The following is a 45068-nucleotide window of genomic DNA, read 5'->3' as shown; positions in this document are numbered from 1 at the left end:
GCCGCTGAGGATCAATGTGCTTGGCCATATTGACGCTCTGAGCACCCCGGCGATCACCATCGACAACATCCCCCTGAACCTGCACGCCACCGGCCACGCAGGACCCGTCGGCTTCCCGGGCGCCAACATTCCGGCGGTGCCGGGGTTCGGGAACGCGACCACCGCGCCATCGTCCGGTTTCTTCAATACCGGCGCCGGTGGGTCGTCGGGATTCGGGAACGTCGGCGCGCAACTGTCGGGCTGGTTCAACCAGATGCCCCAAGCCACAAGGGCCTTGCTGGAAATGGGTCCGGGTTCCTTCCCCCAGATCCTCCCGCTGGGCGGCATTTCCGAAATACCCGTCGATCTCCAGGTGGGCGGCGGGATAGGTCCCATTCACGTCCAGCCCATCCGCATTCCCGAATTCAACCTACAGATCACCGGCGGATTCATCGGGCTCGGCGAATTCACCCTCCCGCAGATCGATATTCCCGCAATCCCGATCCACGTCACGGGATTCGTCGAACTCGACGGTTTCCAGGTGTCTGCAACGCCTATTCTTGGCGACCTAGGCGTCACCGCGCGGATGGTCATGGACCCCGTTGCCTTGCCGAACCCGTTCATCACGATCGAAAACTACGGCCCACAGTTGGGAACCGACCCGGTATTCCCTCGTGCACCGTTCTACTTGAGCATCAGGGACGTGGTTGTCAATGTATCCCTCATTGGCGGTGGGACCGGAGGGGGTTTCATCCCCCTAGTGATTCCTTTCGAGCTGTCCGTTTCGCCCCTGACATTGTTCCCGAACGGTGCCAGTATTCCCGCCCAAACCGTCGTGAACGTCGACTTGACCGGCGGTCTGGACAGCATCACATTGTTTCCGGGCGGTCTGCACTTCCCGCGAATGCCGTTGGTCAGCCTGACCAATTTTGTCGCCGGCACGAATGAATTCACCCTCTTCCCGCAGGGCTTTACAGTCGACACCATTCCGGTGAACCTACACACCACCCTCGGCTTCGGGCCCATCCCGTTCGGGTGGGGTTCCATTGCCCCGACACCGGCCAACGGCCCCATTCCGGCGGCCCCCGGGGGCATTGGCATCACCAGCGGGCTGTTCCCGTTGCACTTCAATCTCGACGGCGGCATCGGTCCGATCAGCATCCCCACCACAACCGTGTTCGATGCCATAAACCCCCTGCTGACCGTGACCGGAAACGTTGCAGTCGGCCCCTTCGTCGTCCCGGACATTCCCCTTCCCGCCATCAACCTGGGCCTCGACGGTGCGGTCGACGTGAATTTCACCGCCCCAAATACCACACTGCTGTCGGGCCTGGAGATCACGGGAGGCCTCGATATCCCGCCAATTCAAGTTTCTGTGGCTACCGAGCCCCTTGAAATCTACATAGCTCTTGGGGAGTTGCCCATTCCCACCCTCTTACTGTTCGAACTAAGAAGCGGCGTCGGGGTGATCGTTGGTACCCCGCACATCTCTGTACCCATCGACGTGGCAGGATTCAGCCTTCCGGTACCGGATTTCAACGAATCCATTCCCCTCAATCTGTCTTTCGGCTCACCGGCTTCCACCATTAAGTCGATGGTGCTCGGCCTTACGCAACCCATCGACCTGTCCGTCGACCTCGACGCCGTCTCCATTCCGGCGACCGTCGTGCCGGCAATTCCGCTGAACATCAGCTTCGCCACCCCTGTGGGTCCGATCAACATCCCCATCTTCACCACGCCGGGTTCGGAGAATTCAACCGGTGGTGCTCCTGCGCCGGACCCGTTCAGCGGTTTGGGGGCCCTGGGCTTGGGCCTGGGTGTCCCGGGCCTGGGGTTGGGTGTGTTGAGCCTGTTGGACGGGAGCATGGGGAACTCGTTCATGTCGGGCTTCAATTCAGCGATCGGGATCGTCGGCCCCAATGTGGGGTTAGGCGACTTAGGTGTGGGCAATATCGGGTTGGGCAACATCGGGGACTTCAACCTCGGTGGCGCCAATATCGGCGAATTCAACTTCGGCGGCGGCAACGTCGGCAGCAACAACTTCGGGCTGGGCAACATCGGGGTTGGCAACATCGGGTTCGCGAACTCCGGCGGCGCGCCGAATGTGCCGGGGATGGCCAATGTTGGGTTCGGCAACGTCGGAAGTAACAACTCCGGCTTGGCGAACATGGGTGTGGGCAACGTCGGCTTCGCCAACTCCGGGTCCGGGAATTTCGGCATCGGGTTGACTGGCGACAACCTGACTGGCTTCGGCTCGCTGAACACCGGTTATGGGAATATCGGGTTGTTCAATTCGGGTACCGGCAATATCGGCTTCTTCAACTCCGGCACCGGGAACTTCGGATTGTTCAATAGCGGTGACTACAACACCGGTATCGGGAATTCGGGGATCGCCAGCACGGGCTTGTTCAACGCCGGTGGTTTCAACACGGGTCTGGTCAATGCGGGTAGCTACAACACCGGCAGCTTCAACACCGGCGATGCCAACACCGGCGGCTTCAACGCAGGCAGCATCAACACGGGCTGGTTGAACAGCGGTGACACCAACACCGGGGTCGCTAACTCTGGCGATGTCAACACCGGCATCTTGATTTCGGGTAACTACAGCAACGGCGCCTTGTGGACCGGCGACTACCAGGGCCTTTCCGGCTTCTACATGCCCACTGGCCCGCTGATTCCCGAGACCTACCTCGTGTATATCCGCGAGACTTTGAACTTGGGTCCGATCCAGATCGACCCCATCCACGTGCACATAGCGCCGCTGGACATCGACGAGACCTTCTTCATCGGCCCATTTACCGTGGATCCCATTTCCATTGCGGGCATCCCGTTGGATATCCACGAAACATTTGAGTTGGGCCCCCTGGTCATCATCCCGCCCATGAAGATCCCGGCGACGCTCATCGAAGAGTTGGCCACATCCGCCGGCGCCCCCGCACCGCCGGTCTTCACAATTGCACCGATTTCAGATGTGTGGATCTCCACCGTCACTTTCCGGACCGGAGCCACTGTTCTCGGTCCGTTCGAGGGCAGCCTGAACGAGATCCCCATTCAACTGGGCGGTTCTGGCCCAGGATTCTCGTCGCTGCGATTGAGTATCCCTCCCATCTCGATTCCGGGTCTGACCATTCCATCCCTGCCGTTGAAGCTCGACGTGACCGGCGGCATCCCAGGGTTCACTCTTTTCCCGGATGGCCTTTCTTTCCCGCAGATCCCGGTGCATGTCGATGCATTCTTCGGTATTCCGGACTTCACCCTCTTCCCGGACGGCTACACGATCGACCCGATACCGCTCGAACTCAACATCGACCTCATCCTTGGGCCGATGGGCATGGGGCCGATCCATATTCCGCCGGTTCCGGGGTTTGGGAATACCAGTGCTACGCCGTCGTCGGGCTTTTTCAACTCCGGTGCCGGTGGGGTGTCGGGATTCGGGAATGTCGGCGCGAACGTGTCGGGCTGGTGGAACCAGGTGCCGCATGCCACTCCGGCGCTGCCGGGGATGGCGTCGGGTTATTTCAACGCCGGGGCACTCGGGTCGGGTGTGCTCAACCTCGGTTCGGGCGTCTCGGGCCTGTTCAACACCAGCGCGTTGGATGTGGCCGCCTCGGCGGCGATGTCGGGCTTGGGCAATGTCGGCGCTCGGTTGGCAGGGATGTCTGCGGCCGGCGGCGCGCTGGACCCGATAAGCCTGGTCAATGCGGGGTTGGCCAACGCGGGCTCGGCCAACATCGGCCTGGGCAATGTCGGCGATTTCAACCTGGGTGGCGGCAATATCGGCGACTTCAACTTCGGCGGCGGCAACGTCGGCAGCAACAACTTCGGGCTGGGCAACATCGGGTTCGGTAACATCGGGTTGGCGAACTCCGGCGGCGCGCCGAATGTGCCGGGGATGGCCAATGTTGGGTTCGGCAACGTCGGAAGTAACAACTCCGGCTTGGCGAATATGGGTGTAAACAACATCGGGATCGCCAACACCGGGTCCGGGAATTTCGGTATCGGGTTGACCGGTGACAACCTGGTCGGGTTCGGTGCTCTTAATTCGGGTAACGGCAACATTGGTTTGTTCAATTCGGGTACCGGAAATGTCGGTTTCTTCAACTCCGGCACCGGGAACTTCGGGTTGTTCAATAGCGGTGAGTACAACACGGGTATCGGGAATTCGGGGATCGCCAGCACGGGCTTGTTCAACGCCGGTGGTTTCAACACGGGTCTGCTCAATGCGGGCAGCTACAACACGGGCAGCTTCAACACCGGCGATGCCAACACCGGCGACTTCAACCCGGGCAACATCAACACAGGGTGGCTCAACACCGGTCACACCAACACCGGAGTGGCCAACTCCGGCGATGTCAACACCGGCGTCCTACTCTCCGGCAACTTCAACAACGGCATGTTCTGGAGGGGTGACTTCCAAGGTCTGTATAGCCTGTCCTACCTGCCCGCGGCGCTGCCGCAAACCGATTTCCTGCACTTCACCTTTACCGGCGGGCTGGGCTCCGTCGTTCTCCCCCCGATCGACATTCCCGCAATTCGCCCGCAATTCAGCGCCAACATCGCTATCGACAGCTTCACCTTGCCGACCATCTCCATTCCCCAAATCGACCTGGACGCGATCACGATAAGCGCCGGCCTCGGCCCCATTACCCTCCCGTCCATCGCTATCCCAAGGGTTCCGGTCACACTGGATTACGCATTCGGCTCTCAACCCGGCGGGCCGCTGACCATCGGTCCAATTACGGGAAGATTTACCGTCACAAGTTTTCACCCCGAATTTCTAATGGGGCCGATCGTCATAGGTTCGAGCTCGTCACAAGGGGCCATTTCGGCTTTCCTCGCCAACCTGCCTTTCAGCACGCCGGTGGTCAGCGTCGATGAAATTCCACTATTGGTCAGCATTACCGGCCACAGCAAGCCCATCACCATCTTCCCGGGAGGGGTCACGGTCCCCGCGATGAACCCGTTGAACATCAACCTGTCCGGTGGAACCGGCGCCTTCACCATCCCGGCCATCACCATCAACGGAATCCCGTGGGCCCTCGATGCGCACAGCACCATCGGGCCCGTTCGTGTCGCGTTGATCGACATCCCGGCGGTGCCGGGGTTCGGGAACTCGACCGCCACGCCGTCGTCAGGCTTCTTCAACTCCGGCGCCGGCGGGGTGTCGGGATTCGGGAATGTCGGTGCGAACATGTCGGGCTGGTGGAACCACGTTCCGCATGCCACTCCCGCGCTGCTGGGAATGGCGTCGGGTTACTTCAACGGCGGCGCCCTTGCATCCGGTGTGTACAACATCGGTTCGGGCGTGTCGGGCTTCATCAACATCGGAGCGCTAGATGTGGCTGCTTCATCGGCGGTGTCGGGATTCGCCAATTCCGGTGCTCAGTTGTCGGGATTGCTGGCCGGTGCCAGCCTGGGGTTGGCCGACGTGGGGGCGGGCAATCTCGGGTTCGGCAATGTCGGCGATTTCAACCTGGGCGGCGGCAATGTCGGCGATTTCAACCTGGGCGGCGGCAACATCGGCAGCAACAACTTCGGGTTCGGCAACATCGGGGTTGGCAACATCGGGTTGGCGAACTCCGGTGGCGCGCTGGGCGTGCTGGGCGGGGCCAATGTCGGGTTCGGCAATATCGGAAGTCACAACCACGGCCTGGCCAACATGGGCCTGGGCAACGTCGGGATCGCCAACACGGGCTCTGGGAATTTCGGTATCGGATTGACCGGCGACAACCTGACTGGCATCGGTGCGTTGAACACCGGTAACGGCAATATCGGGCTGTTCAATTCGGGTACCGGCAATATCGGTTTCTTCAACTCCGGCACCGGGAACTTCGGATTGTTCAATAGCGGTGACTACAACACCGGTATCGGGAATTCGGGGATCGCCAGCACGGGCTTGTTCAACGCCGGCGGTTTCAACACGGGTTTGCTCAATGCGGGCAGTTACAACACGGGTAGCTTCAACACCGGCGATGCCAACACCGGCGACTTCAACCCGGGCTACAGCAATTCCGGCTGGTTCAACACCGGGCACAGCAACACCGGGCTGGCCAACACCGGCGACGCAAACACCGGCGCCTTCGTCAGGGGCAACTACAGCAACGGGTTCTGGTGGTCGGGCGAGTACCGGGGCCTGTTCAGCTTCTCCTACACCAACCCCATCATTCCCGAGTTCAATGCCGCAAACGTTTACGCCTCTGGTGGCGCAGGCCCGATTACCCTCCCGGCGATCCAGATTCCCGCGATTCCCCTGGACATCACCGCAACCGGCGCGATCGGCGGCATCACCATCCCGTCCGTGTCTATCTCCCCGATCACTATTGATATCAGGCCCGTTTTCGATCTCGGCCCAATTGCGGTGCGGGACATCGTCTTCCCGGCCCTGGGCCTGGACCCCGCCAGCAGCATCACCGTCGGCCCGATGTTGAGTTCGGGGTCCATCATCGAACCATTCAATATCATCTTGCAGGGGGCTATCGACATCGAAGTCTCTGCCATCCAAACGGGGGGCAGCGTGATTCTGCCGTTCACGTTGCCGTTGAGTTCACTTGGCTTGACCACCCTGATACCGGAATTCATCATCCCGGGGTTCACCATTCCGCTGGAGCCCATCCACGTCGAGCTGCCGTTGTCGGTCACCATCGGGCCCTTCGTCAGCCCGGAAATCGTGATTCCGCAATTCCCGATCGGCTTCGCGTTGTCCAATGGCACCCCGCCGTTCTCCCTTCCCCCGGAGATCACGATCGGCGAAATCCCGGTGGTGCTGGACATCGGTACCCTGCTCGGCCCCGTCAGGGGCGGGTTGGTCATCCCGGCGGTCCCGGGTATCGGAAACAACACCACGTTCCCGTCTTCGGGCTTCTTCAACGGGGGCAACGGTGGGGTATCGGGCTTCATGAACTTCGGCGCGGGTGTCTCGGGCTTGCTGAACCAGGCGCCAACTTCGTTGCTGGGTGCCGTCTCGGGCTCCTTCAACTTCGGCACGATGGTGTCGGGCGTGCTCAACGGCGGCGCCGGCCTCGCCGGCCTGTACAACACCAGCATCCTCGACCTCAATCTGGTTGAGGCGGCCTTCAATTCGGGCATGTTGAACTTCGGCCGGCAACTGTCCGGCATCTTGTACCAGGGCACCGGGCACTAACCGGCGCCCACGCTTCAGCGGGGCCCGTGTGTTTGCAGGTAGATGGCGGGGCCGTCGGGTAGCCGGCCGCTCGCCGAGAGGTCAAGCAGTGCGGCCATCGCTTTGGCGGTGTAGACGGGATCGAGGTCGAGCCCCTCGGCGTCGTGTGCCAGGCGCAGTGCCTGCTCACCCTGCTTGGTCGGGTGGCCGTAACCGGTGCCGAGCCAGTCGCGCAGCAGGGTGAGACGGCCGGGCGTCAGGGTTGTGGACGGCAGCTTCGCGCCGCGGCGTTCCAGGAGGTGCGCTGCCCGTTCAGCCGGCGAGGTGATGGCGCGGTGGTCCAGGCGCAGCTTGTCGTTGACGACGATGCCGATCACCTGGGTGTCGGGCAGACCGGCGAGACCGAGCCCTAGATAGAGCCCGGCGACCGTGCCGCCCGATCCGACCGCGGTGACGATGGACGACGGCGTCGGCATGGTGCCGGCCTGTACCTGCGCGGCGAGTTCGAACGCGGCCTCGACGTAGCCCAGCACTCCCAGCGGTGAAGACCCGCCCGCCGGAAGGAGGTAGGGCCGGCGATGGCGCACGTAGAGGTAAGGGGCGGCCGCCACTGTGCGCGCCTTGGTGCGAGTGAGGTAGATGTCCGCTCCGGACGCGCGCAGGCGTTCGAGCTGGGCTTCGACGTGGTCGTCGCGCGGTTGATCGATGAGCGCAAGCGCGGTGTGGATGCCGAAATCGCGGGCATACAGTGCCGTCGCCAGGCCCCAATTGGTGCCAAGGCCGCCGAAGGTCAGGATGGTGCTTCGGCGTTGCCTTTTGACGTCAGACAGGAGCCATTCCAGCTTGCGGATTTTGTTGCCGCCCCAGCCGCCGGTGCCATACGCGCCGTCGTCTTTGACCCAGATTGGGTAGTTGGTGCTGAGGTGCGGCAATGCACGCAGGGGAGTAGGTCCGTCGCCGAGGCGGGCGTGGCCCAGTTTTTCGCGCAACTCGGGGAAGCGCTGGTGCAGATAGGCCGTCATGCGGCTTGTTGCGAGGGGGCTAGGTCGCGGCTTTGGTCGCGATCACGATGTCCTGGAAGCTCAGGTGTTCCTTACGCCCGCTCCAAGAGCCAAACCGCAGCGGTTCCTGGATGGTCAGGCCGCGCTGCTCGTACAAGCCCCTGATGTAGTCGACGGGGAAGGCGATTCCCTCCTCCGGACGCTTCGTGTGGATCGTCCGATATCCGTCCCGTTCGTGTTGGAAGTTGTGCACGCCCTTGCCGGCCGCGGTGAGGGCCAGCGCCTCGTCGTCGAGCAGGAAGTAGGTGCACAGGCTCCGTCCGCCCGGCTTGAGCACCCGGACGATCTCGTCCAGATAGTGCTCCACGTCCGGGGGGAACATGTGAGTGAACACCGAGGTCAGGAACACCACGTCAAACGACGCGTCGGGATAGGGGAACACGAAGTCCAGCGACTGGTACTTCCCCTTGGGGTTGTAGAGCGAGTTGTAGATGTCGGCGACTTCGAATTCGAAGTTGGGGTGCGATGCCGTGATGTTCTCCTTGCACCACGTGATCGCCTTCTCCGAGATGTCGAAGCCCGCGTAGCGGCCTTGGGAGCTCAGGTAACCGGTGAGCGGCAGCGCCATCCGTCCCGACCCGCAGCCGACGTCGAGCACCGCTTCATCTGGCTTCAGCCCGCACAGGTCGATGAGATAGCCGCGAAATTCCGCGCCGACCTCTTCGTAAGCGCCGCCCACGAACCTCTGCAGCGACTTGGGGGGCAACTTTTCACCAGACGATCCGTCCGCTGACGAACGGTTAGAGCCAGGCAGGATGCTCTGCAGTAATCGCTTAATGATGCCCCCTTTGGGTCGTCGGCCGCGCTTGAGTATAGGGATTGCACCCCGTTGGCGACCGACGTTTGGAACAGCGGGCTCGGTTTAGGACTCGTCGAGACGGAAGCCGACTTTCATCGTCACCTGAAAGTGGGCAACCGCCCCATCGACCAGATGACCGCGAACCGACTCGACTTCGAACCAATCCAGTCCGTGCATCGTCTTGGCCGCGCGGGCCAGTCCGCTCTTGATTGCGGCGTCGACTCCATCGGGCGAGGTTCCGACAATTTCGATCACGCGATAGGTGTGATTGCTCATCGTGTCCCCTTTAGGTGCTGGTATCGCGACCCTATCCGGGCTGAGGATCAATCAAGGGTTTCGAATGCGGCGATTTGCTCCCGGGTAACGATGAGCGGGTCGGCGCCGTCGTGAACGCGGCGCTCCCAGTCGATGGTCCACGTCACAGCATCGCGGAAACCGAGTCGATTGCGCCAGCCGAGTTCGGTTTGCGCCTTGGTGGCATCTAGAGCCAGCAGGTGTGCCTCGTGCGGATGGTCACCGGGTTGATTGTCCCACTGCGCGCCGCCGCCCCATAAGTCGGCCGCCAATGTCGCAACCTTGCCGACTTCGACGAAGCTGTCGCGGCCAGGTCCGATGTTCCACTGGCCGACGCCGGAGCCGGCCAGCAGCGCGTCAGCAATAGTGAGGTAGCCATTGAGGCAGTCGAGCACGTGCTGCCACGGGCGTACCGCGCGCGGGAACCGGAGCAGGGGTGCCTGCCCGGTTCGGTAGGCCCGCACCAAATCAGGCATCAGTCGCTCGCGACTGACGTCGCCACCGCCGATGACGTTGCCGCCGCGAGCGATCGCGGTAGGGCAGCCAGGAAAGCTGTGCACCCAGGACTGCGTAAGCAGATCGGCCATCGCCTTCGAGGCGCTGTAAGGATCGTCGCCACCGAGTGGGTCGGTCTCGACGTAGCCGGCCTCTTGATTGATGTTGCGGTAGACCTTGTCGGTGGTGATGACGACGTGGGCGCGCACGGATGGGGTGGCTGCGACAGCTTCCAGCACGTTGAGGGTGCCCATGACATTGGTCTCGTACGTGTAGCGCGGATTACGGTAAGACTCACGGACTAGGGATTGTGCGGCCATATGCACCACGACGTCCGGAGCGGCGGCTGTTACTGCCGCTGCGGTGGCCCCTGCGTCACGGATGTCCACTCGATAGTCGGCAACCAATCTCTTTTCCAGCCCAACCCTCTGAAAAGGGCTGCCTTCGTCAGGTTCGAGAGCCAGACCCGAGACTTCATGCCCTCGGCTAAGTAGCAGCATTGCTAGCCACGGCCCTTTGAAGCCGGTATGCCCGGTGATGAAGTAATGCACAGCTACCGAGAAACGAGGAACGCGCTCGATGCACAGTGATTCACGACGGTGACGATATCCTCACGATCCTCGTCGAAGCCAGCAGTCTCCGCGTCCATCAATCTTGGATCCGGAGAATGACCCGTCCTCGGGCTGCGGACCACCAACCCGATGGAGTCCACCTTTGCTACGGTGCGTTTTCGGCCAGCGCGTCACCAAAGGCCCATCAGGATCACGCGCCGCCGGAATTGCCATGGCTTACAAGCTCATCGAGGCCGCACAGGCCGCTGGTGCAAAGTCAACGCACCCGAACCGGTCGCCCTTGTCCGCGCCGGTGCGAACTTCCACAAAGGCAAACTGCTCGAACGGCCCACCGACATCACACCGGACTCCGGGCGGCCCGATGATCAGACCACCGGATCGGAGGTCGCTTGACCTACACGAATCCACAAGTTTGACAATTCCTCGCACAGAGGGAACTTCGCTCGCAGAGTGCGCTACTGACGCTTATAGATGGTCAGCGGGCCGAAGGTGGCGGCGGGCCTGTAGTGGTCCGTGAAATCGGCTGATTTTGTGGCGGCCGCGTCGATCCATGTGCCGTCAGTGACCCAGTAGGCGGGATGTTGAGTGAGCCACCAGGTGAAGTCACCATGCCGCACAGATGGGATGGCGTGAGAGTCTAACAGGCCGAGATAGTCAACCAGATCAGCTCGGCTGTAGTAGCCGATGGTGCCGAACTCGGATGCGGCGACCGTGGGGTGCGGGGCTTTAGTGTCGCGGTCTATCCACTCGGCTACTTGCCGATAGGGGGCGCGCCCCGCCTTGGGGGCGAGGTCGACACCGGCGATGAATCCAACAGCGATGACCGCTGTGAGGAGCGCGGCCGCGATGCGTAGACGCTGCTGCTGTGCGGCTGCTTCGACGATCCCGTAAGCGGCGCCGGCGACAACCCACATGTTGAATGCTGCGTAGTGCCAGTAGTACATCGGCAGTCGAAGCACGAACCCGTACTCGACTAGCACTATGGCTGCGGCGACGGCGAGCGCTGGCAGCGCGAATTCATGCCGCCGGATAGCGGTCACTGTTCCGAAAATGGCGGCAATCAGCAGAGGTGCCACAATGAGAGCAGTCAATGGGTGAGGGGCTTCTGATCCGCTGATGGCGTACGGGTTAAGGCCCTTCAGGTAGCTGAATTGGCCACCCCACTGACCCGAATCTCGCTGAGCCATCTTCGCGGCCAGGCTGCTGGGAAATGCGGTGCCCGTCAGTTTCCATAGAGCGTAGGTCCAGACCACGTACCCGGCACCAAGGGGAGTCGCTGCCAATGCGGCTGCGGCGAACCGGCGCCGAAGTACCAGCCACACAAGGAACGCTGCAGCCAACAGAATTGCGTCCGACCGTGCGATCGCAAGCAAGGCAAGTAGGCAGCCCATTGTGATCCACCGTTGCCGCTGGAAGGTCCAGATCGCGGCGAGAATCAAGACTAGGTAGACGCTGGTTTCCATGCCGCGGACGTTGGCGAGCAGTGGGTCGATTGAGTAAAGGCCACAGGCGATCCATCCCGCCAGGGCGCGGCCGTCATTGGCCAGGATGCGGGCCAGGGCGATGCCGCCGAGTCCCCATGCGGCGACGTATATGAAGAGGGAGGCTGCTATCGGTGAAGCGCCCAGCGCCTTCCCCGCAGCGATGAGGAGCACGTAGAGCGGTGATGTAACGGCGTTGTTGGTGTCTGCGCCGAGGTTGAATCGCCACCCGGCGCCGTCTGCGAGGTGCTGCCCGTAGCGCATAAGGATGAAGGGGTCATCGTAGACAATGCCTTGATGGACGACCACGACAACGACCGGCCCTGCAAAGGCCAACAGCAGCAGGCCAGCCCATCGCGCAACGGTGTTGGAGGGTTGTTCGTCGCGGTCGGTGGTGCATGCTACGGCTGCGGTCATGAGAGGGGAGCCTACGACTCGGCGCGTTACCGCGCACAACGAAACGCAGAAAAGAACCCGCTGTGGAGCCGGGCGATTGGTGATGTTTTGTACACGTCAAATAGTCAGGCGGCTTCGACGACGACCAGGACGCGGCGCCGCCGTGCCATGAGGAACGCCCAGTGCAGCGGGTGCGCAACTAATGACGTCCGCGAGGTATAGCGCGAGGACCGCGATCACCGCTCGGGCTAGCATGCCGGGGGCGCTGGTTCGGGGTCTGGCTCCCGGCCGGGTCGGTGGCCGCCGAGACGGATCTGCCCCGAGCCCACAATCCATGAAACCGTTGACGCTTGGCCGACTGCGGACGGCGCCCTGGCCTCTTTCCGACGCGACGTGACGATGACAACGCAACCTTCAAAACTTACAGAAGTTGTTGCGACCGCTCCTAGAAGCCACTTGCCGACAGCTGGTCAATCTCCGGTTACCGTTGACGCACGCGCAGGTCGGCTTCCTCCAGTGACCGGCAGTCGGATCCCGAGGAGTCCTGGATACAGTCGCCGATGGTCGCCACCTGGGGCCAATTTCGTGGCAGAGTCTCTGGGGACCGGCGACCTGACCGATGATCAGACCCAGTAAACCCGCGCGGGTGGGGCCCAGCCGCCGGCAATAGGCGCTGTCTGCATAGGGATGACGATCCCGGGGCAGTCGGTAATCAGGCAGGTGGCTTGATAAGCAGCGCCTGTCCACCCGTTGCCAGCCGGAGAATTTGCAACCCCCGTTCTTCCGCAAAGTGGTCGTAACCGATCTTCTGCTGATAATGGCGCGGCCATCCGTAGTCGTCCATGATCACGATCCCGAAGGGAACTATCTTTGGCCAGAAATGCTCAAGGGCCGCGATTTCTGGTGCGGTGCAGTTCATGTCGAGATGCAAATAAGCGATCTTGTCGCTGGTGACCTGTGGAAGTGTGTCTGGTACGGGGCCTCTGACCAAGTTAACAAAATCCATTCCGGCAAAGTTGCTTTTTACCCGTTCAAAGCAGTCGGAATAGTCCATGTAACCGGCGTGAGCCTTTTCCTCTGGGGTAAGTTGCGATTCGTCGAAACCTTTGAATGTGTCTAGCAGCCAAAAGCGTTTCCCCGATTGCCCAAAGTCCGTGTGTGTTATGACTGCCATCGCCGTGCCTCCGCGGTCGACACCGCATTCAACGAAATCACCATCGAGTGCAAGAGCGTGGTTTGCGGCCCAACAGAGGACGTGGATGCGCCAACGGACGCCCCATCTGCCAAACGATCCCGTCGCCTTAGCGGCCGCATAGACTCGCTTAAATTGTTCCGTCTTGCGGAAATCGGCGTTGGTAGTTGTGAAAAGCCCGTCCTCGTAGAAGCTGCTTCGCAGCCGCCGCATCATGAATAGGGTATTTGCTATAGGGTGGGGCAGATTTTGCACAAAGCTTCGCATCGGACTCCCTTGGCTTGTCGCTGGGTTGGCGGCACAACGACCACTCGACCGGCAAGCAACAACACTCACGGCAGGCGAGGACCGCCTCACCGCCCGCTAAAGCTAGAGAGTACGTCGTACCGGTTGCGGACGAGGGTCGTGGGTGTGGCGGCTTAGCTCTCAAGCACCATGACGGCCAAAATGGGACGGCGAAGTGTCGACCCGATGTGGCCCTGTGGCAGGGCGGGAAGGTGGCGTCCCGGAATGCGCAACCGGACAATACGTCGGACGGGTTGTGGGCGCTGAAGGCGGTCCTGCATCCAGTTCGTGGTCGGTAGGCCCCAACCTGAGGCACGATGCCGCTGAACAGTGTGTCCAACGAACGGCCTAGGTGCGGTCCGAGTGGTACTGCCGTGCTAATAGGTTCTAGATCCGGCGCCCGCGCGCGGCGGCGGGGCCCAGAGTCATCGGTCACTATCTTGCCTGCTCAGAGGGGCAGGTGGTACACAGACAGGGCGTGGCAGCCAGGTCTCACTAAAGAAAATCACATAGCAATAGCTGCCAAAGGCCCGCGCTAAGCGGAGCCGGGATTTAGATTGAAAACATGACTGTGCTGAGTCGCCCTGCAGTCTCAGTGGTGGCACCTTGTTTTGATGAGGAGGAAGTGCTGCCGCTGTTCCTGAGCCGAGTACGCGGGGTTCTAGAAGAGCTCGGAACCACCAGCGAGATTGTCCTGGTCGATGATGGTTCGCGCGATCGCACCTGGGAGATCATCGAAAAGGCTGCGGTGGAGGATCCGCGTGTGGTTGGCGTGCGTTTGATGCGTAATCACGGGCATCAGCTTGCGCTGACGGCTGGGCTTAGTGTGTGCCGCGGCGAACGGGTGCTGATCATTGACGCAGACCTTCAGGACCCACCGGAACTGCTGCCCGACATGATGGCGTTGATGGACGAGGGCGCCGACGTGGTCTACGGCCAGCGCCGTCGCCGTGAAGGGGAGGGCCTCTTCAAGCGGGCCAGCGCTTCGGTGTTCTATCGCATGATAGGCCGCATGACTGAAGTTGATATCCCCCATGACACAGGCGATTTCCGTCTGATCACACGTCGTGTGCTGGATCTGCTGATCTCTATGCCCGAGCGCCACCGATTTGTCCGCGGCCTAGTGTCCTGGATCGGTGGTAAGCAAGTGCCGCTGGTCTACGACCGTGATCCCAGGGCGGCGGGAGAGAGTAAGTATCCCTTCACCAAGATGCTGCGCTTTGCAGTGGATGCCATCACCGCGTTCTCGATGGTCCCGCTGAAGTTATCGGTGATCCTGGGCTGGGTGATGGCATTCATCGGTTTCGCTGCTGCCATCAACTCGATCGTCGGCGCGCTGCAGGGGCATACCGTTCCCGGCTGGAGCTCGTTGATGGCCGCGATTGGGCTGCTTACCGGTACACAATTCCTTATGCTCGGCATCATCGGCGCGTATCTGGGCCGAATGTACGACCAGAGCAAGGGCCGGCCGTTGTTCTTGATTCGCGACATGGTGGGCGGCGTCGACGGGTCGGTGGCAGCCGCGGACCAAGCGAGTGCGATGTACGGGGCGCACACGCCCGTGCAGTCGCTCTAGCCGGGCTTGCCTATGACGCTGGACGCGTTTGCGGGCGACGACGAGCGCATCCATCCCCCCGCGGGGATGAGCGGTGTTCCGGGTCCGCTGTTTCGGTTGACCCGGGATCAGCGGGTCGCCTTCCTGATCGTCGGTGGTATGAACACCGCAATCGGTGGCCTTTGGTTCACGTTGTTTCTGTGGCTTCTTCCGCGCGGAGTCATGGGTTACATGGGCGCATTGCTCGGTGCGCATGTTGCGGCAGTGCTGTCCGCTTTTATCCTGTACCGAAAATTTGTGTTTATTGTGACCGGGCACGTATTGCGTGACTTGGCGAGATTCGAAATAGTCAACTTATCCGTTTTGGCATTTAACGTACCGATGCTGCCGCTGTTGGTGGAAGTGTTGCGCTGGCCCGTTTTGCCATCGCAGTTTGCTATCGCGGGGGTGACGGTGGTGTACAGCTGGTTCGCTCACCGAGGATTTTCATTCCGGCGCAGTCCTGCCGAAGTGGAACCGGCTGACTCTGAAGAGGCCCCGCTGTGACGCCACGGGTCTCAGTTGTCGTTCCGTCGTATAACAACGTTGACTTCATCGACGCCACCATGCGATCGATTCTGGCGCAAAGCTTCAGTGACTTTGAACTGGTGGTGTCCGATCACAGCTCCACGGACGGCACTTGGGAGGCACTTCAGCAATTCACCTCCGACCCGCGGGTTCGCCTGAGTCGCCTGCCTTCCGGCGGCGGAGCGCCGGCGAACTTCAACGCGGTTACCAACCTCGCTACCGGCGAGTTCATTAAGCTCGTCTGCGGCGATGATCTGCTTTTTCCGGACAGCTTGGCAGAGCAGCTGGCGGCATTGGAAACCCACCCGTCGGCGGTGATGGCTGCGAGTCAAAGGGACGTCGTAGACGCCGCGGGAGCCCCGGTGTTCCGCAATCGCGGTTTAGGTCGACTGAGTGGCGAGGTCAGCGGCGCCGTAGCCATCCGCCGGACCATCTTGGCGGGCACGAACATCTACGGTGAGCCGGCGTCGGTGCTGTTCAGGCGCGCGGCGTTGGTCGACGCGGGTGGTTGGGACAGCCGCTTCCCCTACCTGATCGACCAAGCGACATACTGTGCGGTGCTGTTGCGCGGAAACCTGGTGGCAGTGCCTCGTTCGCTTGCCGCTTTCCGCGTCAGCGATTCTCAGTGGAGTGTGCAATTGGTGCGCGCGCAGGCCGACCAAGCCATCGGCTTCAGGCGTGAGTTCGCCGCTGCGCACAGTGATCTGATCAGCCCGCGGCAGTTGCTGGTCGGAAACATGCGAGCACGGGCGACGGCCGTCGCCAGGCGCTCGGTGTATTTCTGGCTCGGTCGACGAATGCGGAGCCGGGTGGCCACCGACGGCCGGCAGCGCGGGTCCGGCAAAGAGAATAATTGCGTTCGGATCAGCGAGAAAAGCTAGGACTCGCTGTCGACCTATGTTGATCTCGGCTGTCGTCCATCTCAAGCTCGTCCTGAGTTCTCGCATAATGGACTCAAGGCAGTCGCTGGCATCCGGACGAGACGACAAACACACGTTCCGCAGCCCAGTCGTTGCGCGGTCACGATGTCCGATTCCAAGCGTCGATAGGGAACGATCGTGAGCGCGGCCATTCGGGGCCGATCTGCAACGGCCGTTGAGTTCTCTTCCGCAACGGCCGGGCTATTCGAACATTCTGTGGCGGGAAGGGTACAGGGTTTCACCAGGCGATGCCTTGTTCAGACCGGGGGGAGGATGGAGTGAAACGGCCTATAGATGCGCTAGGTGGTACAACATCGGTGGTCAAGGGATGGTTTGCGGCAGTCATCGGCCAATCTGAGCGTAGCCTCTTAATCGGCGGTGTCTTGCTTGCGTCGACGATCTCCGCGGTCACGGGATATGTTCTTACCCAATATTATTCGGTCGACGTGTTGTCCTCTCTTATATCTGAGCCGCATGATTGCATGGCCGACTGGGGCACTAAGGTCGGACGCCACTGCTTCAGCGACTACGCATTACCAATAAGTGTTGGGATGCGGCCGAACCCCTGGGATCTTTACCCCTTGTACTACCCCCCGGACTTCAGGCCAGTTTTCAATAATTACACGGCGGCAGGAATGTTGCCGCAGATGGTTTTTGGGATTCTGGGCAGCTGGCTGGGCGCGCCGCGAGTCGGTTTGTTGGGTTACCAGCTCCTATTGACGATCTCGGTTCTCTCCCCCGCAATGTGGGCGATGCGGAGCGCACGCGGGTTGGAGCGCGCAATGGTATTCGTGGCATGTGGCTTCGCGGCCATTCCCGCTTGGATGACGATCGATCGAGGCAACTCTGTGGGGTTTGTGGTGCCGATCGCGCTGGTTTTCTTGGTGGCGCTGTGCTGGCGCCGCTGGGGTCTGGTCGCGGTTATGGTCGTCCTGGCCGCCTTGGTGAAACCCCAGTTCGCCGTAATTGGCGTGGTATTGCTGGCGGCCCGGCAGTGGCGAATGGGAGCCATCACGTTGGCTGGGGGGGTGGTTACTAATCTCGCCGCGTATGCGCTGTGGCCGCGGGACTTTCCGCACACGATCCCGCAGTCAATCCACAACATCCTCGGCTACGGCACGTTCCGCGGTAGCGTGAGTAGCGGAAACGTGTCCTTCGCCAAGGGGCTGTTTATGATTCCTGACGGAATCAAGGCCCGTCAAACGGGGGGCAGCATACCGGATGGTTTTCTGGCTGGTCCGCGATCATTGATCGGGTACATCGTCCTGGTGCTCGTCGTCGTGTCTATTCTTGCTCTTGGGCGGCGAATTCCGCCTGTCATGGCGGGTATAGTGCTGCTGGCCACGGCTTCCCTCTTTCTCGCTGTGAGTTACGCCTATTACTTGGTATTCGTGTTGCCGGTGGCTGCCCTGGTGGTCCGGGATCCCGCTGGGCCGCCGGGGATGGGAATTTTTGATCGGCCGGAGATTGTCGGCGGACGCCGTCGTGTGGTTGGTATTTGCGTAACTTTGGCCGCCGTCGTAAGTATCGCCCCGATCGCGCTACCCGGCCCGCCGACGCACGTGCAGATAATGGGACCAACTGGGGCCGTGTGGGGCGTCGTCGCCCTAGCTGTCACCACGGTATTCCTTGCACCTCTCTTCTGGCTGGTCACATGCGCGGCGATTGTCGCCTCCTATGCGCGCCGACCGGTGCTATCGAGTAGCAGTGGGCATGAGGATGCCGGGAAGGAGCACGGGGATACGGTTGTCCGCGTCCCATCTACACCGCAATTCGAGATGGAGTTCTCGCCAAAACGACCGGAGTAGTCTCCCCGCTGCCCGAAATGTGTGGTTTCGGCCAAATGATGGTGTTTGGATTCTCCTCCCCGGTTCTTGCGCGAAACGGTGGCAGGAGCATGCGCGTCCAAACTCGGCCTTCCCAGATTGGAACCGCTTTCCGACCCGCGCCGTTGCCGAACGGCAAGTGGTGGCCTGCATCTACTATGAAGCGACGGCGGTGCCCCGTGGTTCTAGCCACAACCAACGACACAACGAAGAGTGAGACGGAATCCAGTGAAGCGAGCGCTCATAACCGGGATCACCGGGCAGGACGGTTCGTACCTCGCCGAACTGCTGCTGAGCAAGGGATATGAGGTCCACGGTCTCATCCGCCGTGCCTCGACTTTCAACACCTCCCGCATCGATCACCTCTACGTCGACCCGCACCAACCGGACGCCCGGCTGTTTCTGCACTACGGCGACCTGATCGACGGAACCCGACTGGTGACGTTGCTGAGCACCATCGAGCCCCACGAGGTGTACAACCTCGCGGCCCAGTCACACGTGCGCGTGAGCTTCGACGAGCCCGTACACACCGGCGACACCACCGGCATGGGATCGATGCGGCTGCTGGAGGCCGTCCGGCTGTCCCGCGTCCAGTGCCGGTTCTATCAGGCGTCCTCGTCGGAGATGTTCGGCGCATCGCCGCCGCCACAGAACGAACTGACTCCGTTCTACCCGCGTTCGCCCTATGGCGCGGCCAAGGTCTACTCCTATTGGGCGACAAGGAATTACCGCGAAGCCTATGGGCTGTTCGCGGTCAACGGCATCCTGTTCAACCATGAATCGCCGCGCCGCGGTGAAACATTCGTCACCCGCAAGATCACGCGGGCCGTGGCACGCATCAAGGCCGGCATCGAGTCCGAGGTACACATGGGCAACCTGGATGCCGTGCGCGACTGGGGATATGCACCCGAGTACGTCGAAGGCATGTGGCGGATGCTGCAGGCACCCGAACCCGACGACTACGTCCTGGCGACCGGGCGCGGCTACACCGTGCAGGAGTTCGCGCAGACGGCCTTCGAGCACGCCGGGCTCGACTGGCAGAAGCATGTGAAGTTCGACGAGCGCTATCTGCGGCCCACCGAAGTGGATTCGCTGATCGGCGACGCAAGCAAGGCCGCCGAAAAGCTCGGCTGGCGCGCCACGGTGCACACCGACGAACTGGCCCGGATCATGGTCGACGCGGACATCGCCGCGCTGGAGTGCGAGGGCAGGCCCTGGATCGACAAGCCGATGCTCGCCGGTCAGAAATGAGCCCAGACGTCAAGCTGGACGCCGCCGTCGGTCCGCTCGACCGCAACGCCCCGGTGTACATCGCGGGTCACCGAGGGCTGGTGGGATCGGCCCTGTTGCGTCGATTCCAGGCCGAAGGATTCACCAACCTGTTGCTGCGGTCCCGCTCGGAACTCGATTTGACCGACCGGGCCGCGACATTCGACTTCATCCTCGAGTCACGGCCCCAGGTCGTCATCGATGCGGCTGCCCGCGTCGGCGGCATCATGGCCAACAACACCTATCCCGCCGACTTTCTCTCGGAGAACCTGCAGATACAGGTCAATCTGCTCGATGCGGCGGTGGCCGCGCGGGTGCCGCGCTTGCTCTTTCTTGGATCGTCGTGCATCTACCCGAAACTTAGTCCGCAACCCATCCCGGAGAGCGCACTGCTGACGGGCCCGTTGGAACCGACCAACGACGCGTACGCCATCGCCAAGATCGCCGGAATCCTTCAGGTCCAGGCCGTTCGGCGCCAACACGGCCTGCCCTGGATCTCGGCGATGCCCACCAACCTGTATGGACCGGGCGACAACTTCTCGCCGTCCGGGTCGCATCTGTTGCCCGCGCTGATCCGCAGATACGAGGAAGCCAAGGCCAGCGGTGCGCCGTCAGTGACCAACTGGGGCACCGGAACTCCGCGGCGTGAGTTGCTCCATGTCGACGACATGGCCAGCGCATGTCTGCACCTGCTCGAGCACTTCGACGGTCCGACTCAGGTCAACGTGGGCACCGGCATCGACCACACCATCAGCGAGATCGCGGAGATGGTCGCGTCGGCGGTGGGCTACACCGGCGAAACCCACTGGGATGCAAGCAAACCGGACGGCACGCCGCGCAAGCTGCTCGATGTTTCGGTGTTGCGGGAGGCGGGATGGCGGCCCGAAATCGAACTGCGCGAGGGCATCGAGGCTACCGTGACTTGGTACCGCGAGCACGCGGGGACGGTTCGGCAGTGAGCGCGATAGCACGTCGCGCTCGCAATTTGCTGCGGCGCAATGGTATTGAGGTATCGCGTTACTTCCCGGAGCTGGACTGGGAACGCAACTTCATGCGCCAGCTGCAAGCGCATGGGGTTACCGTCGTCCTGGATGTCGGGGCGAACTTAGGCCAATACGCCACGGGATTGCGCACGGCGGGGTTCACCGGCCGCATCGTCTCTTTCGAGCCACTGTCCGGGCCGTTTGCCGTCTTGGAGCGCAGCGCCTCGAGCGATCCGCTGTGGGAATGCCGGCGCTGCGCTCTTGGCGATGCCGATGGAACGATCTCGATCAATGTCGCGGGTAACGAGGGCGCAAGTAGTTCCGCGTTGCCGATGCTGAAACGACACCAGGACGCCTTTCCTCCCGCGAACTATGTGGGCACCGAACAGGTGCCGATCCATCGACTCGATTCGGTGGCGTCGGAAGTGCTGCGCCCCGGCGAAGTGGCCTTCCTCAAGATCGACGTCCAGGGCTTCGAGAAGCAGGTGATCGAGGGAGCGCTTGCGACGATCAAGGACCGCTGCGAGGGCATGCAGCTCGAACTGTCGTTCCAGCCGCTATATGAGGGCGGCATGCTCATTCGCGAGGCGCTCGATGTCGTGGATTCCCTGGGCTTTACGCTCTCGGGATTGCAACCCGGCTTCACCGACCCGCGTAATGGTCGCATGCTGCAGGCCGACGGCGTCTTCTTCCGCGGCAGCGACTGACTCCCGCGCGCTCTGCCGTCAAAGAGTGCGTCGAGTGTGTTGCCTACGCACCGAGATTTTCGTTGGTGGGGCAGTATGCCCCACACTCGTGGCGCTTATTTCGACAATCGCCCGAAGACGTTCTCCCAGAACCGACTGTTGTAGGCGTAAAGCTCCCGGCCCCGGAGGTAGGCATGCGAAATCAGCCTGCCCCCGAAGGGGTAGCGCCCGTGCAGGTCGCCCATCCGACGCAGGTCACCGAAGACTGCGTTCGGTTCCCGGCTTGAGCCGACGCCGGTGGTGTCGAATTCACAGAACACCCGCCGGATGGTGACCGGCTCGCGCTCCAACGCGGCCCGCAAGATGAACTCCTGGTCGGCGGCGATGCCGAAATCGAGGTCGTAGCCACCGATCTTGTCGACGAGCGATGCCCCGAAGAACGACGCCTGGTGGGGGACAACCTGCTTGCCGGCCAGGAACTTGCGCAGGCTGAACGGTATCGGGCCGCGTACCTGATCGAGGCCGACCAAGCGGTCCATCCCAAAGCCCCATTGGTCGCGGACCGACCCCTGGTCGGACAACACGGCCACAGCCTGGGCCACCACGTCGGGTTCGGCGAAACGGTCGGCGGAATGCAGGAACCACAACAGATCACCCGACGCCCGCTCGATGCCCTGATTCATCGCGTCGTACCTGCCGCCATCCGGCTCGGATTGCCAGTACGCGAAGCCCGGATCAGCGGTGGAGAGGTATTCCACAACATCCTCGCCGGAGCCGCCGTCGATGATGATGTGCTCGATGCGACCGTCGTAGCGCTGGGCGCGGACGCTCTCCGCGGTGAGCTTCAACCCGTCGAGGTCCTTGAAGGAGATCGTTATCACCGAGACGGTGGGAGCCGACGTCACCGAGTTCCCCCTATCGGGTCTTGATGCCGATGAAGGTTCCGCGAAGATTCGCTGCGTAGGAACCGCCGAGCAACGATTTGGCGATGTTGGGCTCCAGGTTTCCGTACTCTTCCATCACCAGGTCGAAGCCGACATCTTTCATCGTCTGTAGCAGGTACTCACGCTGGATCCAGAAGGACCTGCGGTTGTCCCACGATGCCCATTTCATGGTTTCCCGCTTCCCGAATTCCCGGTCGTCCTCGAACTCGGTAAACCACCTGCCCGGAAGCCCCTCATGTTCGGTCGGCGCGGACAGCATGAACTTGACCGGCTCAGGTCGTCTGAGCACCTTGGCCGCGGCCTGGCGCACAGTCGTGGGCAGCTTCAGGATCTTGTCGCTGGGGCTGATGATCGAGAAGTGCGTCTGCAGGATCAGCAGCTTGTTGGTGACCGACGAGAGGGTTTCCAGGTATTGCTTCGGGTTTTCCAAGTGGTAGAACAGCCCGCAGCAGAAGACGGCGTCGAAAACCCCGTGGTCGGCGATGTTCAGTGCGTTGTCTTGCACGAACTGTAGGTTCGGCAGGTCCGTCTTCGACTTGATGTAGTTGCACGCCGCAATGTTCAGCTCGCGGACCTCGATCCCAAGGACCTGAAACCCCAGCCGCGCGAATTCGGTTGCGTAACCGCCTTCCAAGCAGCCGATGTCGGCCACACGGAACTGGCTCTTGTCGCCGGGAAACACGGTGTCGAGGATCCCGCGCGACGAGATGAACCACGAGTATTGGTCTACCGTTTGAGCGGCCCCGGGAATCGTGAATGTTCCGTCGTCGAGGCGCACGTTGTGAGCGGTGAATTGCACCGCCGTGTCAGAGTTTTCTGCTACCACGGCTTGTTCAGGTCCTTTCATATGTTTCATATGTCGATGCCGTTGTCGGCGAGGTCAGATTCGAGCGGCTACCACACTGCCGGAACCGGCCACTGTACGGGACGGCCAGACATCCACGAGGCTCCTTCGGCTCGGGATTGCGGCCGCGAGCTTGCGCCACTGGGTCTTGAGCCGCTGCCCCGGGGTGGCCCAGCGGTACTGCATCGCCAGCATCGCGATCCGGGGATGCCGCGCGATGGTGTCTTGCAACACGGCGCGACCCTCGGGGCCGGCGATGGTCGAGATCTGATGCAGGACCCAGTCGGCCATGATGCCGATGAGTTCTTCACGCGCCGCGTCGTCGGGGAACAGGTCGAGCATGGCGTCGAATGTCGCCGCGTGTCCCGGTCCCTGGGTCAGCCAGAACTTCGCCGGATCTGCGACCTGGTTGTGCCACATGCCTTGCGCGTGGCGGCGATAGACGGCCATGGTCTCGGGCAGCATGGCGATGTCGCCGTGGGCCGCGTGCCGAACGTGCAGGTACCAGTCCAGCGGCATTACGTCGGCGGGAATGTCGTCGTAACGATCCAAGCGGCGGTACATCGCCGAATTGGTCTGGATGAAGTTCATCAATATCAGGGCATCCAGGCTCAAGTTGCCGCGCTTGCGGACTGGGGGAAACGTGGAGTCCTTGGCGTACCCGTCTTCCCAGATCACCCGCACCGGGTGAAAACACACCGCGGTTTCCGGGTGCTGGTCAAGGAAGGCGACCTGTTTGCTCAGCTTCAGCGGGTCGATCCAGTAGTCGTCTGACTCGCACAACGCGACGTACTCGCCGCGGGCAGCCGACAAAGCACCGGTCATGTTGCCGTTGAGGCCGAGGTTCTTGGGTCTGAAAATCGGGCGGAACAGGTGCGGGTACCGCTCGGTGTACTCCCGGATGATCGACGGCGTGCTGTCGGTTGAGGCGTCGTCGGCAACGATGATCTCGACGGGGAAGTCGGTCTGCTGGGCGACGAAGCTGTCGAACGCCTGACGCGCGTAGTCCTCCTGGTTGTGGGTGGTCGACACGATGCTCACCTTGGGGTTCACCGGAGGTGAGCTTGCTGAAGTTTCGATCACCGCAATGCGCTTTCCCGCGCGGCGAGTACCCGTGCGACGTGATTGTGAGGGACGGCCGCGGCCATATGGTCGGCGGACGTACGGCACACGCTGGCGAAGTATAGCGACGACGCATCGGTGCGGGGCTGGAAACGCAGACCCGCATTGTTGAGCCCGGCTAGCCGCCCGCTCGTGCCGTGACCGCCGTCACTCCGACGCGCTTGGTGGCTCGCTTTTTCAGCTCTTGCAAGCCGAAATGCCAAGTATCGCAGCAGGTCAGGTGCTTTTTATTGGCAATTTCTCAGTTCGGCCACGGGGCGCGACGCGAAATAGTAGCGTCCTTTGTGATGTGGACGATGGTGCTACTACTGGGCCTTGGGATGGCGATTGACCCGGCGCGGCTGGGTCTCGCCGTCGTGATGCTGTCACGCCGCCGCCCGATGATCAACCTTTTTGCGTTCTGGGTGGGCGGCATGCTGGCGGGCGTCGGCATTGGCGTATGCGCGCTGCTGGTCATGCGTGAGATCACCATGGCGGCAATTCAAGGCGCGGTATCCGCGGCCAATGAGTTCAGGGAAGCAACCGCGATCCTTTCCGGCGGACGGCTGCAGGTCGCGATGGGCGTGATCATGTTGCTGTTGGCGGCGCGCATGGTGATTCGTGCCCGCGCCACCGCAGGGATACCGGGAGCTGTCTCCGACGGGGGACTGTCCACCCTGACGATGGAGCGGCCGCCGACCGGGTTCTTCGCCCGGCTGGGTGCCCGCACCCAGAACATGTTGAACTGTGACGTGGTTTGGCCGGCTTTCGTTGTCGGCGTTGCCTCTTCGGCCCCACCGTTCGAGAGCTTGATCGCATTGACGGTCATCATGGCCTCGGGAGCCGAGCTGGCCACGCAATTCGGCGCGTTCGTCGTGTTCACACTCCTGGTGCTCGCGGTCATCGAGATTCCGCTGGTCGGTTACCTGGCGATGCCGCAGAAGACCGAGCAGATGATGCTGCGGTTGCAAGACTGGGTACGTACCAACCGTCAGCAGATATCCCTCGTTCTGCTGACCGTGGTCGGGTTCATCTTCTTGTACCAAGGCGTGACCAGTCTCTGAGTTGAACCCCGGCGAAATCCCGGAGTCCACGGCCAAGCCGCTTGTCTCCGTATGCATCCCGACCTACAACAACAGCGGCACCATCGCACGCTGCCTGGCCAGCGTGCTCGATCAGCAGGGCGTCGACTTCGAGATCGTGGTCGTTGACGACGATTCGTCGGACGACTGTGCGGCCATTGCCCAATCGATGCTGCGACCCGGAGACCGGTTGATACGCAATCAACCTCGGCTCGGACTCAACCAAAACCACAACAGATGCCTGGAACTCGCACGCGGCGACCTGATCCAGTTCGTACACGGCGACGACTGGCTGCTTCCCGGAGCCCTGCAGACACTCAGCCGGTGCTTCGACGACCCAGCCGTCGGATTGGCTTTCGCGCCCCGGAAAGTGGACACCGACGACCACGAGTGGCGACAGCGGTACGGCAACGTGCACACGCACTTCAGGAACCTTCGCGAGCGCAATCATGGGCCGTCGCTCGTCCGGCAGATGGTGTTGCGCGGCGCCAAGGACAACTGGATCGGCGAGCCGACCTGCGTGATGTTCCGGCGCCAGCTGGCACTGGATGCCGGTGGCTTTCGAACGGACATATTCCAGCTGGTCGATGTGGATTTCTGGATGCGCTTGATGCTCAGATCAACGGTCTGCTTCGTCCCCGAGGAGCTCTCGGTGCGCAGTCACACGACTGCCACCGAAACCACTCGGGTGATGGCGACCCGGCGTAACCTGCTCGACCAGCAACGCATTCTCACCTGGATGATCGTCGACCCGGCGTCGCCGGGGAGCGTACGCAGCGCCGCCGCACTGTGGTGGTTACCCGCGTGGCTGGCGATGATGATCGAGGTAGCCGTGCTGGGACCGCAGCGGCGGCAGCACCTGAAGGCACTGGCACCCGCACCCTTCCGGGAGTTCGCTCACGCCCGGCGGCAGCTGGGCCTGGCCGACTAGTCACCACCGATCCGAACCCGATTATCAAAAATCTGTTCGGCCTTTCAAGATGACAAATTAGGCAAGGCAACGCTAACCTCAGTCGTCCGCTATTCACGACCCTAGGGCGACGCGACGAGGCCCTGCAAGCCGAAGAAGACGAAACTTGACCTCTGCATACGTCGGGACTCTTCCGTTTCGCGGCTCCGTGCTGCAGCCGCTGGCCGGACCGCGGACGGCTAACGTGGTGTCCCCGGCGGTCACCGCGACGGGGTCCTCAACGGGCTCCGAGATCCCCTTCATCCGCCCGAGTTTCCCCGGCCCCGCCGAGCTGGCCGAGGATTTCGCCGAGATCTCCCGCGCCAACTGGTACACGAACTTCGGTCCCAAGGAGCGGCAGTTTGCCCGCGCCATGGGTGACTACCTTGGACCCGACCTGCATGTGGCCACACTGGCAAACGGCACCATGGCGCTGATCGCGGCACTGCACACCACGTTCGGTGCCGGCACCCGCGACCGCTACCTGCTGATGCCGTCGTTCACCTTCGTCGGCGTAGCCCAAGCCGCGCTTTGGACCGGGTACCGCCCCTGGTTCGTAGACATCGACCCCAACACCTGGCAGCCCAGCGCCGCCTGCGCTCGTGCTGTCTTGGAACGATCGCGCGACCAGATTGCGGGCATCGTGCTTGCCAACGTGTTCGGCGTCGGAAATCCCGACATCGGTGTCTGGGAGGATCTCGCCGCCGAATGGGAGCTGCCCATCGTCGTCGACTCCGCGGCGGCCTTCGGCTCGTCCTATGGGGCCGGCGAACGCGTCGGTGGACGAGGCGCCTGCGAGATCTTCTCCCTGCACGCAACCAAGCCGTTCGCGGTAGGTGAGGGCGGGGCACTGGTCTCGCGCGACCGGCGGCTGGTCGAGCGCGCATACAACTTTCAGAACTTCGGCTTCGGCAGGTCGGGGGAGTCCGCGCAGCTCGGGATGAACGGGAAGTTGCAGGAGATCAGCGCCGCGATCGGGCTGCGCCAGCTCGTCGGGCTCGATCAACGTCTGGCAAGCCGCCGCAAGGTCTTGGAGAGCTACCAGGCCGGTCTGTCCGGGCTGGGTGTGCGTTTCCAGGTCAACGCCGAGGCCTCGTCGCTGTGCTTCGCTAGCGTCTGCTGCACGTCCGCCGCCCACAAGGCCGCGGTGCTGGCCAGTCTGCGTCGACACGCGATCCAGGCCCGCGATTACTACAACCCGCCCCAACACCGCCACTCGTATTTCGTCAACAACGCCGAGTTGGTCGAGTCGACGGATCTGACTGTCACGGACGACATTTGCTCGCGGATCGTGTCGCTGCCAGTCCACGACCACATGGACGCGCGGGACATCGCCCGGGTCATCGCCGCTGTCAGGAAGGGAAGTGGGGTTGACTGACTCGGCGGCTGGTGCCCCACCGAAAGTCAGTGTCGTAGCCATCACCTACAACCAAGAGGCGTTCATCGGTGCGGCGCTCGACGGCTTTGTCGCCCAACAGACGGATTTCCCAGTCGAAGTCATCGTTGCAGACGATGCGTCCACCGACGCCACGCCGGACATCATTCGGGAGTACGCCGACCGCTACCCAAGCCTGATCCGGCCCATATTCCGGCCCACGAACATCGGCGTCCACGCGAACTTCACGGCTACCCTGTCCGCCGCGCGCGGCGAGTACATCGCGTTGTGCGAGGGTGACGACTACTGGACAGATCCGATGAAGCTCGCCAAACAAGTCGAGTTCATGGACCGGCATCCAGCGACCACGGTGTGCTTTCATCCGGTGCGAGTGATCTACGACGACGGGACGGACGACACGGAGTTCCCCCCGCTGAAATGGCGTGGCGACCTGAGCGTGGAAGCCCTACTCGCACGGAACTTCATCCAGACCAACTCGGTCGTCTATCGACGCCAGCCGCACTACGACGACATCCCTGCCAACATCATGCCGATCGACTGGTACCTGCATGTGCGGCACGCGATAGGCGGCGAGATCGCCATGCTGCCCGAGACGATGGCCGTGTACCGCCGCCACCCACAAGGCATTTGGTACTCCTCGGACTACGACCGCCCGAAGTTTTGGGTCACCCGAGGCTACGGATTCGCGGCGACGCTCAATGCGATGCTCGACTTGTTCCCCGGCGACCGCGCCCGCGAGGAGATCGTCGCCGAGATGTCCGACTGGGCACTTCGCGAGATCGCCAAGGTGCCCGGCCCAGAAGCTCGCGCGACCCTCCTTGCCGTCATCTCGGACTATCCGCGGTTGACGACGCTGTCGCTGCAACACCGGTGGAGGCACACGCCCTGGCGGCGGCTCAAGCGCAAAGCTTCCTCCGACATAGCCGATCTGCGGGCGCTTGCGCACGCATACTCAGCCCGCATCCTCCGGTCGCGTCAAGCGCCAGGTGGCAACGCCTCGGCCACGGTATCCGGCTTACGCGCGACGTAGAGAACCGAACCCGCCGCGATCGCGTGCCGGGCGAACGCCTCCTGGCCAAAGGTGCGCGAGTCGAGCGCGGACACCTCGAAACCGCTCGCGCGGATGCGGGAGCACAACGTGTAGCGGTCGTAGAGACGCACATGATCACCCTGGGCAAAGCGACGCCAGCGCTCGCTTTCATCGGTAACCGAGGGATCTTCGTCGAAGCTGCCCTCCGGCATCACCGGGGTCATGATGATGCCGCGCCCACCGGGGGCCAGTATCCGGTAGAGCTCCCCAAGGGCGCGGGTGTCATCGGAGACGTGTTCGAGGACGTGAGAACACAGGAAAAAATCGACGGAACCGTCGGCGTAGATTGGCATGTCGGTGATGTCGACGACGTCGTCCACGCCGTCCATCATCAGATCCGCTGAGCGGTAGTCGAGGTCAGTGCGGCCGCTTAGGTAACCTGCCAGAGGTGCCGCGGGCGCGAACTCGACAAACCGGACCGTCACAGCGCCGGGCGGCAGGAAACGGTCCAGGTAGAGCTTGTAGAGCCGGTCCCGGTCAGTGGAACCGCATATCTGACAGAGGTATCGGCGGTGGTTCAGCGTTTCGAAATCGTCTAGCGAGTAAGGAAATTCGTAGCCGGACAGCGTGCGTCCGAGGGCGCGGGTGACGCTTTTGAAGCGGACCCGGTTGCCGCAGACGTTGCATTGTCGTGGACCCGCGAAGCAGACGCGGCGCACGTGGTGATGGATGGTCGAGAGCATTTTCCCTGTCATTCGGTCAGGCAGAGGTTCAGGCGCGTCGGCGGCTCGCAGGGCTGCAGCGAAGCGACCAGGTGGGCGGCAAGCGATTTGGCCAGCGAGCGGATGCGCGGTGCACTCTCCACGTGCCAGAAGCGGATGTTGGCGTTGAAGTTGCCGCCCAACAACGGGCCGATCACATAGAAATTCGGGCTGGCTTCGAAGTCACCGTTGACCAAGAGTCCGCGGTTGGTGCGGTTAGGCCGACAAAGGCCGTTTTGCATCGCGCTGGCCAGAAACGGGGCGGTGCACGCGTCCAGTTCTTCGAAGCCGCCGCAATTCACCACCGCCGCAAACGAAACGGGATGCGTGCGTTCGGACCCCGCGATCCGGTAGGTGACCGTGGCGAACGGTTCGCCGGAGGCGCACGCATCCACGCGCAACACCTCGCCGGCCAGCATGGTCAGCTTGCCTGCTGCGACAAGATCATCCGATGCTTGCCGGCAATCGCGTCCGGCGCGGCGCACCAGCTTGGTGAAGTTCATGCCGTGTTCGCAGAAGAACTCTTCTTGCTCAACGAGATCCATCTTGCGTAGCGCCTGCCCCACCAGGATGCCGATCGCCGCGTGCAGGTCGGCCAGGTTCAGTGCCCGTTGCTCGGCGATTTCGAGGTCGGCGCGAATTGCCGCCATCAGCTCCGCCGCGCGCGGCGCCTCCACCGCGAGAAGCTCGTTGAGCCATGGGAATTCGAATACGGGTGGCTCCTCGCAAATCATGTAGGGCAGCGCACCGGAGCGGGAAATGACGGTGACGGAATGCAACCGGTCGCGGATGCCGCGGTCGTGGCGCATGAGGTAAAGGGCTTCCAGCGACGTGGCGTTGGAACCCACCACCAGCACATTGCGCTGGTCCGGCCGCTCCACGCGGTCGAGCGCCTCGCGCAGCCGTTCCAGGTTGCTGTCTTCGCACGGCTCGTAGAAGTCGTTGATGTAGGTGAATGGGTTCTGGCTGAGGGGGTTTGAACCGCGTCCGGCGAATGACTTCGACGGTGGACTGCCCGTCGCCACCACCACCTTGTCCGCTTCGATTTCCGTCGAATCGCCCTCGGCCGTGCGCAGTCCGATGAGGTGCCGACCGGCGGCGGAGCCGGCACTGACGGCTTCGCCCCGGATGGTCACCACGTCGGCCAGGTTTCGTTTGCGGAGAGCGGCAATGGCGGCCTCTACCTGCTCGGCGATGAAGAGGCCGAAGAGGTGCCGCGGCAGGTAGAGCTCACCCCATCGGTTGGCGGCCACCGCTTCGCCGTTGTCGCGGATCCAACGCGTCGCGGCGTCGCCGCCCCGCTCCCGAAACGTTGCCAACCAGCGCGGCTTGTTCCGCTCCAGCCAGGCGATATAGGCCGACCGTTCGGGCTCGTTGACGAACTCGTCGAGCTTCTGGATGGCCAGCGATCGGGGGCTGGTGCGCGGGCCGTAGGGGATACCGCACCAGAATTGCTCGTCGCGTTCGACCACGGCGATGCGCAGCTTGGCCGGCGTCGCCGAGCCGTCTAGCAGGGCCTGAGCGAGCTCCAACAACGTCAGGGAACAGGCAATGCCGCTGCCAATGAATGCGATGTCGAAGGCGCCGGCGGCGGTCATGGTGAAACCGTCCTGGGCAGCGTGCACTCCTAACCTTCGATCGCGTTGCTCGCACCGTTTGACCCGGGAGCTAAGTTAGCGAAGGCTAACATAATTTTCCTGCGGCGGCCCGGGATCGATACTCCCGCGCGAACGCCACTGCCACCGGCCCCGCGACCGGCAGCGGAATTGCTGATTCATGCGTGCAGAGCGTTTGCTCGCGGTACCGTATTCGTGGCCGCCGGTTTGGCACCAGCGACGGGTTCTCTAGGGCGGTCGTGAAGTGTGCGACAGGGCCCTTGATGCCCTAGCGGCTTCGAGTCGTGCGAAAGAAGAAACACCAACGAAGGTAGTCTGATGTCCGTGGTTGAGTCCTCACTTCCTACTGTGCTGCGTGAGCGCGCGAGTTTCCAGCCGAACGACACCGCCCTGACTTTCACCGATTACGAGCAGTCATGGGACGGTGTCTCCGAAAGCCTCACGTGGTCGCAGCTGTATCGGCGAGTGCTCAACCTCGCCGCGCAACTCAAAGAGGTGGGTGCGACCGGTGACCGGGCACTGATCCTCGCGCCGCAGAACCTCAACTACGTCATCAGCTTCCTTGCCTCACTGCACGCTGGAATCATCGCCGTCCCGCTGTCCGTCCCACAGGGCGGCGCGCACGACGAGCGCACGGCCGCGGTGATGGCCGACACCAGACCGACGATCATCCTCACGGGGTCGTCCGTCGTCGACAACGTGACCCCATACGTGCAGACGGAGGCCGGCCAGAAGCCGCCGGCAATCATCGAGGTTGACCGGCTCGACCTGGACGCGCGGACCAAGGGCGGCTCGCGCGCGCCGATTCCGGGCAACCCGGACGTCCTTTACTTGCAATACACCTCGGGTTCCACCCGCACGCCCGCCGGCGTGATGGTCTCCAACAAAAACCTTTTCGCCAATTTCGAACAGATCATGTCCGGCTACTACCGCCAGTACGGCAAGGTGGCCCCGCCGGGGTCGACCGTGGTGTCCTGGTTGCCCTTCTATCACGACATGGGCTTCATCCTGGGGCTCATCATGCCGATTCTGGCCGGCATGCCCGCCAAGCTGAGCAGCCCCACCGGCTTCCTGGCGCGGCCGGCCCACTGGATTCAGGAATTGGCCAACAACGACCTGGCATTCACGGCCGCACCGAATTTCGCGTTCGACATCGCGGCGCGCAGGGTGAAAGACGAGGACCTGGCCGGGTTGGACCTCGGCCGTATTCACGGCATCCTCAACGGCAGCGAGCGCGTGCAACCCGCCACTCTGCGGCGCTTCATCGATCGATTTGCCCCATTCAACCTCAAGCCGGAGGCGGTACGCCCCTCCTACGGGATGGCCGAGGCAGTGGTGTTCGTGGCAACTCGCGAGGCCGGTGACCCGCCGAAAGTCGTCAGCTTCGATGCCAACAAGCTGCCGGACGGGCAAGCAGTGGTGTCCGAGGAGGAAGGCGCGACCCCACTGGTCAGCTACGGAGTGGTGGACACCCAGCTGGTGCGTATCGTCGACCCCGACACCCGGCTCGAGTGCCCGGTGGGCGGTGTCGGTGAGATCTGGGTGCACGGCGAAAACGTCGCCTCGGGCTATTGGGAAAAGCCCGAGGTATCCGAAAGCAACTTCCGCGCAAAGATTGTCAACCCCTCCGAAGGAACGCCGGAGGGTCCGTGGTTGCGGACCGGGGACTCGGGCTTCATCTCCGACGGTGAGCTCTTCATCCTGGGTCGCATCAAGGATCTTCTGATTGTCTACGGGCGCAACCACTCTCCCGACGACATCGAGGCGACGATTCAGACCATCAGCCCCGGCCGTTGCGCCGCGATCGCGGTTCCACACGACGGTGTGGAGAAACTGGTCGCGATCATTGAGATGAAGAAGAAGAACGAAACCGACGAAGAGGCCGCCGAACGGTTGGGTGCCGTGAAACGTGAAGTCACGTCGGCGATTTCGAAGTCGCACGGCCTGGCTGTCGCGGATCTCGTTCTGGTGTCCCAAGGTTCGATTCCGATCACCACCAGCGGCAAGATCAGGCGCGCGCAGTGCGTCGAGCTGTACCGTCAGGACGAGTTCGTCCGACTCGACGCGTAGCGCGTCAGCTCCACTCAAGTTACCGGCGAGAGTCCGCAAAATGCCGGGTTTCCCGGCTTGAACACGTACAAACGGGCGCGCTCGCGGCGCGCTCCACTCCCTAGTTGGCGCTGTCCGCCGGCTCTTTGACGTTCAGTACCTCGAAGTGCGGCAGCTTGGTGAGGCCGAACAGCGGCAGCGGGTGGCTGAACAGATGGTCGACCGGTTCCTGGCCGATCTCGGCCTTCCCGCCTTGGCCGTTGACGACCTTGCCGTTCTTGCCATTCTTGCCGTTGGACTTGGCCTTCCGCGCGCACGCCGAAACGTCGTAGGCCGGGAGGTCGGACAGCCCGAACAGCGGCAGTGAGTGCCCGGGAAGCTGGTCGATCACGTACCTGCCGTTGCCGTTGGTCGTGGCCGGTTTGCCGTTCGTGACCGGCTTGGGCGGCTCGGCGGGCTTGGTCGGCTTGGTCGGCGAGAAGATGCGCCTGCGGGGCGCGCGGCTGCCGAGGTCTTTCACCCATTCCGCCCATTCCCGAGGATTCTTCGGCCAGTTGCGCTCGGGCGCCGGCTTGGACGGATCGCGCCCAAGCGCCGACGGCCACCAGTTATGGCGGCCGATCATCGCGGTCAACGCCGGCACCGTGATCGTGCGCACCAGGAAGGTGTCCAGCACGATCCCGATGCCGATGGTGAAACCGGCCTGGGCCATCGTGTTGATGCTGGCGGCCACCAACCCGAACATCGACGCGGCGAAGATCAAGCCGGCCGACGTGATCACGCCACCCGTCGAACCCACCGTGCGAATGACGCCGATGCGCACACCGTGCGGCGATTCGTCGCGGATACGCGAGATGAGCAGCATGTTGTAGTCGGCGCCCACCGCAACCAACAAAATGAACGACAACCCGGGCAGACTCCAGTGCATCTCCTGGCCCAAAATCAGCTGGAACACGATCACACCGATGCCCAGGGCCGACAAATAGGAGACGAGCACCGAGCCGATCAGGTAGATCGGCGCAACGATCGCGCGCAGCAGGATGCACAGAATCAGGAACACGATGATGATCGTCGCGATGACGATCAACTTCATGTCGCTGTTGTAGTAGTCGCGGGTGTCCCGAAGCCCAGTCGGAATTCCGGCCAGGCCGATCTTGGCGTTGGCAAGCTCGGTGTTGGGGCGGGTGGATTCTGCGACGCGGACGATCTCGTTGATCTGGTCCATCGCCTGGGTCGTGAACGGATTGAGCGCGCTCTGGACGAAGTACCGCGCGGAGTGCCCGTCGGGCGACAGGAAGATCTGCGCGCCCTTCTTGAACTCGTCGCGCGTCATGATCTGCGGCGGAATGTTGAAGCCCGCCATCGTGGGCTTCTCCGCGTCGTGCTTCATACCCAGCAGGAAGTCGGAAGCCTCGTTGAGCCCGGAGCCCATTTTCTTCGTCTGATCGACCAGCTGCTGCACGCCTTCGGCAAGTGCGGCGCTGCCCTCCGCCAGAGCGTTGGCGCCCTGCTGCATTTGGGCCAACTTGGCGGGGAGGCCTTTGACGTCTCTCAGGGTGGTGACAACTTGCCGTAGCTGGTCGTCGAGTTTGCCCACGGTCTGGGCGAGCGTCTGGTATTCCTGCGTTTGCTGCAGGGTGACCGCCATCCTGGCCATCGCCCGGAGCAGTCCGTCGTTGTTCGCGTCAACGATCGCCGCCAGCTGGCTGCGTGAGCGTTGGCAGGCGGGATCGGCGTTGCAGGTCGGGCTGGTGTTGAGTGCCGCCACCATCGGAGCGCCCCAGACGGCGGTCTGCTCGGCATCGGTGACGGTCCCGGCCAGATTGTTACCGAGCTGCCGCATACGTCCCACAAATTGCGACGCATTCTCGAGCTGCCGGATCGTCTTGTCTCCACCGATCAGCTCCACCATCGCCTGCAGCGTGCTCACCAGGCCGGCCGCGCTCGCCACCGCTCCATTGACTTCGTTGCGGACCATAGCCAGGGCGTCGGCCAGCTGATGGGCGCCCCCGGCCAACCGGTCCAAGTCCCCGCCATGCTCGGTGATGGCGTTGGACGCCTCGTCGAGTTTGCTGCCGACCTCGCCGGCCTGGAAGGACACCTTGGTCTCTTTGAGGGGCTCGCCGTTGGGCCGGGTGAGTCCGCGCACCATCACGATGTTGGGCATGTCGGCGATCCGGCGGGACATCATCTCGAGGTCGGCAAGGGCGCTCGGTGTCCGCAGGTCACGGTCGCTCTGAACGAAGAGCATCATCGGCGTCATCGAGTTCTGCGGGAAGTGCCGATCCAGCGCGTTGTATCCCTGGACGCTTTCGACGTCTTGCGGGATGGTCTTGAGGTCGTCGTAGTTGAACTTGATCAGGCTTGCGCTGCTGGCCAGGACTACAAGCACCACCAGGCTGGCGATCAGGTGGCTCTTGGGCTTGCGCACGATACGAATGCCCGACTTGCGCCACATACGGCTGGTGAGGTCGCGTCGAGGCTTGATCCAGCCGCGTCGGCCGGTGAGCACGAGAATCGCGGGCAACAGCGTGACCGCACCCAGCAACGACACCATGATGGAGACCGAAATTGCGGGGCCGACCGCGGAGAAGACTTCAAGCTTGGTGAACACCATCGCAAGGAAGGTGACGGCGACGGTGGCGGCCGACGCGGCGATCACCTTCCCGATGGACATCAACGCCCTCTTGACCGCGACGTCGGATGTCTCGCCATGGCGTACGTAGTCGTGATATCGGCTGATCAGGAAGACGGCGTAGTCCGTTCCGGCGCCGATCATGACCGCACTCATGAAGACGATGGCCTGCATGTTGATGGCAAGGCCCACTTCGGCCAGCCCGGACAACAGGCCTTGCGCACCCACGATCGAGAAACCGATGGTGACCAGCGGCACCAGCATGGTGACGATGTTCCGATAGACGATGATCAAGATCAGGAACACGCTGATGATGGTGCCGACCTCGATGACGTGAACGTCTTCCTCGCCCAGGGCTTGCAGGTCGGCGACGGTGGCCAAGGGGCCGCTGAGGTGGGCGGTCAGGTCGCTTCCCTCGACCGTCTGTTTGACGATCACGCCGATGTGCCGGTAGGCGGCTTGCGCCTCGGGGGACGCCGCGTCGCCGGTAACGGTGATCGGGAGGTTCCAGGCCTTCTTGTCCTTGCTTTCCAACAGCGTCCGCATCTCCGGTGTGCCGAAGAAGTCCTGGACCACCATCTTGTCCTCGGTGTCGGCGCGCAGGTTCTCGACGAGTTTGCGGTAGACGTCCTCGTCGGCCTGGGTCAGGCCGTTCTCGTTGGTCAGCACGACCATCAGGAGGGAGTTGGCGGCCCCACCCGTTTCGTGGAAAGCCTTGGCCATCTCGGCCTGCAGGACCATCACGGGGGCGTCGGGCGGCAGGGCCTCCTGCTGACGCTTCGCCGCTTGCACCTGCAGCGGTGGCAGCAGCAGCGCTAGCGCCGCCGCTATGGCGATCCAGCTGGCGATGACCAGCCATGGCCATTTGACGACGAACGTGCCGACGCGGTCGAAGATGCCTCCGACCTTCGCTTCTTCCCCGGACACTCAACAAACCTACAAGTCAAGGGATATTTCGGGTGGGGAATTCAGAATTCCCTTATTAACCGTGATCCCGCTGTTATCTGACGGCGCGTATAGTACCCGCCTTTGGAAAATCGCAGGTCAACGCCTTATCTGACAGTTAATTGCAAATATTTGCAAGAGCCGATAGCGGGGCGTTGCGGCCCTTAGGAGGTAGCTCGCCCGGGCCAAACTAGTACACCCGTGCTGATCTGACGTCCGTCACGTTGGGTATGGAAGAGTCCGGTTTCGCCGTGGGGGACCCCGGAGTCGTGCGAGACTCTTCCCCGTGGCTCTTAGATTGGGATACCGCCTGCAGTCGAACCCGCTGGTCGCGAAGCTGACGACCAAGTACTTCCTGCCCCTCGGCACCCGCCAAGTCGGCGATGACGTGGTGTTTTTCAACTTCGGTTACGAGGAAGACCCGCCGCTCGGCTTGCCCTTGGACCCGTCCGACGAGGCGAACCGCTACTGCATCCAGCTCTACCACCAGACCGCGAGCCAGGTAGATCTCACCGGCAAGAAGGTGCTCGAGGTCAGCTGCGGCGCCGGCGGGGGAGCGTCCTACATCGTCCGCAACCTCGGACCGGCGTCCTACACCGGACTCGACCTGAACCCGGCCAGCATCGAGCTGTGCAAGGAGAAGCACAATTTGCCGGGCTTGGATTTCGTGCAGGGCGACGCGCAGAACCTGCCCTTCCCCGACGAGACTTTCGATGCCGTCGTCAACGTCGAAGCCTCGCACCAGTACCCCGACTTCCCGGGCTTCCTCAAGGAAGTGGCACGCGTACTCCGCCCGGGCGGGCACTTCCTCTACACCGACTCGCGTCGCAATCCCGTTGTCGCCGAATGGGAATCCGCGCTTGCCGCCGCTCCGCTGCGCAAGATCTCGGAGCGCGACATCGGTCAGGAGGCTAAGCGCGGGCTGGATGCGAACACCCGCAAATCGCAGGAGCAGATCGGTCGCAATGCGCCGGCGTTCGTGGCCGGATTGACCCGCTACGCCGTGAACTTCTTGGACTGGGACCTGCGCCGCGGCGGTGGGTTCACCTACCGGATCTACCTCTTCACCAAGGACTGATCCGCCCGCGCGCCATGAACCACATATGAAATTCGTCGTAGCGAGCTACGGGACTCGCGGCGATATCGAGCCCTGCGCGGCGGTCGGCCTTGAGCTGCAGCGACGCGGTCACGACGTGTGCCTGGCCGTCCCGCCCAACCTGATCGGCTTCGTCGAGTCGGCCGGGATACGCGCCGTCCGCTACGGAAACCGCGACTCGCAGAAGCAGTTGGACGAACAGTTCCTGCACAACGCGTGGAAGTTGCAGAACCCGCTCAAGCTGCTGCGGGAAGCCATGGCTCCGGTCACCGAGGGATGGGCCGAACTGAGCGCGATGCTGACGCCGGTAGCCGCGGGCGCCGATCTGCTGTTGACCGGACAGATCTACCAGGAAGTGGTCGCCAACGTCGCGGAGCACCACGATATTCCGCTGGCCGCGCTGCATTTCTATCCGATGCGGGCCAACGGAGAGATAGCGTTCCCGGCGCGCCTGCCGGGTCCGATGGTTCGCTCCACCATCACGACGCTGGATTGGCTGTACTGGCGCATGACGAAGGGCGTCGAGGACGAGCAGCGTCGGGTATTGGGTCTGCCCAAGGCATCGAGTCCGGCTCCGAAGCGGATGGCGGATCGCGGCGCGCTGGAAATCCAGGCCTACGACGAGCTCTGCTTTCCGGGGCTGGCGGCCGAGTGGGCACCGAAATTCGGCGATCGCCGACCGTTTGTCGGTGCGTTGACGATGGGGTTGCCCACCGACGCCGACGACGAGGTCGCGTCCTGGATTGCGGCGGGCACGCCGCCGATCTACTTCGGCTTCGGCAGCATGCCGGTCGGGTCGCTCGCCGACCGGGTGGACATGATCGGCGCGGCCTGCAAGCAACTCGGCGAGCGCGCCCTGATTTGCTCTGGGCCCAGCGATTCCACCGAAATCCCGCAGCTCGAGCATGTGAAGGTGGTGCGGGCGGTCAACCACGCGGCGATCTTCCCGCAATGCCGCGCGGTCGTGCACCATGGCGGCGCGGGCACCACCGCCGCCGGTCTGCGTGCCGGTGTCCCCACCTTGGTGCTGTGGGTCACCTCCGATCAGCCGATCTGGGCGGCGCAGGTGAAAGAGCTCAAGGTCGGCCGGGGGAGACGCTTCTCGAGTACCAACCGGGACACGTTGGTCACCGACCTCAAGGCGATCCTGGCGCCGGAATGCGTCACAAGAGCCCGCGAGACCGGCGCACGCATGACGAAGCCGGCGGCCAGTGCGGCCGCCACCGCCGACTTGCTGGAAGAGGCGGTGCGCCGCAGAGGTTAGCTATTCGGCGGGCAATTGGCCACATGCGTCACTTTGGCCTCGCCAGGGCGGCGGCAGGTTGTACCCGGCTCGTAGCGACAAGCGTTGTCGCTGCAAGCCGGGCAGAGATCATGCCTCCCGGCCGAGAGGCTGCTGTGACGGATGTGACTGGGGCGCTGCATCTCTCAGCAAACGACCTGTGACCTGCGCCGCTGTTGGTGAATGCCCCTCGGGACGGCAAACCCCCGTGTACGCTTCGGTTGTGTCACTTCTGATTACGGTGCCGGTATTCGGTCAGCACGAGTACACGCACGCACTCGTGGCCGACCTCGAGCGTGAAGGCGCCGATTACCTGATCGTCGACAACCGCGGTGACTACCCCAAAATCGGCAACGAGCGCGTCAGTACACCCGGCGAAAACACCGGCTGGGCCGGCGGCAGCGAACTCGGTTTCCGAATTGCGTTCGCGGAGGGTTACTCCCACGCGATGACGCTCAACAACGACACCCGGATCTCGAAAGGCTTCGTCGACGCCCTGCTCGACCCGCGCCTGCCGGACGACGCCGGCATCGTCGGGCCGATGTTCGATCTTGGCTTCCCGTATGCGGTGGACGACGACAAGCCGGAGGCCGAAAACTACGTTCCGCGACCGTTCTATCGCAAGGCGCCCGCCATCGAGGGAACGGCACTGGTCATGTCAAAGGAATGTTGGGACGCCGTCGGCGGCATGGACCTGGCCACCTTCGGACGGTACGGGTGGGGCCTCGACCTCGATCTTGCGTTGCGCGCCCGCGAAGCCGGATTTGGTTTGTACACAACCGAAATGGCCTACATCAACCACTTCGGGCGGAAGACCGCCAACACCCACTTCGGCGGCCGGTCCTACCACTGGGGCGCGAGTGCGGCCATGATCAGAGGGCTGCGCCGCACCCACGGCTGGCCGGCGGCCCTGGGCATCCTGCGCGAGATGGGCGCCGCCCACCACCGCAAGTGGTACAAGACATTTCCACTCAATCAGACGGCCAACCGCTGAACGAACCCGTTACGCGCTGACGCGCACTGTTTCTTCCAGCACGTCGGCGGCCGCGGCAACGGCGTCGGCCGGCTGAACCATCTGCTGAGAAATCTCTCGGGCGCGGGCGGCGTATTCCGGCGCCAGGATGGCACGCAACTCCTTGCGCAATGACTTGCGGCTGATGTTCGTGAAGCGTTTGGCGGAGCCGACTTTCAGCCTCTGTACCGCCCCCGCCCAAATCGGCTGATCGGCCACGTCCCACAGGATCAGCGTCGGCATCCCGGCGCGCAAACCGGCCGCGGTGGTCCCGGCCCCGCCGTGGTGCACCACCGCACGGCACTTCGGCAGGATGGTCGCATAGTCAATCAGCCCAACGAGTTTCACGTGATCGGCGCGCGGAACGCCGGGGTACCCGGGTGAATAGATCAGCGCTCGTTCACCCAGTTCGGCAGAAACCTGTGAGATCATCTCGACCGTCTCGGCCGGAGATTGCACCGGTGTGCTGCCGAAACCGAAGTAGATGGGCGGCGTTCCGGCGGCAATCCACGACTCGAGTTCCGCGTTGGGTTCGGTGTGCAATTGCATCGACAGCGCACCGACGAAAGGCCTGGTGACGGCAGAAGCCCCCTGCGCCGCCCACTCCGCGGCGAGCCCGGGGAACAAGGCCTGGTCGTAGCCTTGGATCTCGGGAACCCCGCGCTCCAACATCCGCTGTGCGGCCGGCGCGGTCGCCACCGGCAGGCCCAGCGCACGGCGCTGCTCTCGATCGACGTCCTTGCTGACGTATGCGTACAACCGCCAGGACACCTTCATCGACGTGCGCATCAGTGGTTCCGGCGTCGGTATCGACGGAATGGCGACCTGGCCGTTAACCCGTACCGGGAAGTGATGCAGTGCGGCCAACGGAATGTCGTGGTACTCGGCAACATTGGCCACCAGCCCGTGGTACGTCTGGCCCGTCATCAGCAGATCGGCGTCGGCGGCCAGCGCGGTGAGCGTCTCACCCATCTCCGCCCAGCCTTCGACAAAAAGCTCTCTGGCGGCGCGTGCCAGGTTGAGCGGATTCTGCGCTCGGGTGAGGTTTCGCATGAAAGCCGCGACCGCGTTGATCTGTTCCCCGGAGTCAGGGCCGTACGCGACCGCGGTGAGTCCCGCGGACTCGACGAACCCGATCAGGTTGGGCGGCACAGCCATCCGCACGTCATGGCCGCGTCGCTGCAGTTCCATACCAACCGCAGCGCACGGCTCGACATCGCCACGGGTGCCGTGGACTGCCAGGACAAATTTCATGGGCACGTTGACGTCAGGCGGGCGCCGGCGCGTCCCCCTTGGGCGCCAACTTTTCGAACATCAAGTCCGCCAACCCCCGAACGGTCGTGTTGATATCGGTGGCGGTGATGCGGATACCGGTCTCGGCCTCGACGCGGGCGCGCAGTTCCTGGCTGCTGAGCGAGTCCAGACCGTACTCGGCCAGCATGCGGTCCGCGTCGATGGTGCGCCGCAGAATCAGGCCGACCTGCTGAGACAGCAGTCGCCGCAATCGGGCGGGCCACTCCTCCTTCGGCAGCTCGCTGAGTTCGGCGAGGAACTTGCTTGCGCCCGAACGGGTTTGCCCCAGCGACGCAAACTTCTCCGCGAAGGCGCTGCGCTGAGCGAAAGCCAGCAGCCAGGGCGAGCCGATGACGGGGGCGTAGCCGGTGTAGGCGCGGTTGTGGCGCAGCAGCGCCTCGAACGCGTACGCACCTTCCTCTGGGCTGATCGCGTCGCCGGAGTTCTCGGCGAACTCCGAGCCCCGGCCGATCTCGGCCCAGGCGCCCCAGGCGATGGAGGTCGCCGGCAGGCCCTGCGCCCGCCGCCAGTGCGTGAACGCGTCCAGCCAGCTGTTGGCCGCCGCGTACGCGCCCTGCCCCGGCGACCCCACCAGTGCGGCCGCCGAGGAGAACAGGCAGAACCAGTCCAGCTCGAGTTCCTTGGTCGCCTCGTGCAGATGCCAGGCCCCGTGCACCTTGCCCGACCAGTCCCGCTCGATGAGCTCGTCGGTGATATTGGGCAATGTGGCGTCCTCGACCACCGCGGCGGCATGCAGCACACCCCGCAACGGCAACCCCGTGGCGGTGGCCGTGGCGACCAGCCCCTCCGCGGTGTCGGCTTGGGCGATGTCACCGCATTGCACCACCACGTCGGAGCCGATGGAGCGAACGAGTTCTATTGTCTCCAAGGCCTTTTGGGTCGGCGCCGAGCGGGAGGTGAGCACGATGCGGCCCGCGCCCGCGGACGCCATCTTCTCGGCCAGGAACAAGCCCAGACCGCCCAGACCACCGGTGATGATGTACGCGCCGTCGCCGCGGAAGACCGGCGCCTGTTCGGGCGGCAGCACCACACTGCTGCGCCCGACCCGCGGCACGTCCAGGATCAGCTTGCCGGTGTGCTCGGCCGCACCCATCACCCGGATCGCGGTGGCCGCCTCGGCCAGGGGGTAGTGCGTGTTCTGCGGCTTGGGCAGTTCACCTTCGGCGGTCAGCCGGTACACCGTGCTCAACAGCTTGCTGACTTCGGCGGGGTGGCTCGTTGCCATCAACCCCAGGTCCAAGCCGTAGAAGGCCAGGTTCTGCCGGAAGGGGAAGAGTTCCAGTCGCGTGTTGGAGTAGATGTCGCGCTTCCCGATCTCGATGAAGCGCCCACCCAGGGCCAGCAGCTTGACGCCGGCCAGTTGAGCAGCGCCGGTCAGCGAGTTGAGCACGATGTCCACGCCGTAGCCGTCGGTGTCGCGGCGGATCTGCTCGGCGAACTCCACACTGCGCGAGTCGTAGACGTGCTCGATGCCCATGCTCCGCAACAAGTCTCGACGCTTCTCGCTGCCCGCGGTGGCGTAGATCTCGGCCCCCGCGGCACGTGCGATCGCGATCGCCGCCTGCCCCACCCCACCGGTGGCGGAGTGGATCAGCACCTTGTCCCCGGACCTGATCCGGGCCAGGTCCTGCAGCCCGTACCAAGCGGTCGCCGTCGCGGTGGTCACCGCCGCGGCCTCGGCGTCGGTCAGGCCGTCCGGCAACTTGGTGGCCAGCCGCGCGTCACAGATGACGAACGTGGACCAGCAGCCGTTGGGGGACAGGCCGCCCACGTGATCACCGACCTGGAGGTGGGTCACGTCGGGTCCGACCGCCGTCACCACACCGGCGAAGTCGGTGCCCAGCTGTGGTTGTTGGCCGTCGACGGTCTGGTACCGACCGAAGGCGACCAGAACGTCGGCGAAGTTGATGCTCGACGCGTTGACCGCCACCTCGATCTCGCCGGGGCCGGGTGGCACTCGGTCGAACGCAGTGAGCTCGAGCGTTTCCAGGTCACCGGGGGTGCGGATGTGCAGATGCACGCCGCCCTCGGCGTGATCCACGATGGTGGTCCGGCGCTCCTCGGGGCGCAGCGGGGCGGGGCTCAGCCGAGCGGTGTACCACTCGTCGTTGCGCCAGGCGGTCTCGTCGTCGTCGGCAGCCAGCAGAAGCTGACGCGACAGGGGATCCACGCCGGTGTGCTCGTCGACGTCGACGTAGCTGACCTTCAGGTGCGGGTTCTCCGAGCTGATCACCCGCAGCAGACCGCGCAGGCCGCCTTGCTCGAGGTTGACCTCGTCGTGCGACAACACGCGTTGCGCATTCCGGGTCACCACGTACAGCCGCGGCGTGTGGCCCAGGATCTCCGGGAGCTCGCGGGCGATGCGCACCAGGTGCTCGACGTACTCGCGGCCGCGGGCCGCCGCCTCTTCGTCGGTGCCGCTCTTCGGTGCGGTGAGCACCACGACGCCGGCGAACGCGCTGGCCTCCAGCTGGGCGCGCAGCCGTTCGGCGTTGGCCGCGTGGTCGGCGTGGAACGGCCAGGACAGCGTGGTGCTTTGCGCGTCGTGCACCTTCAGCGCATCGGTCAGCTCCGCGGCCAGCATGTCGGTCGCTTCGTTGGTGCTGACCAGCAGCCACGTCCCGGGCTCGGTGATGGGCTTCTCGGGGAGTTCGTGCTGGTGCCACTCGATGGTCAGCAACCGCTCGCCCAGGACGCGGTCGCGCTCGCTGCTTCGGGACGCCCCGGCGCCCAGCTGTAGCCCCTGCGCGACCAGCAACACGTTGCCGTGTTCGTCCAGAACTTCCAGGTCAGCTTCGACGCCTCCCGCGGCGCATGCGGTGACGGTCGCGTAGCAGTACTTCGCGGTACGAACCGAACCGTACGCGCGCAGCCGGCGAACGCCCAACGGCAGCAGCAACCCACCGTTGACGGCGCTGCCGACGCTCGGGTGCGCGGCCACTGCTTGGAAACACGCATCCAGCAGCGCCGGATGCACCAGCGCGTAGGAACTCAATTGCGGGCGCAGCGGTCCCGGCAGCGAGACCTCGGCCAGGACGGTGTTACCCGCGCTCTCGGCGATGTGCGCGGCGGTGAGACCTTCGAAGGCCGGGCCGAGGCGTTGACCGCGCTTGCTCAGCCAGGTACGAATCTCGGCGGTGTTCACCTGATGCGGGTGGTTGGCCAGCAGATCGGCCACGTCCTTTGCGGGTGGTCGCTCGTCTTGGCTGGGGCGCAGGACCGCGGATGCCTGGCGGTCGTATCTCCCGTCCCGGTTCGTCTCCACCACCAAGCTGACGGCGTCGGGCGCCTCGAACGTCGCGGTGATGCCGACGGGGGTTTCCTTGTCGAGCAGCAAGGGGTGGTCGAAGCGGATGTCGTAGACTTCGGCGGCGGTGCCGAGCACGGAGCGGGCCGCGTTGAGCGCCATCTCGCAGTAGGCGGCACCGGGAAGCGCTGCGGCGCCGTGGATTTGATGATCGGCCAACCACGGCAGCGCGTCGGTACCCACCTCGCCCTGCCACACGTGCCGCTCCGGCTCCTCGGCCAGCCG

Annotated in this window: 29 protein-coding genes and 2 pseudogenes; 17 read left to right on the top strand and 14 right to left on the bottom strand. The window is 63.4% G+C overall.

Annotation, left to right across the window (positions count from 1 at the left end):
• Positions 1–7120 (top strand): PPE family protein (locus tag BST27_RS18455; protein WP_083148579.1); only part of this gene is annotated, 7120 nt, incomplete at its 5' end.
• Positions 7121–7134: 14 nt separating this feature from the next.
• On the opposite strand, the gene BST27_RS18450 is transcribed toward BST27_RS18455, so the two are convergent.
• From BST27_RS18450 to rfbG, 4 genes are all read right to left on the bottom strand, one after another.
• On the bottom strand, positions 7135–8121 hold the full coding sequence (locus BST27_RS18450; RefSeq protein WP_069420868.1) for a 1-aminocyclopropane-1-carboxylate deaminase/D-cysteine desulfhydrase: 987 nt from the start codon (positions 8119–8121) through the stop codon (positions 7135–7137).
• 19 nt (positions 8122–8140) lie between these two features.
• Positions 8141–8866 carry a class I SAM-dependent methyltransferase gene (locus BST27_RS18445; protein ID WP_079219861.1) on the bottom strand — a complete coding sequence of 242 codons (726 nt, stop codon included), beginning with the start codon at positions 8864–8866 and terminating at the stop codon, positions 8141–8143.
• A gap of 156 nt (positions 8867–9022) precedes the next feature.
• Entirely contained in the window at positions 9023–9235 is a 213-nt protein-coding gene (locus tag BST27_RS18440; protein WP_069420869.1) for a dodecin, read from the bottom strand.
• A 47-nt stretch (positions 9236–9282) separates the two neighbouring features.
• Positions 9283–10299 (bottom strand): CDP-glucose 4,6-dehydratase, encoded by a 1017-nt coding sequence (gene rfbG / locus BST27_RS18435; RefSeq protein WP_069420870.1) that lies wholly within the window; start codon positions 10297–10299, stop codon positions 9283–9285.
• A gap of 132 nt (positions 10300–10431) precedes the next feature.
• On the opposite strand from rfbG, the pseudogene BST27_RS18430 reads away from it, so the two are divergent.
• Positions 10432–10713: pseudogene (locus BST27_RS18430) on the top strand (IS256 family transposase); the annotation flags it as partial.
• Positions 10714–10775: 62 nt separating this feature from the next.
• Here the strand turns inward: BST27_RS18430 and BST27_RS18425 are convergent.
• Positions 10776–12218, bottom strand: a complete 1443-nt coding sequence (locus tag BST27_RS18425) for a DUF2079 domain-containing protein (RefSeq protein WP_069420871.1) — start codon at positions 12216–12218, stop codon at positions 10776–10778.
• A gap of 691 nt (positions 12219–12909) precedes the next feature.
• Positions 12910–13602, bottom strand: a complete 693-nt coding sequence (locus tag BST27_RS18415) for a TylF/MycF/NovP-related O-methyltransferase (protein ID WP_170062337.1) — start codon at positions 13600–13602, stop codon at positions 12910–12912.
• 637 nt (positions 13603–14239) lie between these two features.
• On the opposite strand from BST27_RS18415, the gene BST27_RS18410 reads away from it, so the two are divergent.
• The 7 genes from BST27_RS18410 to BST27_RS18380 all read left to right on the top strand — a co-directional run bounded on the left by BST27_RS18410 (position 14240) and on the right by BST27_RS18380 (position 21501).
• Positions 14240–15250, top strand: a complete 1011-nt coding sequence (locus BST27_RS18410; RefSeq protein WP_069420873.1) for a glycosyltransferase family 2 protein — start codon at positions 14240–14242, stop codon at positions 15248–15250.
• 12 nt (positions 15251–15262) lie between these two features.
• Positions 15263–15775, top strand: coding sequence for a GtrA family protein (locus tag BST27_RS18405; RefSeq protein WP_079219858.1), 513 nt, complete (start codon positions 15263–15265; stop codon positions 15773–15775).
• Positions 15772–16677, top strand: a complete 906-nt coding sequence (locus BST27_RS18400; protein ID WP_069420874.1) for a glycosyltransferase family 2 protein — start codon at positions 15772–15774, stop codon at positions 16675–16677. Before BST27_RS18405 ends, BST27_RS18400 begins: the two co-directional genes overlap by 4 nt.
• A 356-nt stretch (positions 16678–17033) precedes the next feature.
• Positions 17034–18524, top strand: coding sequence for a glycosyltransferase family 87 protein (locus BST27_RS18395; protein ID WP_069420875.1), 1491 nt, complete (start codon positions 17034–17036; stop codon positions 18522–18524).
• Between the two features lie 246 nt (positions 18525–18770).
• Positions 18771–19793, top strand: coding sequence for a GDP-mannose 4,6-dehydratase (gmd, locus tag BST27_RS18390; RefSeq protein WP_069420876.1), 1023 nt, complete (start codon positions 18771–18773; stop codon positions 19791–19793).
• Positions 19790–20770: a GDP-L-fucose synthase family protein gene (locus BST27_RS18385; protein ID WP_069420877.1), complete on the top strand. Its 981-nt coding sequence runs from the start codon at positions 19790–19792 to the stop codon at positions 20768–20770. Before gmd ends, BST27_RS18385 begins: the two co-directional genes overlap by 4 nt.
• A gap of 5 nt (positions 20771–20775) precedes the next feature.
• Complete coding sequence (locus BST27_RS18380; RefSeq protein ID WP_232007375.1) at positions 20776–21501, top strand: FkbM family methyltransferase; 726 nt, start codon at positions 20776–20778, stop codon at positions 21499–21501.
• A 95-nt stretch (positions 21502–21596) separates the two neighbouring features.
• Here BST27_RS18380 and BST27_RS18375 read toward each other — a convergent pair whose 3' ends face one another.
• The 3 genes from BST27_RS18375 to BST27_RS18365 are packed head-to-tail and all read right to left on the bottom strand — an operon-like array spanning position 21597 to position 24348.
• A complete protein-coding gene (locus BST27_RS18375) occupies positions 21597–22385 on the bottom strand; it encodes a glycosyltransferase family 2 protein (RefSeq protein WP_069420879.1) in 789 nt (262 codons plus the stop codon).
• 10 nt (positions 22386–22395) lie between these two features.
• Entirely contained in the window at positions 22396–23280 is an 885-nt protein-coding gene (locus BST27_RS18370; protein ID WP_079219855.1) for a class I SAM-dependent methyltransferase, read from the bottom strand.
• Between the two features lie 24 nt (positions 23281–23304).
• Positions 23305–24348 (bottom strand): glycosyltransferase, encoded by a 1044-nt coding sequence (locus tag BST27_RS18365; RefSeq protein ID WP_139805226.1) that lies wholly within the window; start codon positions 24346–24348, stop codon positions 23305–23307.
• A gap of 329 nt (positions 24349–24677) precedes the next feature.
• Between BST27_RS18365 and BST27_RS18360 the strand changes: the two genes are divergently transcribed.
• The 4 genes from BST27_RS18360 to BST27_RS18345 all read left to right on the top strand — a co-directional run bounded on the left by BST27_RS18360 (position 24678) and on the right by BST27_RS18345 (position 28826).
• A complete protein-coding gene (locus BST27_RS18360) occupies positions 24678–25433 on the top strand; it encodes a GAP family protein (protein WP_069420881.1) in 756 nt (251 codons plus the stop codon).
• A 1-nt stretch (position 25434) separates the two neighbouring features.
• Positions 25435–26382, top strand: a complete 948-nt coding sequence (locus BST27_RS18355) for a glycosyltransferase family 2 protein (RefSeq protein WP_069420882.1) — start codon at positions 25435–25437, stop codon at positions 26380–26382.
• A gap of 145 nt (positions 26383–26527) precedes the next feature.
• Positions 26528–27778, top strand: a complete 1251-nt coding sequence (locus BST27_RS18350; protein WP_276014370.1) for a DegT/DnrJ/EryC1/StrS family aminotransferase — start codon at positions 26528–26530, stop codon at positions 27776–27778.
• Positions 27771–28826, top strand: coding sequence for a glycosyltransferase (locus BST27_RS18345; RefSeq protein WP_069420883.1), 1056 nt, complete (start codon positions 27771–27773; stop codon positions 28824–28826). Before BST27_RS18350 ends, BST27_RS18345 begins: the two co-directional genes overlap by 8 nt.
• Here the strand turns inward: BST27_RS18345 and BST27_RS33810 are convergent.
• The gene (locus tag BST27_RS33810; protein WP_079219853.1) at positions 28772–29569 is read right to left on the bottom strand and encodes a class I SAM-dependent methyltransferase; all 798 of its coding nucleotides are present in this window, start codon (positions 29567–29569) and stop codon (positions 28772–28774) included. The two genes, BST27_RS18345 and BST27_RS33810, sit on opposite strands and share 55 nt — an antisense overlap.
• A gap of 8 nt (positions 29570–29577) precedes the next feature.
• Positions 29578–31185 carry an FAD/NAD(P)-binding protein gene (locus tag BST27_RS18335; RefSeq protein WP_069420897.1) on the bottom strand — a complete coding sequence of 536 codons (1608 nt, stop codon included), beginning with the start codon at positions 31183–31185 and terminating at the stop codon, positions 29578–29580.
• 336 nt (positions 31186–31521) lie between these two features.
• Here BST27_RS18335 and BST27_RS18330 point away from each other — a divergent pair, with 336 nt between their 5' ends.
• Complete coding sequence (locus BST27_RS18330) at positions 31522–33273, top strand: AMP-binding protein (RefSeq protein ID WP_069420884.1); 1752 nt, start codon at positions 31522–31524, stop codon at positions 33271–33273.
• A gap of 100 nt (positions 33274–33373) precedes the next feature.
• Here the strand turns inward: BST27_RS18330 and BST27_RS18325 are convergent, their stop codons facing one another.
• Entirely contained in the window at positions 33374–36814 is a 3441-nt protein-coding gene (locus BST27_RS18325) for an MMPL/RND family transporter (RefSeq protein WP_069420885.1), read from the bottom strand.
• A 276-nt stretch (positions 36815–37090) separates the two neighbouring features.
• Here BST27_RS18325 and BST27_RS18320 point away from each other — a divergent pair.
• From BST27_RS18320 to BST27_RS18310, 3 genes and pseudogenes are all read left to right on the top strand, one after another.
• Positions 37091–37910, top strand: a pseudogene (locus tag BST27_RS18320) (phthiotriol/phenolphthiotriol dimycocerosates methyltransferase); the annotation flags it as partial.
• Positions 37911–37935: 25 nt separating this feature from the next.
• On the top strand, positions 37936–39192 hold the full coding sequence (locus tag BST27_RS18315; protein WP_069420887.1) for a glycosyltransferase: 1257 nt from the start codon (positions 37936–37938) through the stop codon (positions 39190–39192).
• 226 nt (positions 39193–39418) lie between these two features.
• A complete protein-coding gene (locus BST27_RS18310; protein WP_069420888.1) occupies positions 39419–40204 on the top strand; it encodes a glycosyltransferase family protein in 786 nt (261 codons plus the stop codon).
• Between the two features lie 9 nt (positions 40205–40213).
• Here BST27_RS18310 and BST27_RS18305 read toward each other — a convergent pair whose 3' ends face one another.
• Both BST27_RS18305 and BST27_RS18300 read right to left on the bottom strand, forming a co-directional pair.
• On the bottom strand, positions 40214–41476 hold the full coding sequence (locus tag BST27_RS18305) for a glycosyltransferase (RefSeq protein WP_069420889.1): 1263 nt from the start codon (positions 41474–41476) through the stop codon (positions 40214–40216).
• A 13-nt stretch (positions 41477–41489) separates the two neighbouring features.
• Positions 41490–45068, bottom strand: a 3579-nt coding sequence (locus BST27_RS18300; RefSeq protein WP_139805224.1) for an SDR family NAD(P)-dependent oxidoreductase, incomplete at its 5' end; no start/stop codon positions are given.

The organism is Mycobacterium intermedium (genome assembly GCF_002086275.1).
Classification (GTDB): domain Bacteria; phylum Actinomycetota; class Actinomycetes; order Mycobacteriales; family Mycobacteriaceae; genus Mycobacterium; species Mycobacterium intermedium.
Note: the sequence above shows the minus strand (reverse complement) of the source record. Positions and strands in the feature narration are given on the sequence as shown.

Coding starts and splice junctions, on each gene's coding strand:
- BST27_RS18450 (WP_069420868.1), bottom strand. CDS start 8,121: ATGACGGCCTATCTGCACCAGCGCTTCCCCGAGTTGCGCGAAAAACTG.
- BST27_RS18440 (WP_069420869.1), bottom strand. CDS start 9,235: ATGAGCAATCACACCTATCGCGTGATCGAAATTGTCGGAACCTCGCCC.
- BST27_RS18425 (WP_069420871.1), bottom strand. CDS start 12,218: ATGACCGCAGCCGTAGCATGCACCACCGACCGCGACGAACAACCCTCC.
- BST27_RS18415 (WP_170062337.1), bottom strand. CDS start 13,602: ATGCGGCGGCTGCGAAGCAGCTTCTACGAGGACGGGCTTTTCACAACT.
- BST27_RS18410 (WP_069420873.1), top strand. CDS start 14,240: ATGACTGTGCTGAGTCGCCCTGCAGTCTCAGTGGTGGCACCTTGTTTT.
- BST27_RS18405 (WP_079219858.1), top strand. CDS start 15,263: ATGACGCTGGACGCGTTTGCGGGCGACGACGAGCGCATCCATCCCCCC.
- BST27_RS18385 (WP_069420877.1), top strand. CDS start 19,790: ATGAGCCCAGACGTCAAGCTGGACGCCGCCGTCGGTCCGCTCGACCGC.
- BST27_RS18370 (WP_079219855.1), bottom strand. CDS start 23,280: ATGAAACATATGAAAGGACCTGAACAAGCCGTGGTAGCAGAAAACTCT.
- BST27_RS18360 (WP_069420881.1), top strand. CDS start 24,678: ATGTGGACGATGGTGCTACTACTGGGCCTTGGGATGGCGATTGACCCG.
- BST27_RS33810 (WP_079219853.1), bottom strand. CDS start 29,569: ATGCTCTCGACCATCCATCACCACGTGCGCCGCGTCTGCTTCGCGGGT.
- BST27_RS18335 (WP_069420897.1), bottom strand. CDS start 31,185: ATGACCGCCGCCGGCGCCTTCGACATCGCATTCATTGGCAGCGGCATT.
- BST27_RS18330 (WP_069420884.1), top strand. CDS start 31,522: ATGTCCGTGGTTGAGTCCTCACTTCCTACTGTGCTGCGTGAGCGCGCG.
- BST27_RS18315 (WP_069420887.1), top strand. CDS start 37,936: ATGAAATTCGTCGTAGCGAGCTACGGGACTCGCGGCGATATCGAGCCC.
- BST27_RS18305 (WP_069420889.1), bottom strand. CDS start 41,476: ATGAAATTTGTCCTGGCAGTCCACGGCACCCGTGGCGATGTCGAGCCG.